62 protein-coding genes and 1 riboswitch (2 of these 63 cut by a window edge) are annotated in these 57,671 nt (G+C 36.0%); of the genes, 18 read left to right on the top strand and 44 right to left on the bottom strand.

Translation table 11 applies throughout. The features are described from left to right. Positions 1–331, bottom strand: the 5' portion of a protein-coding gene (locus tag C8J95_RS00235) for a hypothetical protein (protein ID WP_255412686.1). The gene continues 614 nt to the left of window position 1, outside the view; the window shows 331 of its 945 coding nt (coding positions 1–331); the start codon lies at positions 329–331; its stop codon lies off the left edge, out of view. Next, positions 315–1,289: a stage II sporulation protein M gene (locus C8J95_RS00240; RefSeq protein ID WP_107807144.1), complete on the bottom strand. Its 975-nt coding sequence runs from the start codon at positions 1,287–1,289 to the stop codon at positions 315–317. Before C8J95_RS00240 ends, C8J95_RS00235 begins: the two co-directional genes overlap by 17 nt. A 25-nt stretch (positions 1,290–1,314) precedes the next feature. Here C8J95_RS00240 and C8J95_RS00245 point away from each other — a divergent pair, with 25 nt between their 5' ends. Next, entirely contained in the window at positions 1,315–2,061 is a 747-nt protein-coding gene (locus tag C8J95_RS00245; RefSeq protein WP_107807145.1) for an RDD family protein, read from the top strand. Positions 2,062–2,090: 29 nt separating this feature from the next. Beyond that, on the top strand, positions 2,091–2,387 hold the full coding sequence (locus C8J95_RS00250; RefSeq protein ID WP_107807146.1) for a GNAT family N-acetyltransferase: 297 nt from the start codon (positions 2,091–2,093) through the stop codon (positions 2,385–2,387). A 50-nt stretch (positions 2,388–2,437) separates the two neighbouring features. On the opposite strand, the gene C8J95_RS00255 is transcribed toward C8J95_RS00250, so the two are convergent. The 3 genes from C8J95_RS00255 to smpB form a co-directional block, all read right to left on the bottom strand. After that, complete coding sequence (locus C8J95_RS00255) at positions 2,438–3,175, bottom strand: YebC/PmpR family DNA-binding transcriptional regulator (RefSeq protein ID WP_009087243.1); 738 nt, start codon at positions 3,173–3,175, stop codon at positions 2,438–2,440. 113 nt (positions 3,176–3,288) lie between these two features. After that, entirely contained in the window at positions 3,289–4,764 is a 1,476-nt protein-coding gene (locus C8J95_RS00260; RefSeq protein WP_107807147.1) for an OmpA family protein, read from the bottom strand. 67 nt (positions 4,765–4,831) lie between these two features. Then, positions 4,832–5,290 carry an SsrA-binding protein SmpB gene (smpB, locus tag C8J95_RS00265; protein WP_024565639.1) on the bottom strand — a complete coding sequence of 153 codons (459 nt, stop codon included), beginning with the start codon at positions 5,288–5,290 and terminating at the stop codon, positions 4,832–4,834. An 88-nt stretch (positions 5,291–5,378) separates the two neighbouring features. Between smpB and C8J95_RS00270 the strand changes: the two genes are divergently transcribed. Next, positions 5,379–7,001 carry an ABC-F family ATP-binding cassette domain-containing protein gene (locus C8J95_RS00270; RefSeq protein ID WP_107807148.1) on the top strand — a complete coding sequence of 541 codons (1,623 nt, stop codon included), beginning with the start codon at positions 5,379–5,381 and terminating at the stop codon, positions 6,999–7,001. 64 nt (positions 7,002–7,065) lie between these two features. On the opposite strand, the gene C8J95_RS00275 is transcribed toward C8J95_RS00270, so the two are convergent. After that, positions 7,066–7,878, bottom strand: coding sequence for a M48 family metallopeptidase (locus C8J95_RS00275; protein ID WP_107807149.1), 813 nt, complete (start codon positions 7,876–7,878; stop codon positions 7,066–7,068). 145 nt (positions 7,879–8,023) lie between these two features. On the opposite strand from C8J95_RS00275, the gene recJ reads away from it, so the two are divergent. The 4 genes from recJ (at position 8,024) to C8J95_RS00295 (ending at position 13,333) form a co-directional block, all read left to right on the top strand. Then, positions 8,024–9,733, top strand: a complete 1,710-nt coding sequence (gene recJ, locus C8J95_RS00280) for a single-stranded-DNA-specific exonuclease RecJ (RefSeq protein ID WP_107807150.1) — start codon at positions 8,024–8,026, stop codon at positions 9,731–9,733. Between the two features lie 19 nt (positions 9,734–9,752). Continuing rightward, positions 9,753–10,337: a nicotinate (nicotinamide) nucleotide adenylyltransferase gene (gene nadD, locus C8J95_RS00285; protein WP_107807151.1), complete on the top strand. Its 585-nt coding sequence runs from the start codon at positions 9,753–9,755 to the stop codon at positions 10,335–10,337. Between the two features lie 87 nt (positions 10,338–10,424). Next, positions 10,425–10,769, top strand: a complete 345-nt coding sequence (locus C8J95_RS00290; protein WP_107807152.1) for a DUF3817 domain-containing protein — start codon at positions 10,425–10,427, stop codon at positions 10,767–10,769. A 230-nt stretch (positions 10,770–10,999) separates the two neighbouring features. Beyond that, positions 11,000–13,333 carry a TonB-dependent receptor domain-containing protein gene (locus C8J95_RS00295; protein WP_107807153.1) on the top strand — a complete coding sequence of 778 codons (2,334 nt, stop codon included), beginning with the start codon at positions 11,000–11,002 and terminating at the stop codon, positions 13,331–13,333. Positions 13,334–13,416: 83 nt separating this feature from the next. On the opposite strand, the gene ctlX is transcribed toward C8J95_RS00295, so the two are convergent. From ctlX to C8J95_RS00335, 8 genes are all read right to left on the bottom strand, one after another. After that, positions 13,417–14,340 carry a citrulline utilization hydrolase CtlX gene (gene ctlX / locus C8J95_RS00300; protein WP_107807154.1) on the bottom strand — a complete coding sequence of 308 codons (924 nt, stop codon included), beginning with the start codon at positions 14,338–14,340 and terminating at the stop codon, positions 13,417–13,419. Positions 14,341–14,427: 87 nt separating this feature from the next. Then, positions 14,428–15,714 carry an O-acetylhomoserine aminocarboxypropyltransferase/cysteine synthase family protein gene (locus tag C8J95_RS00305; RefSeq protein ID WP_107807155.1) on the bottom strand — a complete coding sequence of 429 codons (1,287 nt, stop codon included), beginning with the start codon at positions 15,712–15,714 and terminating at the stop codon, positions 14,428–14,430. Between the two features lie 135 nt (positions 15,715–15,849). Continuing rightward, positions 15,850–15,949, bottom strand: a riboswitch (SAM riboswitch). Positions 15,950–16,014: 65 nt separating this feature from the next. Then, complete coding sequence (locus C8J95_RS00310) at positions 16,015–16,932, bottom strand: dimethylarginine dimethylaminohydrolase family protein (protein ID WP_107807156.1); 918 nt, start codon at positions 16,930–16,932, stop codon at positions 16,015–16,017. 223 nt (positions 16,933–17,155) lie between these two features. Then, on the bottom strand, positions 17,156–19,507 hold the full coding sequence (locus tag C8J95_RS00315; RefSeq protein WP_107807157.1) for a TonB-dependent receptor domain-containing protein: 2,352 nt from the start codon (positions 19,505–19,507) through the stop codon (positions 17,156–17,158). Between the two features lie 108 nt (positions 19,508–19,615). Continuing rightward, on the bottom strand, positions 19,616–20,647 hold the full coding sequence (locus C8J95_RS00320; RefSeq protein ID WP_107807158.1) for an AraC family transcriptional regulator: 1,032 nt from the start codon (positions 20,645–20,647) through the stop codon (positions 19,616–19,618). A gap of 145 nt (positions 20,648–20,792) precedes the next feature. Continuing rightward, on the bottom strand, positions 20,793–22,079 hold the full coding sequence (locus tag C8J95_RS00325) for a citrate synthase (protein ID WP_034871574.1): 1,287 nt from the start codon (positions 22,077–22,079) through the stop codon (positions 20,793–20,795). Between the two features lie 70 nt (positions 22,080–22,149). After that, positions 22,150–23,445, bottom strand: coding sequence for a phosphopyruvate hydratase (eno, locus tag C8J95_RS00330; RefSeq protein ID WP_059155895.1), 1,296 nt, complete (start codon positions 23,443–23,445; stop codon positions 22,150–22,152). Between the two features lie 90 nt (positions 23,446–23,535). Beyond that, entirely contained in the window at positions 23,536–25,422 is a 1,887-nt protein-coding gene (locus C8J95_RS00335) for a beta-galactosidase family protein (RefSeq protein WP_107807159.1), read from the bottom strand. 218 nt (positions 25,423–25,640) lie between these two features. On the opposite strand from C8J95_RS00335, the gene C8J95_RS18620 reads away from it, so the two are divergent. Then, entirely contained in the window at positions 25,641–25,799 is a 159-nt protein-coding gene (locus tag C8J95_RS18620; protein WP_158267933.1) for a hypothetical protein, read from the top strand. Between the two features lie 72 nt (positions 25,800–25,871). Here the strand turns inward: C8J95_RS18620 and rplQ are convergent, their stop codons facing one another. From rplQ to rplC, 28 genes are all read right to left on the bottom strand, one after another. Further along, positions 25,872–26,387 (bottom strand): 50S ribosomal protein L17, encoded by a 516-nt coding sequence (gene rplQ, locus C8J95_RS00340; RefSeq protein WP_059155897.1) that lies wholly within the window; start codon positions 26,385–26,387, stop codon positions 25,872–25,874. A gap of 9 nt (positions 26,388–26,396) precedes the next feature. Next, on the bottom strand, positions 26,397–27,392 hold the full coding sequence (locus C8J95_RS00345; protein WP_009087283.1) for a DNA-directed RNA polymerase subunit alpha: 996 nt from the start codon (positions 27,390–27,392) through the stop codon (positions 26,397–26,399). Between the two features lie 30 nt (positions 27,393–27,422). Next, positions 27,423–28,028: a 30S ribosomal protein S4 gene (gene rpsD / locus C8J95_RS00350; RefSeq protein ID WP_034871579.1), complete on the bottom strand. Its 606-nt coding sequence runs from the start codon at positions 28,026–28,028 to the stop codon at positions 27,423–27,425. A gap of 24 nt (positions 28,029–28,052) precedes the next feature. Continuing rightward, positions 28,053–28,442, bottom strand: coding sequence for a 30S ribosomal protein S11 (gene rpsK, locus C8J95_RS00355; RefSeq protein ID WP_009087288.1), 390 nt, complete (start codon positions 28,440–28,442; stop codon positions 28,053–28,055). 11 nt (positions 28,443–28,453) lie between these two features. Then, positions 28,454–28,831, bottom strand: a complete 378-nt coding sequence (gene rpsM / locus C8J95_RS00360) for a 30S ribosomal protein S13 (protein ID WP_009087290.1) — start codon at positions 28,829–28,831, stop codon at positions 28,454–28,456. A 13-nt stretch (positions 28,832–28,844) separates the two neighbouring features. After that, on the bottom strand, positions 28,845–28,961 hold the full coding sequence (gene ykgO, locus C8J95_RS00365; protein ID WP_004917354.1) for a type B 50S ribosomal protein L36: 117 nt from the start codon (positions 28,959–28,961) through the stop codon (positions 28,845–28,847). A 27-nt stretch (positions 28,962–28,988) separates the two neighbouring features. Then, positions 28,989–29,204, bottom strand: coding sequence for a translation initiation factor IF-1 (gene infA / locus C8J95_RS00370; protein ID WP_009087306.1), 216 nt, complete (start codon positions 29,202–29,204; stop codon positions 28,989–28,991). Positions 29,205–29,220: 16 nt separating this feature from the next. After that, a complete protein-coding gene (gene secY / locus C8J95_RS00375; RefSeq protein WP_009094461.1) occupies positions 29,221–30,600 on the bottom strand; it encodes a preprotein translocase subunit SecY in 1,380 nt (459 codons plus the stop codon). Between the two features lie 8 nt (positions 30,601–30,608). Next, positions 30,609–31,058 carry a 50S ribosomal protein L15 gene (gene rplO / locus C8J95_RS00380; protein WP_034871580.1) on the bottom strand — a complete coding sequence of 150 codons (450 nt, stop codon included), beginning with the start codon at positions 31,056–31,058 and terminating at the stop codon, positions 30,609–30,611. Between the two features lie 149 nt (positions 31,059–31,207). Further along, complete coding sequence (gene rpmD, locus C8J95_RS00385; RefSeq protein WP_034871581.1) at positions 31,208–31,387, bottom strand: 50S ribosomal protein L30; 180 nt, start codon at positions 31,385–31,387, stop codon at positions 31,208–31,210. Positions 31,388–31,398: 11 nt separating this feature from the next. Continuing rightward, on the bottom strand, positions 31,399–31,920 hold the full coding sequence (rpsE, locus tag C8J95_RS00390; protein ID WP_034871582.1) for a 30S ribosomal protein S5: 522 nt from the start codon (positions 31,918–31,920) through the stop codon (positions 31,399–31,401). 18 nt (positions 31,921–31,938) lie between these two features. Beyond that, positions 31,939–32,295, bottom strand: coding sequence for a 50S ribosomal protein L18 (rplR, locus tag C8J95_RS00395; protein ID WP_059325847.1), 357 nt, complete (start codon positions 32,293–32,295; stop codon positions 31,939–31,941). An 11-nt stretch (positions 32,296–32,306) separates the two neighbouring features. Beyond that, positions 32,307–32,852 (bottom strand): 50S ribosomal protein L6, encoded by a 546-nt coding sequence (rplF, locus tag C8J95_RS00400; protein WP_059325848.1) that lies wholly within the window; start codon positions 32,850–32,852, stop codon positions 32,307–32,309. A gap of 17 nt (positions 32,853–32,869) precedes the next feature. Next, a complete protein-coding gene (gene rpsH, locus C8J95_RS00405) occupies positions 32,870–33,268 on the bottom strand; it encodes a 30S ribosomal protein S8 (RefSeq protein WP_059325849.1) in 399 nt (132 codons plus the stop codon). A gap of 157 nt (positions 33,269–33,425) precedes the next feature. Beyond that, complete coding sequence (gene rpsN, locus C8J95_RS00410; protein ID WP_009087322.1) at positions 33,426–33,695, bottom strand: 30S ribosomal protein S14; 270 nt, start codon at positions 33,693–33,695, stop codon at positions 33,426–33,428. 3 nt (positions 33,696–33,698) lie between these two features. Then, positions 33,699–34,250 carry a 50S ribosomal protein L5 gene (rplE, locus tag C8J95_RS00415; protein ID WP_059325850.1) on the bottom strand — a complete coding sequence of 184 codons (552 nt, stop codon included), beginning with the start codon at positions 34,248–34,250 and terminating at the stop codon, positions 33,699–33,701. Between the two features lie 14 nt (positions 34,251–34,264). Further along, complete coding sequence (gene rplX / locus C8J95_RS00420) at positions 34,265–34,585, bottom strand: 50S ribosomal protein L24 (RefSeq protein ID WP_034871587.1); 321 nt, start codon at positions 34,583–34,585, stop codon at positions 34,265–34,267. A 20-nt stretch (positions 34,586–34,605) separates the two neighbouring features. Then, positions 34,606–34,974, bottom strand: a complete 369-nt coding sequence (gene rplN / locus C8J95_RS00425; RefSeq protein ID WP_009087327.1) for a 50S ribosomal protein L14 — start codon at positions 34,972–34,974, stop codon at positions 34,606–34,608. Continuing rightward, complete coding sequence (gene rpsQ, locus C8J95_RS00430; protein WP_009087328.1) at positions 34,974–35,228, bottom strand: 30S ribosomal protein S17; 255 nt, start codon at positions 35,226–35,228, stop codon at positions 34,974–34,976. The genes rplN and rpsQ overlap by 1 nt, the downstream gene beginning before the upstream one ends. A gap of 14 nt (positions 35,229–35,242) precedes the next feature. Further along, on the bottom strand, positions 35,243–35,428 hold the full coding sequence (rpmC, locus tag C8J95_RS00435; RefSeq protein WP_009087330.1) for a 50S ribosomal protein L29: 186 nt from the start codon (positions 35,426–35,428) through the stop codon (positions 35,243–35,245). A gap of 15 nt (positions 35,429–35,443) precedes the next feature. Continuing rightward, complete coding sequence (rplP, locus tag C8J95_RS00440; protein ID WP_078779254.1) at positions 35,444–35,869, bottom strand: 50S ribosomal protein L16; 426 nt, start codon at positions 35,867–35,869, stop codon at positions 35,444–35,446. Positions 35,870–35,954: 85 nt separating this feature from the next. Further along, complete coding sequence (gene rpsC, locus C8J95_RS00445; RefSeq protein WP_034871590.1) at positions 35,955–36,683, bottom strand: 30S ribosomal protein S3; 729 nt, start codon at positions 36,681–36,683, stop codon at positions 35,955–35,957. Between the two features lie 7 nt (positions 36,684–36,690). Next, positions 36,691–37,095, bottom strand: coding sequence for a 50S ribosomal protein L22 (gene rplV, locus C8J95_RS00450; protein WP_034871591.1), 405 nt, complete (start codon positions 37,093–37,095; stop codon positions 36,691–36,693). Positions 37,096–37,106: 11 nt separating this feature from the next. After that, the gene (rpsS, locus tag C8J95_RS00455) at positions 37,107–37,385 is read right to left on the bottom strand and encodes a 30S ribosomal protein S19 (RefSeq protein WP_009087336.1); all 279 of its coding nucleotides are present in this window, start codon (positions 37,383–37,385) and stop codon (positions 37,107–37,109) included. Positions 37,386–37,387: 2 nt separating this feature from the next. Beyond that, positions 37,388–38,209, bottom strand: coding sequence for a 50S ribosomal protein L2 (gene rplB, locus C8J95_RS00460; protein ID WP_034871592.1), 822 nt, complete (start codon positions 38,207–38,209; stop codon positions 37,388–37,390). Positions 38,210–38,228: 19 nt separating this feature from the next. Continuing rightward, complete coding sequence (gene rplW, locus C8J95_RS00465) at positions 38,229–38,519, bottom strand: 50S ribosomal protein L23 (RefSeq protein ID WP_034871593.1); 291 nt, start codon at positions 38,517–38,519, stop codon at positions 38,229–38,231. A gap of 9 nt (positions 38,520–38,528) precedes the next feature. Continuing rightward, complete coding sequence (gene rplD / locus C8J95_RS00470; RefSeq protein WP_034871594.1) at positions 38,529–39,158, bottom strand: 50S ribosomal protein L4; 630 nt, start codon at positions 39,156–39,158, stop codon at positions 38,529–38,531. After that, entirely contained in the window at positions 39,149–39,775 is a 627-nt protein-coding gene (rplC, locus tag C8J95_RS00475) for a 50S ribosomal protein L3 (RefSeq protein ID WP_107807160.1), read from the bottom strand. Before rplC ends, rplD begins: the two co-directional genes overlap by 10 nt. 282 nt (positions 39,776–40,057) lie before the next feature. On the opposite strand from rplC, the gene C8J95_RS00485 reads away from it, so the two are divergent. The 10 genes from C8J95_RS00485 (at position 40,058) to C8J95_RS00530 (ending at position 55,946) form a co-directional block, all read left to right on the top strand. Further along, on the top strand, positions 40,058–41,344 hold the full coding sequence (locus tag C8J95_RS00485) for a DUF3472 domain-containing protein (RefSeq protein WP_107807162.1): 1,287 nt from the start codon (positions 40,058–40,060) through the stop codon (positions 41,342–41,344). Between the two features lie 122 nt (positions 41,345–41,466). Then, the gene (locus tag C8J95_RS00490; RefSeq protein WP_059325859.1) at positions 41,467–42,396 is read left to right on the top strand and encodes a DUF3078 domain-containing protein; all 930 of its coding nucleotides are present in this window, start codon (positions 41,467–41,469) and stop codon (positions 42,394–42,396) included. Between the two features lie 428 nt (positions 42,397–42,824). Then, complete coding sequence (locus C8J95_RS00495; protein ID WP_107807163.1) at positions 42,825–43,511, top strand: hypothetical protein; 687 nt, start codon at positions 42,825–42,827, stop codon at positions 43,509–43,511. Positions 43,512–43,833: 322 nt separating this feature from the next. After that, complete coding sequence (locus C8J95_RS00500) at positions 43,834–45,303, top strand: ankyrin repeat domain-containing protein (RefSeq protein WP_107807164.1); 1,470 nt, start codon at positions 43,834–43,836, stop codon at positions 45,301–45,303. A gap of 77 nt (positions 45,304–45,380) precedes the next feature. Continuing rightward, positions 45,381–45,863 (top strand): DUF2271 domain-containing protein, encoded by a 483-nt coding sequence (locus C8J95_RS00505; RefSeq protein WP_059155904.1) that lies wholly within the window; start codon positions 45,381–45,383, stop codon positions 45,861–45,863. Between the two features lie 15 nt (positions 45,864–45,878). Then, a complete protein-coding gene (locus C8J95_RS00510; RefSeq protein ID WP_107807165.1) occupies positions 45,879–48,074 on the top strand; it encodes a PepSY domain-containing protein in 2,196 nt (731 codons plus the stop codon). A gap of 5 nt (positions 48,075–48,079) precedes the next feature. Beyond that, positions 48,080–49,051, top strand: coding sequence for an FAD:protein FMN transferase (locus C8J95_RS00515; RefSeq protein ID WP_185124580.1), 972 nt, complete (start codon positions 48,080–48,082; stop codon positions 49,049–49,051). A gap of 149 nt (positions 49,052–49,200) precedes the next feature. Then, complete coding sequence (locus C8J95_RS00520) at positions 49,201–52,329, top strand: glycoside hydrolase family 2 TIM barrel-domain containing protein (RefSeq protein ID WP_255412687.1); 3,129 nt, start codon at positions 49,201–49,203, stop codon at positions 52,327–52,329. Between the two features lie 128 nt (positions 52,330–52,457). Then, positions 52,458–53,429 (top strand): hypothetical protein, encoded by a 972-nt coding sequence (locus tag C8J95_RS00525; RefSeq protein ID WP_107807168.1) that lies wholly within the window; start codon positions 52,458–52,460, stop codon positions 53,427–53,429. 9 nt (positions 53,430–53,438) lie between these two features. Then, complete coding sequence (locus tag C8J95_RS00530; protein ID WP_107807169.1) at positions 53,439–55,946, top strand: hypothetical protein; 2,508 nt, start codon at positions 53,439–53,441, stop codon at positions 55,944–55,946. Between the two features lie 67 nt (positions 55,947–56,013). Here C8J95_RS00530 and C8J95_RS00535 read toward each other — a convergent pair whose 3' ends face one another. Further along, entirely contained in the window at positions 56,014–56,586 is a 573-nt protein-coding gene (locus C8J95_RS00535; RefSeq protein WP_107807580.1) for a YiiX/YebB-like N1pC/P60 family cysteine hydrolase, read from the bottom strand. Positions 56,587–56,747: 161 nt separating this feature from the next. Then, positions 56,748–57,671, bottom strand: the end of a protein-coding gene (locus tag C8J95_RS00540; protein ID WP_107807170.1) for a glycoside hydrolase domain-containing protein. The gene runs 2,055 nt beyond the window's last position; the window shows 924 of its 2,979 coding nt (coding positions 2,056–2,979); the start codon falls outside the window, past its right edge — the gene reads right to left on this strand; it ends in the stop codon at positions 56,748–56,750.

A 57,671-nucleotide genomic window follows, 5' to 3' on the forward strand; every position in this document is an offset into this window, starting at 1 on the left:
CAAGTCTCTTCATGTAGAGCACAGGAAATGAATATGAAATTAGAGACAACAGAATAATTAATATAATTGAAAGAACCGATGCCCCTATCAATAAACCTTGATTTTGTTGAAAATAATCCTGAAATAAATAGGCTTCACCATTTATATTGGATCCGAAAGCTTGCTTAAAAAAATCACCAAAACCTATTACAATTACAACAACCAGTAGAATAATAATTCCACCGTTGAGTGTAAGGTAATTTTTGAAATAATTTTTTCCATATAGTTTGAAGAAATTAAGCGTATCTGATACAAGCGCTCCAAAATCTCTTTTTTTATAAAATTGCATCATGTTTTAGTTTTTTATGGACCCTGTAAGGGAAAATAGCGTAGTAGAAGATTATAAATCCTAGTGTCCCGAAGATAATTACCAGGTCGATAATTAGTGGCATTTGCAACGCATATCTTGTTACAAAACCTTCCAAAATTCCGGCAAATATGGTAAACGGAATAGTGCTTACAAATATTTTAAACGAATTCCTAAATCCTATTTTAAATGAATTCAACCTCGAATAAGTTTTTGGGAAAAGCAAAGAAGCACCAAGTATAAAACCTGCAGTAGCCTCTATTACCATCGCTGATATTTCGAAAGCACCATGGATCCATATTCCACGCATACTATCTCCTAATACACCCTGTTGTTGAAAAAAATACTGAAAAGTACCCAGCATAATACTATTTTGCATTAGCACGAATAGTGTTCCGACACCACCAAAAATACCATAAGCATAAAGTTTGGCACCTACCCCAAGGTTATTCTGAATAATCCCAATAGCACTTCCCCAGTTAGATCCACTTCCGTAAATAGCAACAGCATTGCCTTTTTTAATATTTTCTAGGGTTTGATTGACATAATCTTCTCCTAATATCAATTTGACAAAATCCAAATCATAATGTGTAGAAATAACACCTATGGTAGTAAACATAGCAAAAACCAGAAAGGCAAGTAACAAATACTTCCTGTATTCGTACATGATAAGGGGAACCTCTTTCATGAAAAATGCTTTTAATCTATTTTGCTCTATTCTTTTGGTTTTATAGATCTTCTGAAAAATCTGTGATGAGAGATAATTAAGATATACAGTTGTCTTACTTTTAGGGTAATAAGTCTGAGAAAAAGACAGGTCATTAATCAGGTTAATATATAACGAAGACAGGTCATCAGGATTTTTTTTTATTTTTCCTAACACCACCTGCTCTATATCCAGCCATTTTTCTTTATTTTGTTTGATGAAAGCGATTTCTCTCATATATTTGCTAATGTAACAAAAAATTATGAATTCAATAGATATAAATACATCACAAAATGTAAATATCAGTTTCGATCCTGCCAGTATTGGTGAGAGAATTCTTGCATTCATAATCGACATGGTAATTAAGGTTGCCTATTTCGTTGTCATCTACCTTATTATCGCATATATATTCGGTTTTAAACTTTTAAAAATAACCGATCAGTGGTCATTGATGGCTATTTTTGCTATTATATCTCTTCCTGTGAATCTCTATACGCTTTTGTTTGAAAGTTTTATGGAAGGACAAACGCCCGGGAAAAGAATAATGAAAATAAGGGTTGTAAAAACTGATGGTTACCAGGCTAGTTTTGGTGATTATTTTATGCGCTGGTTTTTCAGGCTCATTGACATCATGTTCAGCTCCGGACTCGTAGGTGTTATAACTATGGTAACCAATAAACACAATAAACGTTTGGGTGACCTGGCAGCAGGCACTGCTGTTATTACACTAAAAAGTAAATACAACATCAACCATACAATACTCGTAAATCTTTCACAGGATTATATCGCAAGATTCCCACAGGTAATTGCTTTATCTGACAATGACATGCGGATTATTAAGGAAAATTATGTTAAAGCCAAGAATACCTTCGACCAGGGCATCATCAAAAAATTAGCCGAAAAAATACGCCAGACAACAGGTATTACATACAACACCCAAGAAATTACAGATCAGCAGTTTATTGCTATCGTTATTCAGGACTACAACTATTATACAGGTATACAATAATTTCGTATATTTAGTAAAACATGTTGTGTATGGAAAATCTAAGATTTGAAAAGGTACAAAGCCAGAACGGCGGATTCATCAGTGCCTTTAACCAGAATAATGAAGAAATAGGGAAATTGACATATACCATTCAGCCTGAAAAAAATATTCTTATTATTTCCTATGTAATGGTATTTCCGAAGCATGAAGGTAATGGATATGGGCAAATGCTCGTCGCTGAAGCTATAAGTTTCGCCAGAGAAAATAATTGGAAAATATATCCACATTGCAGCTTCTCACGAAGTGTACTGGTCAATATGAAAGATGTTAGTGATGTTTATCCTTAGAAAAGCAAAAGAGCCTGAAAAATCAGGCTCTTTTTAGTTATATAAGATCACTAGCTCTGAAGTAATTCTTCTGTCATTTCCATGTTATGGTAAACGTTTTGTACATCATCATCCTCTTCAAAACGATCTAGCATTTTCAGGTTAGCTAAGCCTTGCTCCAAACTTACACCTTTATGCATGTTAGGTATTCTTTGCAGTTCTGCATTCTGAACTTCTAATTTCATTTCTTCAAGCTTATGAGACATTGTGCCGAAGTCTTCAAAAGCTGTTGTAACCATTACGATTTCTTCGTCTTGATCTATTTCTTCAGCTCCACCATCAATCATTTCCATTTCAAAATCATCCCACTCCATTTTGATCTGAGATTTTTCTATGGTAAAAATTCCTTTTCTATCGAATAGAAAAGAAAGCTCTCCATTTTTCCCCAGGTTACCATCGAACTTGTTGAAGATAGCTCTTACATTAGCAACAGTTCTTGTAGGATTATTTGTTGTACATTCAATGAAGAAAGCCACGCCTCCTTGTCCATATCCTTCATATGTGATTTCTTCATAGGTTTCTGCATCTGCACCAGAAGCTTTTTTAATAGCCCTTTCAACATTATCTTTCGGCATGTTAGCTCCTTTAGCATTCTGAATACACCTTCTTAATGCAGGGTTGGAATCCGGGTCAGTTCCTCCGGCTTTTACTGCCAAAGCAATATCCTTTCCTATTCTGGAAAATGTTTTTGCCATTTTATCCCATCTGGCCATCTTAGAGGCCTTTCTATATTCAAATGCTCTTCCCATTTCTGAATTTATTTACGTGCAAAAATATCACTAATCAGCAAATTACACAACGTACATGCATAAAAAAACACCCCCACTAGGTGGAGGTGTTTATTATATTGAAAAAACTTTAATTATTTTTTCTTTTTGATAACTTTTTTAGAAGATTTTTTCACTCCTTTTTTTACTGGCTTAACAACAGTAACGTCATCTTTTTTGTAAGTAGCCCACTCAGTATCACCAGAGATAGCTCTTACTTCAACTTTTCTATCTTTTTGTCTTTCAGCATCAGACGCTGTAGCAGGAACGGTAGCTTCTTTAGCACCTACACCTACAGATTTCAAGTTAGCTCCGTTTACACCTCTAGCTTCAAGAGCTTTAACCACAGAAGCAGCTCTTTGTCTAGATAATTTCAAGTTGTAAGCAGCGTTACCTTTAGCATCTGTGTAACCAGTCACTAAGAAGTTTTCAGCTTTAGCTCCTTTGATAATCGTAGCAGCAGCATCTACTTTAGAAAGAGATCCAGACTGGATAGTCGCTTTGTTGAAATCGAATAAGATATCTTTAAGCTCTGTATTTACTGTTACAGATGTTGGAGGACATCCTTGGTACTCAGGAACACCTGGTACATCTGGACATTTATCATCTTTATCAGGGATACCATCACCATCTCTATCTGGCCAAGGACAACCTTGATTTTCTACTGGACCAGGTACGTTAACACACTTATCGTCTTTGTCTAACACACCGTCACCATCTGTATCTGGCCAAGGACAACCTTGGTTTTCTTTTGGACCAGCAACTTCAGGACATTTATCGTCGATATCTGGAATACCATCACCGTCAGTATCTGGACATCCTTGGAACTCAGGTAATCCTGGAGTATCTGGACATCTGTCATCTTTATCAGGGATACCATCCTTATCTCTGTCTCTGTTACCAAATCTGAATAATAGAGATGCAGAAGCTTGCCAGAAGTTAGCAACTACAGACTTATCACCTGGAGTAGTTACATAATCTCCTTGGATACCAAGACCGAAGTTTTTAGTAATCCAGAAGTTAGATCCTAAACCTGTAGATAAAGCGAAGAAATTCTTCTTTCCTGTTAGATCACCATTACCATTGTAAGTTGGGTAATAGTTAGCACCCATAGCATCTGTTCGAGGGAAAGTTAACCCAGAATAGTCATGTCTAAGGTAGTTAGCTCCAACTCTTGCATATGGATCAAACCAAGACTCTTCATTCCATAGACTGTTGAATTTGAATTGAAGACCTAAACCAGCCATCAAGAAAAATTCTTTATCCATGTCAAATTTCTTGTTTCCAACATTACCTACAGAAGCCTGTAAGTCAACAACTAAATATTTGTTGATATTTCTAGCAACAGTTAATTTAGATAATGGTGGAGTAATAGAGAAATTATTCAAATTAAATAGCCTCTTAGTCAGATTCTGAGCTCCGAAGGTATTTGAGAAATTGTTAGCTTGTGCTTTGTGGTTTTCACCATGTGCACCCACACCAATTAACCACGGATTGCTCGTAGTCTGTGCGAACGCAGTAGTGGCTACCGTAAGTGCCAATGCTGTAATTCCTAGTTTTAAATTTTTCATAGAATTAAATGATTAAATAATTGATAATGCAAAATAAATATAAAAATACGTATTAAACAAAGTTTTTTTAAAAATTCTTTCGAATTCTGCTTAGATTTCTATCAGATTCACGCTTTTTAATAGATTCACGTTTGTCAAATAGTTTCTTTCCTCTTCCAAACCCAATAAGGAGTTTAGCTCTACCTTTATCATTTATATATAATTTTAAAGGTATTATTGTAAACCCTACATCTTTTACTTTTTTCTCCAAACGGGAAAGTTCTCCTTTATGTAATAACAACTTTCGATCGCGTTTCGCCTTATGATTATAAAATGATCCCATCTTATACTCATCAATCATCATATTGACCACCCAAAGTTCACCGTCTTTCATCTGGCAAAAACTTTCCGCAATTGATGCTTTAGAAGAACGCAATGACTTTATTTCGGTTCCGTACAAAACAATACCTGCTTCATATTCTTCAAGTATTTCATACTCGAAGCGAGCTCTTCTGTTTACAATATTAACAGTTCTTTCAATTTTCATACCAAAATTTAACAAAACACTAACATTTTTCCTCGAAGACATATAATCGGGAAATCTTTCGTATTTTTGCACAAATTTACAAAAGTATATGTTAACAGTTTCAAATTTATCTTTACAGTTCGGAAAAAGAGTACTTTTTGATGACGTCAATATAAAATTCACAAAAGGAAATTGCTATGGTATCATTGGTGCTAATGGTGCAGGTAAGTCTACTTTCCTGAAAATACTTAGTGGAAAACAGGAAGCCACAACAGGTAATGTATCTCTGGAGCCAGGGAAAAGAATGTCAGTTTTGGAGCAGGATCACTTTGCTTACGACAACTTCACTGTACTGGAAACCATTATGCGTGGAAACAAAAAATTATTTGACATCAAAGAAGAGATGGATGCTTTATATGCAAAACCAGATTTTTCTGATGAAGACGGGATTAAAGCGGGAGAACTAGGTGTTGTTTATGACGAAATGGGTGGATGGACAGCAGAAACCGATGCACAAACCATGCTTTCAAACGTTGGGATTAAAGAAGACATGCATTATAAAATGATGTCTGAATTAGAAAACCAGGATAAAGTACGTGTTCTATTAGCACAAGCTCTTTTTGGAAACCCGGATGTGCTTATCTTGGATGAGCCTACCAATGACCTGGACATCGATACTATTGCATGGCTAGAGGATTTCTTAGCAGGTTACGAAAATACCGTTATCGTTGTATCTCACGACCGTCACTTCTTAGATGCCGTTTGTACACACATTGGAGATTTAGATTACTCTAAACTTAACCTTTATACAGGTAACTATAGCTTCTGGTATCAGGCATCACAATTAGCAACAAAGCAAAGAGCTCAGGCTAATAAGAAGGCTGAAGAGAAGAAAAAAGAATTACAGGACTTCATCGCACGATTCAGTTCTAACGTTGCAAAAGCTAAACAGGCTACAGCACGTAAGAAAATGATCGACAAATTGAATATTGAGGATATTAAACCTTCTTCCAGAAGATACCCTGCAATTATTTTTGAACAAGAAAGAGAAGCAGGAGATCAGATCCTTGAGGTAAAAGATCTTGAAAAAACGAAAGATGGCGAGTTATTATTCTCCGGAATTAACCTAAATCTAAAGAAAGGTGATAAAATTGCCGTTCTTTCAAAAAACTCTATGGCTATTACTGAGTTCATGGAGATTATTACTGGAAATGACACTGCAGATAAAGGTACGTTTAATTGGGGTGTAACCACGAAACAGAGTTATATGCCATTGGATAATACAGATTTCTTCAAAGAAAATATTAGCCTTGTAGACTGGTTACGTCAGTTCGTTCAAACCGATGAAGAAAGACATGAGGAATATGTAAGAGGGTTCTTAGGGAAAATGTTATTCTCAGGTGATGAAGCATTAAAATCGTCCACGGTTCTTTCTGGGGGTGAAAAAATGCGCTGTATGTTTAGTAGAATGATGCTGCAGAAAGCAAACATCTTAGTTCTTGATGAGCCTACTAACCACTTGGATCTTGAAAGTATTACAACATTGAACAACACATTGGAGAACTTTAAGGGAACTCTTCTACTTTCATCTCATGACCACGAAATGCTTCAGACAGTTTGTAACCGTATTATTGAATTAACTCCAAAAGGAGTTATTGACAGATACATGACTTATGACGAGTATCTTGACGATAAAAAAGTTAAAGAGTTAAGAGAACAATATTACGCTTAATCAATTCTATAATATAAGAGAAAATTAAAAGGATGATCAGTTGATCATCCTTTTAATTTTAAGTTTATTTCGTCAGTTTTGTTGTCGGAATTGTTACTGTACCCGGATCTTTCCATAATCCATCTTTTTCAGCTTTTTTCTTAATCACATCAGCTCTTTTTACGCTATCTGGATGTGAATTAAACATTTTCTGAAAACCACTTTGCTTATCTCCCTGCTCCGACAATAATGCTAATTTTTTGAATGCGGTATACTCCGCTACAACATTATAACCATTCTTTTTCATAAAATCATATGAATAAACATCTGCCTCAGATTCCTGTTTTTTGCTATGGGCAGCATCCATCATTTCGTTGGCCATTTTCCCTAGTTGGCTTTCGTTTAAAGTCGCCACTGTTCTGGATGTAGCAGATGCAGCATCAAGAGCTGCAGCCTTCATGTATGCACTCTTCATAGCATCTTTAGTATCTTCATTCTTCACGTGTCCAATTTCATGGCCAATCACCGCAAGAATTTCATCATCAGTCATAATATCCATTAGAGAAGAGAAAACTCTTACACTTCCGTCTGCACAAGCAAAAGCATTAATATCTTTTACTTTGTAAACTTTATAGTTTAGGTTTAATCCGTCTTGTGTTTTATGTTTTCCGAAAAGCTTATTCAATCGAATTGTATATGGATCTTTTGGTCCAGCTACCGCATTATTTTTATCCATCCATTCCACTGCTTCTTTGGAAAGATTAATAGCATCTGCATTACTAAAAGTTAGGGCCTTTAACCCTTTTCCTGCAACATCTGTGATTTTGCCCAAGCTAATTTGAGCATTTGACATTGAAAAAGCGCCCAGTATTAATGCGCCTGCAATAATTCTTTTCATTTTATAGTATTTTTAAGTTGTTCGCGCAAGATACAATTTTTAAACACCACCCAGTGATTTAAATAAGCAATTTTCTATTACTACAAAATTAATTTTGGTAAAACTATTAAGACATACACTTTTTATTTCCTATATTTGTTACCCTATGATGCAACGATGGATCTACAAACCGACCCCTTCCGAAGACGTAATAGATAGTATCAGCTCTTCGCTGGGATTTGGTTATTTAGCATCCAAAATTCTGGTTATGCGGGGTATAGATTCTTACCAGAAAGCCAGAGAATTCTTCAAGCCGAAATCGTCTGATATCCACAATCCTTTTCTGATGGTAGATATGCAGAAAGCAGTAGATAGAATTGCTACAGCTATCGAAAACGGAGAAAAAATATTAGTCTTTGGAGATTATGATGTAGACGGTACAACTGCCGTTGCATTAATGTACTTATACCTTAGCAAAATCTGTGACAAGAAATATTTAGATTTTTATATTCCGGACAGAAATCTGGAGGGTTATGGCGTTTCCACTGAGGGGATAGATTATGCAAAAGAAAATGATTTTTCATTAATCATTGCATTAGACTGCGGCATCAAGTCTGCAGACAAAGTTGACTATGCTAATAGTCTAGGAATTGACTTTATCATTTGCGACCACCACCTTCCCGGTGATGAGATTCCGAAAGCAGCAGCTGTTCTTGATCCTAAGCGAAAGGACTGTGAATATCCTTATAAGGATCTTAGTGGTTGTGGTGTTGGTTATAAACTTTGCCAGGCACTGAATACAATCTATAAAATTTCGGATCACGAATTACAAGATCTAACAGATCTTTTGGCAATAAGTATTGCTGCAGATATTGTTCCTATAACTGGTGAAAACAGAGTGTTTGCCAAAATGGGGCTCAATAAACTGCGTAAAACAAAAAAACAGGGGTTAAAGATTTTAATTCCTTACGAAAAGCTTCAGAACTTTACAATTTCAAATATCGTTTTTGAAATTGCTCCTAAAATTAATGCGGCTGGTAGAATTTCTCACGGGAAGGCTGCCGTAGAGTTAATGATTGCAGAAAATGCTAAACAGGCCCACCTCATCGCTGATCAGATTGTCAATCTAAACGATGAGAGAAAGGAATTGGACAGTAATATGACCCAGCAGGCAATTGATCAGGTTATTGAGACAAAACAAGAGGAAACATTCAGTACAATTGTTTATCAGTCTGAATGGAATAAAGGCGTAATTGGTATTGTTGCATCCAGACTAATCGAATTATATTACAAACCAACGCTCGTATTTACAGATGGTACTAATGGTGAAATGGTTGCTTCAGCTCGTTCTGTAGCAGACTTTGATCTTCACAATGCACTAGATGTGTGTTCAGATTTATTTTTAAAATTTGGAGGACACCGTGCAGCAGCCGGGTTGTCTATGGAGAAAAAGCATTTTGAAGCATTTAAAACAAAATTTGAAGAGACCGTAAAAAACTCAATAAAGGAGCATCAGAAAACTCCAAGCATTGAAATTGATGCTGAAATTTCTCTGAACGATTTAACTAATGATTTTTTCCAGTTCCATAGATGGCTGGCTCCTTTTGGCCCTGAAAACATGAAACCTGTTTTGGTAATTAAAAATGCCAGAGTAAGTGGCCATGTAAGGAAAATAGGAAAGCAAAGTTCCCATCTGAAATTTAATATAGTTCAGGATTCTTCCAGAAAAGGAATAGAATGCCTGGCCTTCAAAATGGGAGAACATGCCACTGACTTCAAAACCAAAACTTTTGATATTGCATTTACTATTGAAGAGAACCATTGGAAAGATAATCTAACTTACTATCTCAATGTAAGAGATGTTATTTTTCATTAATTTTTTCTAAAATTGCATCATGAAAAAAGTAGGTTTATTTTTTGGTTCTTTTAATCCTATTCATATTGGGCATCTTATTTTATCCAATTATATTCTGGAAAATACAGATCTGGAAGAAATATGGTTTGTAGTAAGCCCCCAGAATCCCTTTAAGTCTAAAGCCAATTTACTGGATGAATACAATCGTCTGGAAATGGTAAATCTTGCAGTAAAAAGCTATCCAAAACTAAAGGCTTCGGATATTGAATTCAGCCTCCCCCGCCCTTCTTATACGATAGATACTTTAACCTATCTACACGAAAAATTTCCAGATCATGGATTTTGTCTTATCATGGGAGAAGACAATCTGGAGAGTCTTCCTAAATGGAAAAATTATGAACAACTAATCGCCCAACATGAATTAATTGTTTATCCTCGAGTATTCGCGGAAAAGAAAAATACAGATCAGTATCTCCAGGATGTTAATATACACCTTGTAAAAGCTCCCATTGTAGAGCTATCTGCCACGGAAATAAGAGATATGATTAAGGCCGGTAAAAATGTACGTCCAATGCTACCACCAGAAGTTTTTGAATATCTGGAGGGAAGTAATTTTTATAAATAAATTAGAGCCAGAAGCATTTTCAATTACAGAGAAGCTAACAACAATCAGCTGCTAATTCTAACAACTAATCATTATCTTTGCAGCAGAATGGAATTTATCAACCGCTATTTCAGTAAATACCCCGAAGAAACAATTATCAAATGGTTTAAAAACATTTGTATTGCAGAGGCCGTTTCATGTTTTCTGCTTTATTGTATAGCCATGGTATGGAAGCGTTATGATCCGGACGGATTATTATCCACAATTTTCATTATTGTTGTTGGTAACATTCACGGTCTATTTTTTACACTATACTTACTTTTATGTCTTCCTGCCAGAAAAATTTATAACTGGGATGACGAAGATTTTGTTTTCGCACTTTTAGCTGCCCTATTCCCTTTTGCAACCATTTGGGTAGACAAATCTCTAGCAAAAAAAAACAGAGAAGAATAATTTTTTCACTTTAACATGTAACAATTTTAACCTCTCAATTGTCTAATTGATAAAGAGGTAATTTTCTGTAGTTAATTTTTATATCTGATAATCAATGAGTTAAATTCAGTATTAAAAATATTTTACTACTTTGTATTGCATAATACTAATTTATAATTATATCTTTGCCATGTAAAATATTAGATAATAAAAAATACTAAGCACTAATTAACACCTAAAATAAACTTGCTATGAAACGATTAATCTTCTCTATAGGAATTCTGGGGAGTATCCTGGTAACAGCACAGCAATCCAAAAAAGATACAGCCACCACAAAAAAGATTGAGGAAGTAACACTTACAAAGAAAGTCTTTCAGAAAAAAACAGACAGATTTGTTTATGACGTAGCAGCATCTCCTGTAGCAAAAGGAAATACAGCTCTTAATCTTTTAAAAGAAACACCATTAGTTTCTACAACAGATGATAAAACACTAAAAATTGCTGGTAAGTCTAACGCTATTATTTTTATCAACGGAAGAAAAACTCAAATGGATGCAGATGCTCTTGCGGCGTTTTTGAAAAATACTCCCGCAGAGAATATCCAGAAAATAGAAGTGATTACGATGCCTGGAAGTGAATATCAGGTAGAATCATCAGACGGAATTATCAACATTATACTTAAAAAAAGAGCTGATAACGGATTAAATGGAAATCTGAGAATGACAAATAATCAGGGACGTTTCAATAATCCCGGAGCAGGAGTTTCCGTCAATTACAGAAAAGATAAACTCGGTATAAGTTCTAGTTTTAATACAAGTGACTGGACATCATACCAAACATATCTATTAAGAAACGGTAACGAGCGTTCAACAAACCAATCACAAGGTTCTGTTAACGATCCGAATAAAAACTATGGCGGTTATCTGAATGTTGACTATGCACTAACTGACAATAGTAACTTGGCATTAAGCTATAATACCTGGTATAATAAAAGCTTTGCATCTACGTCCGACTTGTTCAATACAGTAAAATTCCTGGATGATAAGAATAAGTGGCAAAGCAGATATAATTGGACGAAAAGCTATGAAAATGCCCAATCCTATAATAATTCTGTCAATTTAAATTATGAATTAAAGACAGATTCTTTAGGAAGTAAATTAAATGTGAATGCTGCTTACCTGAACTACCACAGAGGGCAGAATAGTACCAATACAACAATAAATGCTAACCAAAATGGAGATATCATTTATAGAAATTCTGGCACGCCAGATATAATGACCAATATTGTACAAAGCACGCCCCAGATGATCAATAATTTTTCAGGAATGGTGGACTATGTACAAAAGTTTAAGAATGATTTTACACTAAGTGTTGGTGGAAATTACAATCACACCAAAACTGATAACGATACTAAATCCTATACAGACAATTGGAATGCTAAGGATAATAAATATGACAGAGTATATAACCCTAATCATTTTATTTATACTGAAAATATTTATGGTCTCTATCTGACATTGGATAAAAAGTTCTCGGATAAATTTAGCGGAAAAGTTGGTGCCCGCTATGAAATAACCAATAGTGTTGGAGAATCATCGAATGCTGCAGATCCAAGTTTGAGCAAAATCAAAAGAGATTACAACAATTTTCTTCCATACTTGAGTCTGAATTATGCAATTAACAAGGATAATAATATTTCTTATGCATTTTCAAGCAGAATGAGAAGACCTTCTTTCTGGGAGCTAAACCCTGTTAGAACTTATCTGACACAATATAACTATATCCAGAATAATCCTTTTGTAAAGGCATCATCGACTTACAATCAGGAGCTGACTTATATGTACAAAAACTCATATTATTTCATTGTAGGGCATAGTTTCTATAAGGATGTTATTACACAGGTTCCTTTACAGAGAGAAAGAACAGTAGATGTGATTAAACTTGATGCAAATAATAACCCTGTTATAGATCCGGCAACCAACAATCCTGTTACCTATCCTACTACGATTAATGAGCTTCGTTACATCCGTACCAATTTCGGAAATAAACAAGAGCTTAATTTTACTGTAGGAATGCAAAAAAGCTTCTTCAAGGGATACTGGACTACAACTCTTAATGTAGGTGTTCTAGTCAATATTAACAAAGGATATCTGGACACAGATCCGTTGAATGGGGACAAGTTCATCCCATATATTAACAACGTAAATTCAACAAGTTTAAATCTTCAGGCCAATAACAATATTCGTCTGGATAAAGCTAAAACGTGGTATGCAGGTATCAATTACTGGTTTGTAGATAAACAACAAATAGAGTTGGGACAACTAGGTGCATTAGGAAGCTTAGATCTTAGTCTGAAAAAAATATGGGGAGACTGGACCTTTATGGCTACTGTATACGACGTATTAGATACAAATAAAGTAATCATTAACGATCCAAAACTTAACGGAAGCTTTAATTATGTAAACAACTATATGTACAGACGCCAACTGGATTTATCCATCACTTATAATTTCGGAAATAAGAAAGTTAAAAAAGTACGTGATATAGAAGCTGCTACTGATGCTATAAAAAACAGAACAAAATAAATCAAACCAATATCAAACTATATTTTTCACGAAACGCGCCGCAGGCAAAGCCTGCGGCGCGTTTATTTTTATATATTATATCTTTATTTTTTCGGAAGAAAAACTTCAGCCATCATACAACGGGCACTACCACCACCATTCTTTTCTATTGTATGAAGATCCGAATGTAATATCTCGGCATGTGCTTCTATAGTTTGAATCTGCCTTGAGGTAAGACTCTTATATGCACATTCACTCATTACTAAAAATTTATGCCCTTCATTATTCCTTACTTCAAGCATATTACCCGCAAAATTCTGCATTTGTTCTTCAGAAATTTCAATTACTTCTTTATGATTTTCCGTAAGGGCTTTTTCTACCAATTCTCTTTCTGTAGTATCATCAATTGTATCCAGACAAATTACAGCATAGTCACTTCCTACACACATCATAACATTTGTATGATAAATCGGAAGTCTTTCTCCGTTTACAGACTGGAAAGAATGAAATACTACAGGTTCATAACCAAATTCAGCACACCATTTTCTGAAAATTTCTTCATCCAGACGTAATGAAATAGCTCCGTAAGCAATTTTATTTTCACGATCCAAAATCATACTCCCGGTTCCTTCCAAAAATTTGTTTTCTGCTTCAAATACTGAATAATCTTTAACAGCAGCAATGCTAAGTCCTTTTTCGGACAATTGATCTAAAATATCATTTCTGCGTTCCAGTCTTCTGTTTTCAGCAAACATTGGATATAAAATTACAGTACCATCCTGATGGAAACTCACCCAGTTATTTGGGAAGATAGAATCTGGCGTATGTGGGTCCAAGGTATCCTTTACAGTAATTACATTCACCCCTTTGCTTCTAAGCTTATCTACAAAAGCATTAAACTCTCTCAGTGCTTCAGATTGTGTTTCTTTAGATTCATCATTTACCTGAAAATAATTATTTACCGCCGTTTGTGCATTAAATCCAAATGCAATAGGCTCTATCATTAAAATCGTATCAGTTGACTGCATAATATTTATTATAGAGCAAAAATAAAAAAGTTCCGTCGAATCTCTTCAACGGAACTGTTAATAAAAGTAAAGTAAGTACGAATATTTTTAAAATGCCTGTGCAAAATCTGCTATAATATCATCTATATGCTCGATTCCGACACTTACACGTATTTGGCCTGGTTTAATTCCTGCAGCAGCTTGTTGTTCATCACTTAACTGTTCATGTGTGGTAGACGCCGGATTAATTACTAATGTTTTAGCATCTCCTACATTAGCTAAATGACTTGCTAATTTTAGAGAATTAATAAGTTTCACGGCTGCTTCTTTTCCGCCTTTTACCTCAAAATTCAGAACTCCGCCAAAGCCTCTCTTCAGGTATTTATCTGCATTTGCTTTATCTGTAAAGTTGGAAAGTCCCGGATAAATAACACTTTCTACATCAGGATGCTGCTCCAGATATTCAGCCAGCTTTTGTGCATTCTGCACAATTCTTTCCAATCTTAAAGAGAGTGTCTCTAATCCTTGTATTAGCTGAAAAGAATTAAATGGGGACAGTGCCGGACCAAAATCGCGTAGCCCTTCTACCCTCGCTTTAATAATAAAGGCAATATTTCCGAAAGGAGAATTCTTACCAAAAACATCTGTAAACACCAAGTCATGATATCCTGGAGAAGGCTCCGATAATAATGGAAATTTCCCGTTTGACCAGTCAAATTTCCCGCTGTCAACTATTATTCCTCCAACGCTGCTACCATGCCCACCAATCCATTTAGTAGCCGATTCCACAATAACAGAAGCTCCATATTCAAATGGGTTAAAAAGAAAACCACCGGCACCAAAAGTATTGTCGACAATTAACGGAATTTGGTGTTTCTCGGCTACTTTAGCAATAGCCTCAAAATCAGCTACATTTAACGTTGGATTACCGATGGTTTCAATATATAGAGCTTTAGTATTTTCATCGATCAGCGCTTCAAAATCTTCAGCATTATCATCTTTAGCAATACGGGCATCAATTCCCAGTTTTTTGAAGCTTACAGTAAACTGATTATAGCTTCCTCCATACAAATACGGTGAGCTTACAAAATTATCTCCTTGCTGAAGGATATTAGTTATAGCAATAAATTGTGCCGCATGTCCTGAAGAAACTGCCAGAGCTCCTGCTCCACCATATAAAGCTGCAATTCTTTTTTCAAAGACATCTGTGGTTGGATTCATAATCCGGGTATAGATATTTCCAAAAGCTTTCAGACCAAAAAGATCTGCGGCATGTTGTGCATCATTAAAAGTATAAGATGTTGTCTGGTAAAGTGGAACAGCACGGCTGTTAGTATCTTTATCCACTTCGTGCCCTGCATGTACCTGTAACGTTTCGAATCTGTAGTTACTCATAATATCTTGTTTTTTTAGTTATCTATTAGTTCAGACTTATCCAAGAAATGAGTAAATGCCGGAGAATAAAAAAACTCTTCCGACAAGTCGAAAGAGTTTTGAGTATTTTGTTATAAATATTTCAAAATTTTTTCAGACTTATCTTTCCCTTTTTTTGGGGTTGAATGTGGCACCTTACTTTTGCAGGTTGCCAAGACTTCACCGGGTCAATTCCCTCCGTCTTTCTGGATAAGTAAATGGATTTGCATGTAAATCCTCGACAAAAGTAGTAGATATTATTTATATCTGCAAATAAAAAATTTATTTTTCTCTCACCAAAGGCATTGTAGAACAACGTAAAAGTCCTCCCATCTTGGAAACTTCTCTATATGGAATTTCTTCTACTGTAAAATTCCACTTTTCTCTCAGGTGTTGATTCAGTCTTGTAAAGGAACCGTCTGTTACAACGATATCGTGGTCTATTGAGAAAATATTTGGTACCATTGCTACCATTTCTTCGTTATTGATAACAAAGCAATTTTCTTCGCCAAAAATATCTAACAGCAATTGGTAGTCACTTTCTTCTACGAAACCGTCTTTATAAATAACGCACTTATCTTTCCCTATAGGATTAAATGTACAATCGAGGTGCAGAATTCCTTTCTTTGGATTTTTGTCATCTTTTTTCAGATCAAGATCTATAATCCTTTTATGAGGGAAATATTCCTTTAGTATTTCTATTGCATATTCGTTAGTACGTGCTGTTTTATAACTTCTGTAGTCCTGGCTGTAGCATGTTCCTACAAACAAAAAGTCATTCCATACAATAACATCACCACCTTCTATATGAGCACTTTCCGGCAGATTGATAATATTTCTCCACGGAACTTTTTCAAATATTTTTCTGTAAGCCTCTTGCTCATCTGCTCTGTCTTCAATGATATTGGAAATAATCATTTTGTCGTCGATAACAAAAGCAACGTCTCTGGAGAAAACCTGGTTGTAATCTTTAATAATTTCGGGACGGAAAACTTCTACATTATATTTATGGAGTACTTTTTCAAAAGCATTCATCTCCGATATAATATCCTTCTCTACGGGGTAGATTTCTTTTTTAATGCTCTGATAAGATTTAGCATCATAAGAGTCTTTTAACTCCGGAGTATCTCCCATTGACTGAGGTTGTCCCAAGACAACACTTCTTAGTCTCGCCGTTTCATTTGTAATGTTTAGCTTCATAAATAAAAACTAGAAACGCAAATCTAAACAAATCAGAAATCTTCCACAAATGGAGTACTTTAGGATAATAATTCACTTTTAGAGTTATATTTTGTATTAAAAATGCTACTTGTATAAACCAAATCATGTTTAAAACAAAACAGAAGATATTTTATCTAAATTTGGATCATATTTTAACTTTATATGAATTTTTTATCCACATAAATACTTTTTACTTGGCATTTTATCGTGCTCTGCTTTCTTCTTCACTTCTTTTAAGTTCTTTAGATTCATATTTTGAGGAACCAAAATTATAACTTAATGCAAAAACTATTTTCCGAAGATCATTCCAATGTCGAAACCGATTATTCATAATTTCTTTGTGTCGGAAGATTGCTGTCTGCGCAAAACTGTCAAAAACATTATTAAAACTTAATGTTGTATTTAGTTTATTATCAAGCCAATTTTTCTGTATTGATAAATCAACTGTATAGCGGGATTTATAAATGTAAAGACTATTTCCTGACCGAGATTCAAAATGCGAAAAAACATTAGCTGTATATCCTTTAGGAAGTGTAAATGTCTGATTTATTCTTAGGGTATATGAATAAAGACTTTTCGTAAAAACTGTATCTAAATAAGGTCTGTATTCATAATTATAGTTACCTGTCCATTGTGTATTAACGTTCCACCATTTTGTCAGTTTTATCGGGAATGAAATTTCCAGAGCTGCAAAATCCTGATAAGGCAAGTTTGTCCCCAAATATTCTAAAACATTAGTGTCCGGGTGATAGACAGGATATCTTACAATAACATCATTTTCTCTTCCGACGATTAAGGAGGTGATAAAGTTTTTTTCACGAAATGTTGCCTTTAACTGGCTGGTAACGGAGGGAAGTAAATAAGGATTTCCTATCCAATAATTAAGCGGGCTAAAGTATACCCGAAAAGGATTAAGCTGTGAAAATGGAGGTCTTGTCATTCGCTTGCTATATGATAAAGACAACTCAGTCGAGTTATTTATAGCATAGCCTATATTAAGTGATGGAAGCCATTTGGTATAACTTCTGCTAACAACCGAATCCATCGTTATCGCATTAGAAATACTATTCGTATGCTCAACTCTCAAGCCACCATTAATGCTGAATTTCCCAAATTTTTGACTGTAAGAAATATAGCCTGCATAAATTTTTTCTTTGTATAAAAAGACATTACTCCTTCCTGGATCATATTCAAATTTCTGGCTAGAAGAAAGTGTATCATAACGTATATTATTATGTGTCTCCGAGGAACTGAATTTTAATCCCGCCTCCAGACTGGAACTCCCTATTTTTTTGGAAAGATCGGTTTGCAAAGTCAGTATATCTACTTTATTAAGCAAGTCTGATTTCCAGTGAGATAATTTTGCCTCCGACAGCTTATCTCTGTCAATAAAATCATCATTCTGATTGTTTTTTACTGACAGGTAATTCCCAATTGCATTGAACTCAAAATTATTTTTACTGAAAGAGTAATCCAGGATTGCGCCTGTGTTATTCTGGTGATAATTAATAGGATTTTCGCTTCCGGTAGCTGAAACTATATCAATATCATCATTTTTACGGGTCAATAATTCACCAATTCTATTTCTTTGGTCATAGCGGTCATTTTTCCTAAATGTTAGGCCAATTTTGTTATAATCATTTATTCTAAAATCTAATCCGGCTTGAAAACTATATACCCGCCAGAACATTTTCTGGTATATATTGGTTCTCATAACATTGGTATTTGCCAAATGTTGCAGTGCATTATACTTATAGGTATTGATTCCGTTATTATAACCTAGTACTAGTTTATAAGCAACTCTGCTTGTATTATAAGAAATATTCAGATTATTTTCAACAAATACTGTTTTGTTTATCTGAAGGTTTCCCGAATAACTCCCCCGTAAGCCAAGTTGATTGTTCTTTTTAAGTTTAATGTTTACAATTCCCTTTATTTCCGCATCATATCTGGAAGAAGGATTTGATATTATTTCTACAGTGTTCACCATTTCCGGAGTCAGTGTCTTCAAATAGTTCTGTAATTCCTGAGCGCTCATTACTAATGGTTGTCCGTCTACAAAAATATTTGCTGTATTTCTCCCTATCATTACAGCGTTATCTTCACCCAAGCTAACTCCCGGTGTCTTTCGCAGAACATCTATAAGATTAACAGCCGTTTTTAAATCTTTATTTCCGGAAACAGAATACTCAGGATTACCATTATTCAACTGCACGCTTTTTCTACCCTGAATTGTTACTTCGGAAATCGTAGAAACAGTTGGGTGAAGTGAAATATTCTGATTATTTGTAAAGTTTTCGATCTTCATCGGATCGAATCCATCTGCTGCAATCAAAAGATAAAAAGCAGGAGAAATATTTTGTGAAAAACTAAAAACACCCAATGAATCTGTAATCGTTTTCTGTGCAAGTGTATCTGAAGATTTAAATAACTGAATTTCTGTATTTGTCACCGGTCTTCCATTTTCTGCATGAATAATTTTCCCCCGAATAGATTGTGCAGTAATACTTACTGATAGAAGAAATAAGATAATACCCCAAAATTTTGTAGTCATAGTTTTGATTTTGATGACTCAAAAATATCGGAACGAAGTGTGGAAGCAGGCCTGGATTTTAAATATGGAAGTCCGGAATTATAATTTCAGACTTATCAGCACTTATTTTCAATTAGCTGAAGAGTTTCTGTAAAGTTGCGGTGTGGCGTTTTTTATTTTTTTGAAAGTCGAGAAAAAGGTTGATTTCGAATTAAAACCGACTTCATATCCTATCTCTTCAATTTTAAGAAATGAGTCGGAAATAATTATTCTACAAGCTTCTTCTATTCTGTATTCATTAACATAGATAGAAAAGCTTTTACCTAAATTATCATTGAGAAGCTGTGAAAGCTGATGTGTAGAGATATTCATTTTGGATGCAAGGTCACTTAGCTTCAGATTAGGATTTTTATACAGCTCTTCTGTATACATCAATTGGTCTAATCTGTTTACAAAATTATCTGCTCTCTCATCAGATATTTTTTTGTTAGAATACTTACCAATTTCCTTCAGACTTAGTGTATGATATTTGCGATTAAACAGAATAAGAAAGTTGGCATACAAAATAAATGAAAATACCAGACTTCCGCTCAGACAATAAATTTCTACTATTTCGATGGAAATAAGTTCGTATACCGAGAAAATGATAACATTACTAACCAGAACCGGGAGTATAAATTTGCTCAGATTTCTTGAATACTTTTTCGACAGGATGTAATACTGATAAACTGAAAGTAAAACAAACGCCATCCATACACCATAAACAAAAGCCCCGAAATATTGCATCCATGTAACCGGAAAAATAAGATATAGAAAGCCTACAATCCCCAAAACAATAGTTAAAGTACCAAAGTTATTTTTACATTTTCTTATATTAAACTTCTCTTGCTGAAAGGATGATAATACAAAATAATACAATGCCGGGCCTACGAAATAAAGTGCTGCAAGCCCTAAATGCGGTATAATCCTGGGCAAGTCCTGTTCAAAATAAAAGCATACAGATATTCCGACTCTAATACTGAGCATTAATAGAAGAAGCCCCAAAAAGAAGTTCGGAATATATTTTAGCTTTCTTACAAACAAAAGATAGCTCCCCAACAGCAATCCATTAAAAGCTCCTATTGTGCTAAAGAAGAATAAAATCTGCTGCCCTATAGTCATTGTACATAAGCTTATTATATATCATAAAAATACTAATTAATTGTATTCAATTTTAAATTACCGGAACTTTTATTGTTTGGGTATAAATAAAAAGAATCCCAAAATAAATTTTGGGATTCTGATTTATGATATTCTTTGAGGAATATTATCTGTTTTCCATAGGAACATAGTTTCTTTCCTTTGCACCTTGATAAACTTGTCTTGGTCTTCCGATTGGATCTCCTTTCAATCTCATTTCTTTCCATTGAGCGATCCATCCAGGTAGTCTTCCTAATGCAAACATTACTGTAAACATTTCTGTAGGAATTCCTAAAGCTCTGTAAATAATACCAGAATAGAAATCTACATTTGGATATAGTTTTCTTTCTACGAAGTAATCGTCTTCCAAAGCTACTTTTTCTAATTGCATTGCAATATCTAAAGCTTTGTCCTGTATTCCTAATTTACCTAGGATATCATCAGCTGCCTTTTTAATGATTTTAGCTCTTGGATCAAAGTTTTTATAAACTCTATGTCCGAAGCCCATTAAACGGAAGTTATCATTTTTATCTTTAGCTTTTGCTACATACTTGGATACATCACCACCGTCTTTGTCAATCATTTCAAGCATTTCGATTACTGCCTGATTAGCTCCTCCGTGAAGAGGTCCCCAAAGTGCAGAAACACCTGCTGAAATAGAAGCAAAAAGACCAGTGTGAGCTGAACCTACCATTCTTACTGTAGAAGTAGAACAGTTTTGCTCGTGATCAGCATGAAGAATTAATAGCTTATCTAATGCACCTACTACAACAGGATCTAATTCAAATTCCTCATTTGGTAATCTGAATGCCATTTTGTAGAAGTTTTCAACATAATTAAGTTTGTTGTCTCCATGGTTCAATGGTAATCCCTGAGTTTTTCTGTAAGTCCAAGCACAAAGGTGAGCAAACTTAGCAATCATTAGTTCAGCAGCATGGTCAAGATCTTCTTTAGAGCTTACATCTACAGCTTTCGGATTGAATGCTGTAAGTGCAGAAGTTAAGGAAGATAATACGCCCATAGGGTGAGCTGAACGAGGGAAAACATCGATAATTTTCTTCATCTCGTCAGCAATGAAGTTATATTTCTTTATGTTGCTTTCAAAACCACTGAATTGTTCTTTGTTTGGTAATTCGCCATTTAATAGCAAATACATTACTTCAGTGAAATTAGATTTCTCAGCAATTTGATCAATCGGATAGCCTCTGTAGAACAATTCTCCCTGATCACCATCTAGGTAAGTAATTTCGCTAATTGTAGCTCCTGTATTTTTATAACCTAAATCTAAAGTGATAAGACCAGTCTGGTCTCTTAGCTTGGAGATATCGATTCCTCTATCTCCCAGAGTGCTTTCTACGATCGGATACTCATAAGCCTGTCCATCATAGTTTAGAACAACTTTATTGTCTGACATATTATTTTGATTTATTTGTCTAAAAATACTCTATTTTGCAGAATACTGCAAGGAGAGATACTTTTAATTGTTATTTTCTATTGATCTTGAAGGCGTCAAAACCTGGATAGATTGCAGTCTCTCCAAGAGCTTCTTCAATTCTAAGAAGTTGGTTGTACTTCGCCATTCTGTCTGAACGTGAAGCAGATCCTGTTTTAATTTGTCCACAGTTTTGTGCTACTGCCAGGTCTGCAATAGTAGCATCTTCAGTTTCTCCTGAACGGTGAGACATTACTGTTGTATAACGGTTATTTTGTGCCATTTGTACAGCTGCCATTGTTTCAGAAAGAGAACCAATTTGGTTTACTTTTACAAGGATGGAGTTTGCAATACCTTCGTCGATTCCTTTTTTCAAACGTTTTACATTAGTTACAAAAAGGTCATCTCCTACTAATTGTACTCTGTCTCCGATTTTATCAGTAAGCAATTTCCAACCTTCCCAGTCATCTTCCTGCATACCATCTTCGATAGAGATAATCGGATATTTGTTACATAATTCTGCTAAGTAAGATACCTGCTCTTCGCGTGTTCTGTGCGCTCCTTTATCTCCTTCGAATTTTCTGTAATCGTAGATACCATCTTTGTAGAATTCTGAAGAAGCACAGTCTAATGCTAACATAATATCTACACCTGGCTTATATCCTGCTTTTTCAATTGCCTGAAGTAACGTATCCAGACCATCCTCTGTACCGTTGAAAGTTGGTGCGAAACCACCTTCATCTCCTACAGCTGTAGAAAGATTTCTTCCTTTAAGGATAGATTTAAGGCTGTGGAAAATTTCAGTTCCTTTTCTCAATGCATGAGAGAAAGAGTCAGCTTCAACCGGCATAACCATAAATTCCTGGAATGCGATTGGCGCGTCTGAGTGAGATCCTCCGTTGATAACGTTCATCATCGGGACAGGAAGCGTATTAGCATTAACACCTCCAACATATTTATAAAGTGGCATTCTTAGTTCTGCAGCAGCAGCTTTAGCAGCAGCCAGAGATACTCCAAGAATAGCATTTGCACCAAGTTTTGCTTTATTAGAAGTACCGTCGATATCTATCATCACGGCATCCAATAAGTTTTGTTCAAACACAGATAATCCTACTAATTCAGGTGCAAGAATCTCTCTAACATTTTCTACTGCTTTCAATACTCCTTTCCCAAGGAATTCTGCGCCGCCATCACGTAATTCAACAGCCTCATGTTCTCCTGTAGAAGCACCGGAAGGAACTGCTGCTCTTCCCATTGCTCCGCTTTCGGTAAACACATCCACTTCAATTGTCGGGTTGCCACGAGAATCCAAAATCTGTCTGGCATCGATGTAAGAAATATAACTCATTTTTAGTTTTTTTAAGTCTAACAAATTTATTAAAAACAAAATGGATAAGGAAAAATCTTATCCATTATTTTATGTATAAAGCAATAATATTTATGGTTTTACTAACTGATCCAATATAGGTGTTTTAACAGTTGAGACAGTACTTTGTATCTTTTGGTTTAGCTGATCAAAAATGATAATCTCATTCTTACCTTTCTTCAGCCATACTCCCGGAATGTAAAGCGTCTGTTGCGGTCCCACTTTCCAAAAACGTCCAATATTTCTACCATTTACAAAGATTACACCTTTACCCCAGTTTTGCATATCGATAAAAGTATCTCCGGTTTCACTCAATTCAAATTCCCCTTGGTATAATACAGGAACATCTTTCAGTTGTGCCTGCTTACTTGCTTCAACAGGTTTCGCCTTGATTGTTGATGCGAACTGATCAGGGAAAGGTAATTTCGTCATTTCCCAATTGCCTGTAATTTCTGTATCTCCAATCTTAACTGCAGAAATAATACCCTTTGTATTTTCATTAATACGGGAACCATAGTTAATTCTTCCCCAGTTTTCTACTAAAATCTCTAATGTAGAGTTAAACGGGATATCAATTGGCATTGTATACTGGTTATAGTATCTGTTCAGTTCTCCTACTTTTTCTCCGTTAATATAAATAGTTGCATAATCGCGAAGTCCTTTTAAGTCAAGAGTACCACTAATCGGTTGGTTGAAATGACGGCGGTAAAGCACATACCCATGCCCTTGATTAAGCTCTTCAAAGGAAAGAGGCTTGTCACCTTTTACAACTTGCTGTCCTTCTGCATAGCTGAAGAAGTTGTACAACTTGCCTAGTTTAATATCTTTAATATCGATTACTTTTATTGGTGCCGGTACTTCCGGAAGCTTGGCTTTTGTATTTTTTGAAATAACAGCGCGCAAAGAATCGTATTTAGGAGTTCTCCAACCGGCTTCGGTAATAGGAGCGTCATAATCATAAGATGTCAGGTCTGGTTGGATATCATGATTCTTATCGTAGTTTGCTCCGTTAGTAAACCCAAAGTTAGTTCCACCGTGTACCATATAGTAGTTAAAGGAAACATCATTTTTAAGGTATTTATCTGTCTGACGTGCTACAGTACTTGCATCTACTCTTGGAAATTTCTCTGCCCAGTGTCCCAACCATCCAGGATAGAATTCAGCAACCATATAAGGTCCCTGATTGTTATTATACTGATTCACCACTTTTTTAAGATTCTCAATATTATCTTCTCCATTGGCAGTAGGTAAAGCACCTACAACACTACCTCCTTCGAATAACCATGATCCATCTGAAGTAAACATAGGTACACTAAATCCGGCATCTTTAAGCTGTTTTACAATCTTTGCATTATATGTACGGTGACTTGCAAGTGGAATATCTTTTCGCTGTGCCACAAATGAACCAAATTCGTTCTCTGCCTGCACCATAATAACAGGCCCCCCATTAGTAATTTGAAGGTCTTTTACCTGATTGTATAATTGTGTAATATATTTCTGGGTTTCTGCAAGGAACTGGTCGTTGTCTTCACGGATCTTTAGTCCTTTAATATTTTGAAGCCACCATGGATAACCCCCAAACTCCCATTCGGCACATACATATGGACCAGGTCTTATAATTACATATAATCCAACTTCCTGTGCGGTTTTTATAAATTTCTTCAGATCTTTTTCTCCGGACCAGTTCCATTTCCCTGGGCTTTCTTCATGGTAATTCCAGAAAACATAAGTTGTAACGGCATTTAGTCCCATTGCCTTCATCATTTGAAGACGATGCTTCCAGTATTCTTGCGGAATTCGGGGATAATGCATTTCTCCGGAGTGAATGGAGAATGGTTTTCCGTTTAATAAAAAATGTCCGTTTTTAATCTCAAATGTACTTTTCTTGGATTGAGAAAATATAAGCACATTACATGCAAATAAAACAAACAGGACTAAAAGTCTTTGCAGGTTCTTCATAGGTTAAAAAGTTTTGGCTAAGTTATGGAAATGAAAGGACATAAAAAACACAATCCGCAGATAGTATTTTTATAATTATGAATTTATACCCCTATTCTAGTATTGACTTTTTACACACAAATATTTATTAAAAAAGTATAGACATTAAATGTCATCACTAACATTTAAAAATTTTATTTAAATTCAACAGACCAACCAATTAATTCAAAAGTATTATTATGAAAAGATTATCAAAAACAGATCTGAAACAAATTCAGGGAGCCTCTGCTCCGCCAATGGGAGGAAGGTGCCCAGAAGGTTATTGTCAGTATTACAGTCAGCACGGAGCATGTCTTCCAATTGATCCGGATAAATGCAATCATTTCCCGGCACCTTAGTTTTAGAGACTCTTGTAAAACAAAAAACCGTTCAGAAATCTGAACGGTTTTATTTTTATATCTGAAAGAATATTATTCTTCAGTTTTTTCTTCAGTTGCATCAGCAACTGGAGCTTCAGTTTCTTCAACTTTAGCTTCAGCAACCGGAGCAGCTTCAGCTTTTTTAGTAGTTGTAGCTCTTCTGCTTCTTCTTGTAGTTTTCTTCTCAGCTTCGTTTGGATTGTAAAGCTCGTTGAAGTCAACTAGTTCGATAAGTGCAGTATCTGCAGCATCACCAGGTCTGAAACCAGTTTTGATGATTCTTGTATAACCACCGTTTCTGTTAGCGATTTTAGGTGCTACTGTTCTGAATAGTTCGCTTACTACTTCTTTGTTTTGTAGGTAAGAGAAAACTACTCTTCTATTGTGAGTAGAATCTTCCTTAGATTTTGTAAGGATAGGCTCTACGAATACTCTCAGTGCTTTAGCTTTAGCAACTGTAGTATGGATTCTTTTATGTTCAATTAGGGAACATGCCATGTTTGAAAGCATAGCACTTCTGTGAGAAGCTGTTCTACCTAAGTGGTTGAATTTTTTACCGTGTCTCATTGTTTAGGATTATTTATCAGCGTCCAACTTATATTTACTTACGTCAAAACCAAAGTTAAGTCCTTTGGCATGAACTAGCTCTTCCAGTTCAGTAAGGGATTTCTTACCGAAGTTTCTAAATTTCATTAGATCCGACTTGCTGAAAGAAACTAACTCACCTAATGTTTCAACTTCAGCTGCTTTCAAGCAGTTAAGTGCTCTTACAGATAAATCCATATCTGCAAGTTTAGACTTAAGAAGTTGTCTTGTGTGAAGCGTTTCCTCATCGTACTGAGCAGAAGCTTTAACGGCTTCAGTCTCAAGAGTAATACGCTCATCAGAGAACAACATGAAGTGGTAAATTAATATTTTAGATGCTTCAGTTAAAGCGTTCTGAGGAGTGATAGACCCATCAGTTTCGATATCAAGAATAAGTTTCTCGTAGTCAGTTTTCTGCTCAACACGATAGTTTTCGATACTATATTGTACCTTTTTGATTGGGGTAAAAATAGAGTCGATCGCTATAGTGCCTATCGGTGCATTGTTAGATTTATTTTGATCTGACGGAACATAACCTCTACCTTTCTCAATATTGAAAGTTATCTCAAAGTTAACATCCTTATTAAGAGTACAGATCACTAAATCCGGATTTAATACTTCAAAGCCATTAATAGCTGAAGCAAAGTCACCAGCAGTAATTTCCTCTTTACCCGTCACTTTTACAGAAACCTGCTCTGCCGTAGCACCTTCGGTTTTTGCTTTTAGACGAAGTTGTTTAAGGTTAAGGATGATTTCTGTTACATCTTCAATAACACCAGGGATAGTAGAAAATTCATGCTCTACACCTTCAATTTTGATAGATGAAATAGCAAACCCTTCTAGAGAAGAAAGTAAAACTCTTCTCAATGCATTCCCGATTGTTAAACCGAAACCTGGCTCCAACGGTCTGAATTCGAATTGACCTCTGAAGTCTGTTGAGTTAAGAAGGATTACTTTATCGGGTTTAATAAAAGATAATATTGCCATAATGATTGGTTGAGCAAATTTTCAAAAAGATTATTTAGAATATAATTCGACGATTAACTGTTCTTTGATTTCTTCTGGGATCTGAATTCTCTCAGGAGCACTTACAAAAGTACCAGTTTTAGTTTCGTCATTGTATTGTAACCAGTCGTAGCTAGCCTTAGAAGCTAAAGCATCAGTGATTACTTCAAGAGATTTAGATTTCTCTCTTACAGCAATTACATCACCAGCTTTAAGCTGATAAGAAGGAATGTTAACTAATTCTCCGTTCACAGTGATGTGTCTGTGAGAAACTAATTGTCTTGCTCCTGCTCTGGTTTTAGCAAATCCTAATCTGTAAACTACGTTATCTAATCTGGATTCACAAAGTTGAAGAAGTACTTCACCAGTTACCCCTTTAGATCTTTGCGCTTTGTCATATAGATTAGCGAATTGTCTTTCAAGGATACCGTAAGTATATTTTGCTTTTTGTTTTTCAGCTAACTGAACTGCATATTCAGATTTCTTAGCACCTCTTCTTTTGTTTGGTCCGTGTTGTCCTGGTGGGAATTTTCTTTTTTCAAAGTTTTTATCATCACCATAGATTGCCTGACCGAATTTTCTTGCAATTTTGGTTTTTGGTCCTATATATCTTGCCATTGTCTTAGATTTGTGAGATTAAAATTATACTCTTCTTCTTTTTGGAGGTCTACAACCGTTGTGCGGCATTGGAGTGATATCAACGATTTCACTTACTTCAATTCCTGAGTTGTGGATAGTTCTGATAGCAGATTCTCTACCAGCACCAGGACCTTTTACAAAAACTTTAACTCTTCTAAGACCTGCTTCATAAGCTACCTGAGAACAATTTTCAGCTGCCATTTGTGCTGCAAATGGTGTATTCTTTTTAGAACCTCTGAAGCCCATTTTACCTGCAGATGCCCAAGAGATTACCTCTCCGTTTTTATTTGTCAAAGAAATAATAATATTGTTGAAAGAAGCTTGGATATGTGCCTCGCCTATTGCTTCAACTTTTACTTTTCTTTTTTTAACTACTTTAGTTTGTTTTGCCATGATTCTAACGATTATTTACTTGCCTTCTTCTTGTTAGCAACAGTTTTTCTCTTTCCTTTACGGGTTCTAGAATTATTTTTCGTTCTTTGGCCTCTTAAAGGTAATCCAAGTCTGTGACGTATTCCTCGTTGGCATCCAATGTCCATCAATCTTTTGATGTTCAATTGCTTTTCAGATCTTAACTCTCCTTCAACTTTAATGTTTTCAGAGATGAAGTTTCTGATCGCTGCCAATTCATCGTCATTCCATTCATTGACTTTCTTATCTTCGCTGATACCAGCGCTCTTAAGAATATCAGAAGCTGTGCTTCTTCCTACTCCGTAGATGTAAGTAAGTCCAATTACTCCTCTTTTGTTTTTAGGTAAATCTACCCCTGCAATTCTTGCCATAATTTAATTGCTATTAACCTTGTCTTTGTTTAAATTTTGGGTTCTTCTTGTTAATGATATAAAGACGTCCTTTACGTCTTACAATCTTACAGTCCGCACTCCTTTTCTTAATTGATGCTCTAACTTTCATATTTATTGCTTTGCGCTATAAGCTTTATTAATACCTGAATGTTATTCTCCCTTTTGATAAATCGTAAGGAGATAACTCTAATCTTACTTTGTCTCCTGGTAAAAGTTTGATATAATGCATTCTCATCTTACCGGAAATATGAGCGATAAGAATATGCCCATTTTCCAACTCCACACGAAACATGGCGTTAGATAGTGCTTCCACTATCACGCCATCCTGTTCTATATGCTTTTGTTTTGCCATAAAAAATTCAATACTTCTATAAGTTGGGGTTTCTTGATAATTTAGACTGCATTAATCCATCATAGTGATGATTCAACAAATATGTATTAATTTGCTGAACAGTATCCAAGACAACACCAACCAAAATCAACAATGATGTACCACCGAAGAATAGAGCAAACCTGTCAGTTTGCACAACAGTTCCATGTACTATTGCTGGAAGGACTGCAAAGATAGACAAAAAAATCGCACCCGGCAAGGTTATTTTGGATAAAATATCATCCAGATAATCTGCCGTCTCTTTTCCAGGTCTTACTTTAGGGATTAACCCCCCATTCCTTTTAAGGTCATCAGCCATCTGATTTACCGGAATGGTAATAGCAGTGTAGAAGAATGAAAAGATTATAATTAGTATCGCAAACAATACATTGTACTGCCAGCTGAAAACATTTTTAAAGCCTGCAAGGAATGTATTGGTCTCATCTACTTTTGTTAGTAATCCCGGTACAAACATTAATGCCTGAGCAAAAATGATGGGCATAACTCCGGCAGCGTTTACTTTTAAAGGTATCCACTGTCTGGCACCTTCCATTAAGTTTCTGGAAACTCCTCCTCTTGCCTGAGCGCGGCTTACATACTGAATTGGGATTTTTCTTACAGCAACTGATAATATAATTGCTAAAAGGATTACCAATAACCAGAACAGAACTTCTACTAAGATAATGATAGTACCTAAACCACCTTTACCAGTCTGAGTCTGAAACTCGTGAATGAAAGCCATAGGAAGGTCTGCAAGGATCCCCACCATAATAAGAATAGAGATACCATTACCGATTCCTTTATCAGTAATCTTCTCTCCAAGCCACATGGCGAAAACAGATCCTGTCACCAAAATAACAATACTTGGTAACCAGAACATAATAGAATTAGGATCTATATAATAAGCAGAACTGAACTGCGTATAAGGCAGGAACAATCCTGTAATAGAACCTAAATATGAAGGTGCTTGAACCAAACATACCGCGATGGTTAACCAACGCGTAATCTGGTTAAGGGTTTTTCTCCCACTTTCACCATCTTTCTGCAATTTCTGAAGATAAGGAATAGCCATCCCCATCAACTGAACGATAATAGATGCCGAAATGTAAGGCATAATCCCTAATGCCATAATAGATGCACGGCTAAATGCACCTCCGGTGAACGAAGAAAGTAAGCCTAAAAGCCCAGAAGCTTGTTTGCTTCCTCCTTGGTTCTGGTATACTTGCAAAAGATTCCCTACCTCTGCCATATTAATGGCCGGTAGGGAAATATAAGATGCGAATCTATACACCAAGATGAGCGTGAACGTAAAAACTAACTTGTTCCTAAGTTCTTCTAAACTCCAAATGTTTTTAAGTGTCTGTATAAATCCTTTCATTGTAATGATTAAAGAGTAATTGCTTTACCTCCTGCTTTGTTGATTGCTTCTTCAGCTGATTTAGTAAACTTGTCAGCAGAGATTGAAATGTTAGATTTCAATTCTCCTCTTCCTAAGATTTTTACTAAGTCGTTTTTAGAAACTAAGTTGTTCTCTACTAAAACATCTTTAGTGATATCACCAGTGATTCCTTTAGTATCGATAAGCAATTGGATAGTATCCAAGTTGATACCTTTGAACTCTTTTCTGTTAACGTTTTTGAAACCGAATTTAGGTAGTCTTCTCTGTAAAGGCATCTGACCCCCTTCAAAACCGATTTTTTGAGAGTAACCAGCTCTAGCCTTTTGACCTTTGTGACCTTTTGTAGCAGTACCTCCTTTACCGCTACCTTGCCCTCTACCAATTCTTTTGGAATTGTGAGTAGAACCTGAAGCCGGTTGTATGTTATTTAAATTCATAATTCTGATAGATTTTAGATTTACTCACGAATCTTTATTTCTAAAGCTGTTCGTGAAAAATACGTTTTTCAGATTTTATATAATCCGGAGAATTTTTGGAAAATTCGGGTGTGAAGATAACAAATATTCTCCGAATATTAAAATTCTTACTATTTTTCCTGAACTTCAACTAAGTGGCTTACGGTTGCTACCATTCCTAAGATAGATGGAGTAGCCTCATGTTCTACAACTTGTTGTAATTTCTTCAAGCCTAATGCTTCTAGTGTTAGCTTTTGGTTTTTTGTTCTACCAATAGCACTTCTTACTTGTTTGATTGCGATTTTTGCCATTGTTTTTAATATTAACCGTTAAACACTTTTGTTAATGAAACACCTCTCATTCTAGCAATTTCCTCAGGTCTTCTGATTTCTAATAAAGCTTTGAAAGTAGCTTTTACCACGTTGTGTGGGTTAGAAGATCCTTTAGATTTTGAAAGTACATCATGCACCCCAGCTGATTCTAATACTGCACGTACCGCACCACCTGCGATAAGTCCTGTACCGTGAGATGCAGGTCTTAAGAAGATGTCTGCTCCACCGTATCTAGCTGTAGTTTGGTGAGGGATTGTATGGTTAACTACCGGTACTTTTACTAAGTTTTTCTTAGCATCCTCAACAGCTTTAGAAATTGCAGAAGCAACTTCTTTAGACTTACCAAGGCCATAACCGATAACGCCGTCTTCATTACCTACCACTACGATAGCTGAAAATCCGAACGCACGTCCACCTTTAGTTACTTTAGTTACTCTGTTAACAGCCACGAGGCGATCTGTCAATTCTAATCCTCCGGGTTTTACTCTTTCGATATTATCTAGTCCTAACATATTGTCCGATTTTTAAAATTAGAATTTAAGTCCACCTTCTCTAGCACCATCAGCAAGAGCTTTTACTCTACCATGATACACGAAACCATTTCTATCAAACACAACTGAACCAATACCTGCAGCGACAGCTTTTTCAGCGATCTTTTTACCAACAAGTGTGGAGATTTCAGTTTTAGTACCTTTTTCGTTAGCAAGATCTTTCTCACGAGAAGAAGCTGATACTAAAGTTTTCCCACTTTTATCATCTACTAATTGAGCGTAGATTTCTTTATTACTTTTGAATACAGATAATCTTGGTAATTCAGCAGATCCGGAGATTTTGCCTCTTACTCTTCTTTTGATTCTGATTCTTTTTTCAACTTTTGTTAATGCCATTTTCTTAAATTTTAAGCAGATTTACCGGCTTTACGTCTAACATTTTCTCCTACGAATCTAACACCTTTACCTTTGTATGGTTCAGGCTTTCTGAATGAACGGATTTTAGCCGCTACCATCCCTAATAATTGCTTATCGTAAGAAGACAAAGTAATAATAGGGTTTTTACCTTTCTCAGTTAGCGTTTCTACTACTACTTCACCTGGAAGATCTAACACGATACCGTGAGAGAAACCTAATGCTAACTCTAATTTCTGACCTTGGTTAGAAGCTCTGTAACCTACCCCTACCAACTCTAGTTTTTTTGTAAAGCCTTCAGATGTACCTATAATCATGTTATTGATTAAAGCTCTGTAAAGACCGTGAAGGGCTTTGTGCTGCTTAGAATCTGATGGACGGTTAACGTTAAGTTTACCTTCATTTTGTTCTAAAGTGATCCCGCTTGTAAGCTCTTGAGTTAACTCGCCTTTAGGCCCTTTTACTGTAACGAAACCGTCTTTTTCAGTAATGGTTACCCCAGCAGGAATTTCTATAATTGCATGACCAATTCTTGACATTTTCCTTTAATTAAAAATTAATAAACATAGCAAATTACTTCCCCTCCTACTTTCTCTTGTCTTGCTTTTTTATCTGTCATTACTCCTTTAGAAGTAGAGATAATAGCAACACCAAGTCCGTTCAATACTCTTGGAAGTTCCTCAGAACCTTTGTATTGTCTTAGACCTGGACGAGAAGCTCTCTGAATAGACTTGATAGCAGGTTTGTTAGTTTGCTTATCGTATTTTAAAGCGATCTTGATGTTCCCTTGAACAGCGTTATCTTCAAACTTGAAGTTTAAAATGTAACCTTGGTCAAAAAGGATTTTAGTGATCTCTTTTTTGATTTTCGATGCAGGAATTTCCACCACTTTGTGGCCTGCGCTTTGTGCGTTCCTTACTCTTGTTAGGAAATCTGAAATTGGATCTGTTACCATTTCTTTGTTTTAAATTATTGGTTAATAACTGCTAGTTTTGACTTTCGACGTCAGATTTCAGATATCAGATTTCAGACAAATGGTATGTCTGCAATCTGACATCGTCCATCTTATATCTTGTAAAGCCAACTTGGCAATCTCGATTAGTTAATAATAATTACCAACTTGCTTTTTTAACTCCAGGGATAAGGCCTTGGTTAGCCATTTCTCTGAAAGTTACTCTGGAGATACCAAAAGTTCTCATGTAACCTCTTGGTCTTCCTGTAAGTTTACATCTGTTGTGTAGTCTTACCGGAGAAGCATTTTTAGGTAATTTTTGTAATGCTTCGTAATCACCAGCTTCTTTTAAAGCTTGTCTTTTAGCAGCATATTTAGCTACTAAAGCTTCTCTTTTGCGCTCACGCGCTTTCATTGATTCTTTAGCCATTTCTTAGTTCTTTTTGAAAGGTAAACCGAAGTGAGTTAAAAGCGCTTTAGCTTCTTTATCTGTACTAGCAGATGTTACGAAAGTGATATCCATACCTTGGATTTTTTTCACTTTGTCAATCACGATCTCTGGGAAGATGATTTGTTCAGTGATACCCAAGTTGTAGTTACCTCTACCATCAAAACCGTCAGCTTTAATTCCGTTGAAATCTCTGATACGTGGTAATGCAGAAGAAGTAAGTCTATCTAAGAATTCATACATCATGTTTGCTCTTAGTGTTACTCTTGCTCCGATTGGCATACCTTTTCTTAATTTGAATGAAGCCTCATCCTTTTTAGAAATGGTTCCAACTGCTTTTTGACCAGTGATTGCGGTTAGCTCTTCTACAGCGTAGTCAACAATTTTCTTGTCAGCTGTTGCTGCTCCTAAACCTTGGCTCACTACAATTTTAAGTAATTTAGGTACCTGCATAACAGATTTGTACCCAAATTCTTCCATCATTGCAGGAACAATTTTCTCTTTATATAATTTTTTAGGTCTTACTATGTATTCCATGTTCTGTCTAAATATTATAAAGTTTCACCGGATTTCTTAGCAATTCTCACCTTCTTGTCACCCTCGATCTTATAACCAACTTTAGTTGCTTTACCAGTTTTAGGGTCAACAATCGCTAGGTTAGAAATGTGGATAGAAGCTTCTCTTTCCACGATTCCTCCCTGAGGATTTTGTGCAGATGGTTTAACGTGTTTTTTAACGATGTTAAGACCTGCTACTACGGCTCTGTTCTTATCTTTGATAATTTCGATAACCTCTCCTACTTTACCTTTAATTTCTTTACGGCCTGTAGTTACGATTACATTATCTCCTCTTTTGATTTTTAACTTTGTCATTTTCTGTAAAATTTTAAAAATTAAAGAACTTCAGGAGCTAATGAAATTACCTTCATATATTCTTTATCTCTCAATTCACGAGCTACTGGCCCGAAAACACGAGTACCTCTCATTTCTCCTGCAGCGTTTAGTAATACACAAGCGTTGTCTTCGAAAGAGATGTAAGATCCATCTTTTCTTCTTACAGCTTTCTTAGTTCTTACTACTACTGCTTTAGATACTTGTCCTTTTTTAGCATTTCCTGATGGTGTAGAATCTTTGATAGTTACTACGATCTTATCACCAACTGAAGCATATCTTCTTCTGGTACCTCCCAGAACTCTGATTACTAGTACTTCTTTAGCACCAGTGTTATCAGCTACTTTTAATCTTGATTCTGTTTGTAACATTACTTAGCTTTTTCAATGATTCTTACTAATCTCCATCTCTTGCTCTTGCTTAAAGGTCTAGTTTCTTGAATTAAAACTGTATCGCCTTCGTTGCATTCGTTATTCTCGTCGTGAGCAGTATATTTTTTCGTTTTCAAAACGAATTTTCCATACATCGGGTGTTTCATTCTCATTGTTTCACTAACAACAATGGTTTTTTCCATTTTATTGCTGGAAACAACTCCGATTCTTTCTTTTCTTAAATTTCTTTCCATTGTAAGATGAAATATTATTGTTTGTTAGTTAATTCAGTTTGAAGTCTTGCGATGTTTCTTCTTAAATCTCTAATCTGAATTGGATTTTCGATAGGGCTAATTTTATGAGCCAATTTCATTTTGGTATAGTTAGCCTGAGCTTCTGCCAATTGGCTTTTTAGCTCCTCTGCGCTTAAATTTTTGATGTCAGCGTTTTTCATAATTCTTTAATTAGATTAAGAAGGTTGAACAAAATCGTTAGCAACTATGAACTTAGTTGTCACAGGTAATTTCTGAGCAGCTAATCTAAGAGCTTCTTTAGCGATATCGTAAGGAACTCCACCGATTTCGAACATGATTTTACCTGGTTTTACTACAGCTACCCAATATTCCACAGCACCTTTACCTTTACCCATCCTTACTTCGGCTGGTTTCTTAGTAATTGGCTTATCTGGGAAGATTTTGATCCATAGTTGACCTTCTCTTTTCATATATCTGGTTGCAGCAATACGCGCAGCTTCGATCTGCCTAGCAGTAATCCAAGCTCCTTCCATTGCTTTTACACCAAAAGTACCGTATGCAAGTTGACTACCTCTGTGAGCGTCACCTTTCATTTTCATCTTATGAACTTTACGGAACTTCGTTCTTCTTGGTTGTAACATAATTTAAATTTTAGATTTTAGATTTTAGATTTTGGATTTTAAAAAAGTAACGGTAATTTAAAATTTAATGGTCTAAAATTTTTAATTATTTTTTATCTCTTGAAGGTCTTCTGTTTTCTCTGTCGCCTCTGTTACCACCACCTGAAGGTCCTTTCTTAGGTTGACCAACTAATGGAGATAATTCTCTCTTACCGTAAACTTCACCTTTCATGATCCAAACTTTAACACCTAATCTACCATAAGTAGTGTGTGCTTCAGCCCAGTGGTAGTCAATATCTGCACGGAATGTAGATAATGGAATTCTACCCTCTTTGAAAGATTCACTTCTTGCCATTTCAGCACCGTTCAATCTACCAGAGATTTGAACTTTGATACCTTCAGCACCCATTCTCATTGTAGAAGAAATAGCCATTTTCACAGCTCTTCTGTAAGAAATACGGTTTTCGATTTGCTTAGAGATGCTTTCTGCTACCAAGATAGCATCTAGCTCAGGTCTCTTAATTTCGAAGATGTTGATTTGAATATCTTTCTTCGTAATTTTCTTAAGCTCTTCTTTTAATTTATCTACTTCCTGACCTCCCTTACCAATGATAAGACCTGGTCTAGCAGTAGTGATAGTTACAGTAACTAATTTAAGAGTTCTCTCGATATAAATTCTAGAGATACCTCCTTTTGCTAATCTTGCCTCAAGGTATCTTCTGATTTTATAATCTTCAGCGATTTTATCACCAAAATCTTTACCTCCAAACCAGTTAGAATCCCATCCTCTGATGATCCCTAATCTGTTACCTATTGGATTTGTCTTTTGTCCCATACCTTGATTATTGATTATCTGTTTTGTTACCTAAAATTAAAGTTACGTGGTTAGATCTCTTACGAATTCTGTAACCTCTTCCTTGCGGAGCTGGACGTAATCTCTTTAATTGTCTTGCGCTATCAACGAAAATCTCTTTTACAAAAAGATTTGCTTCTTCAATATCCTGTCCTTCGTTTTTCACTTGCCAGTTAGCAATTGCAGAAAGAAGTAATTTCTCTAACTTGTTAGAAGCTTCTTTCTTAGAATATTTAAGGATATATAAAGCTTTATCTACTTGCTCACCTCTGATGATGTCAGCAACTAATCTCATTTTTCTAGGAGATGAAGGGCAATCGTTTAATGATGCCTTTACAACGTCCGTATTTGCAGCTTTTCTTGCTAAAGCACTATCTTGTTTTCTTTTTCCCATGATTTCTGCTCTTATCTGCTTCCTTTGTTTTTATTACCACCGTGACCTCTGAATGAACGTGTTGGTGAAAACTCTCCTAATTTGTGTCCTACCATGTTCTCAGTAACATAAACAGGGATAAATTGTTTCCCGTTGTGTACTGCGATAGTTTGACCTACCATGTCTGGAGAAATCATAGATGCTCTAGACCAAGTTTTAATCACAGTCTTTTTATTAGACTCTATATTTGCCTGAACTTTCTTCTCTAATGTATGATGAATGAAAGGCCCTTTCTTAAGTGATCTTGCCATAATTATTTTCTTTTAGATACGATGTAACGGTTAGACACTTTGTTTTTCTTTCTGGTCTTATAACCTTTAGCCGGCATACCGTTTCTAGATCTTGGGTGACCACCTGAAGAACGTCCTTCACCACCACCCATTGGGTGATCTACTGGGTTCATTACTACAGCTCTTGTTCTAGGTCTTCTACCTAACCATCTGCTTCTACCCGCTTTACCAGATACGGTAAGTTGGTGGTCAGAGTTAGATACAGATCCGATCATAGCCATACATTCCACTAAGATCATTCTTGATTCTCCTGAAGGTAATTTAATGATAGCATATTTACCATCTCTGGAAGTCAATTGTGCAGAAGATCCTGCACTTCTTGCTAAGATAGCTCCTTGACCAGGACGCATTTCTACGCAAGAGATAACAGTACCTAAAGGAATGTTTTTCAACTTCATTGCATTTCCAACTTCTGGAGCAACGTTCTCACCAGATACTACTTTCTGATCTACTTTAATACCATTCGGAGCAACGATATATCTCTTTTCTCCGTCTGTGTACTCTAATAGAGCGATAAATGCAGTTCTGTTTGGATCGTACTCTACAGATTTTACCGTAGCTTCAACGTCGAATTTATTTCTCTTGAAGTCGATAACTCTGTACTTTTTCTTGTGTCCACCGCCAGTGTAACGCATGGTCATTTTACCTGTGTTGTTACGTCCACCTGACTTTTTAATACCAACTGTTAGAGATTTCTCTGGTTTGTTGGTAGTAATTTCCTCAAAATTGTTTACAATTCTGAATCTCTGTCCTGGGGTGATAGGTTTTAATTTTCTAACAGACATTACTATTATTTATAATTAATTAATTCGTTGCGAAAATATCGATAGTTTCACCTTCTACTAACTGAACTAAAGCTTTCTTCAGTTTGTTGGTTTTACCTACCTGTAATCCTTTTTTAGTGTATTTAGAAGAAACTTTAGGCGCATAAATCATTGTGCGTACGTCTGCTACTTTTACACCATATGCTTCTTCGATAGCTAGTTTAACTTGGATTTTATTAGCCTTAGTATCTACTAAGAATGTATAAAGCCCACTAAGATCAGCTTGTGAAGTTGCTTTCTCTGATATAATTGGTTTAATAATTACTGACATAGCTCTTGATTATTTCTTTAAGTTTTCCTGAAATTTTTCTACAGCACCTTCTAAGAATACAATCTCACCAGCATTTACTAAGTCGTAAGAACTAATTTCGTTATAGTTCAATACTCTAGTTTTAGGCAAGTTTCTTGAAGATAAATAAACATTCTTGTTAGCTTCAGGAATGATGAATAACGACTTTTTACCGTTTAATTCTAAAGCATTCAACAAGTTGATGAATTCTTTAGTTTTAGGAGCGTCGAAATTCAAATTCTCTAAAACTTTAATGCTGTTATCTCTCATTTTCTGAGAAAGAACAGATTTCTTAGCTAATCTTTTGATAGCTTTATTTAACTTGAAACGGTAGTCTCTTGGTTTTGGACCGAATACTCTACCCCCTCCTTTGAAAGTTGGAGATTTAATATCACCATAACGTGCAGAACCAGATCCTTTTTGCTTCTTAAGCTTTCTTGTAGAAGCAGTAATTTCGCTTCTTTCTTTTGATTTATGAGTACCTTGTCTTTGTGCAGCAAGATATTGCTTAACCTCTAAGTAAACCGCGTGTTGGTTAGGCTCGATTCCGAATACTGTTTCGTCGAACGCTACTGTTCTTCCGGTTTCTTTTCCTGATGTATTTAATACTACTAGTTCCATTTTCTGATAATTACATAAGAATTTTTAGCCCCCGGAATAGCACCTTTTACTACTAAAAGATTTTGCTCTTCATCTACTTTTAACACCTGAAGGTTTTGTACAGTCACCTGCTTACCTCCCATTCTTCCAGCCATACGCATACCCTTGAATACTCTTGAAGGGTCAGATCCAGCACCGATAGAACCCGGAGCTCTTAATCTGTTATGCTGACCGTGTGAAGCCTGCATTACACCACCAAAGTTGTGTCTTTTAACAACACCCTGGAAGCCTTTACCTTTAGACGTACCTGTTACGTCTACAAACTCTCCTTCTGCAAATAAATTTACAGTTACTTCTTCTCCTACTTTTACTTCATCAACGAATTCTCTGTAGAATTCAACCAACTTAGCTTTAGGAGCTGAACCAGCCTTTTTAAAATGACCAGCTAACGCTTTAGAAACGTTCTTCTCACTCTTGTCATCGAAACCTAACTGAACAGATTTGTATCCGTCCTTTTCAATGGTTCTGACCTGTAAAACCGAACATGGACCAGCTTGAATAACTGTACAAGGAATATTTTTTCCTTCTTCGTTAAACAAAGATGTCATTCCGATTTTTTTACCGATAATACCTGACATTATTTAAATTATATATCTATTATTTTGTTTAAAACTCAACATTTTAGAGGGTTTAGTTATGTACTATGTTTGAAATAGGCATACTTCTTCCCTAAAATGAGTGTGCAAATGTAGGAATATTTTTCCAATCTGCAAATAAATTTTAAAAGAAATTGTTTGATTTTTTGCGAGTTATAAATTTTAACACCCAAAAGTTTCAACTCGTTTTTTACACACTCAAAAAAATAATATTGAAAGAAAACTTCAGGAATTATTCTTAACATTGTAAAAACTATAACGATCATGATAACAAAGCTTACCCAATTAATTATTTCGGGCTGTTTGCTTCATGCAGGATTGACTTCTGCACAAACATTAGAAATTCCTCTGGCCGGAAACGCTTTCATCACACAAAAAGCTCCTGATGCTACAACTACAATCTCAAGAGAGGGATTAACTAAATGGAATAGCACAGGAAGTATTGCAAGTACTTATTTAAGAGTAGACCGGCCCGGGCAACTAAAACTAGGTATTAAAGCTAAAACTGGAGCATCCGGCAACAGCAATTTAAAAGTAAGCCTTAATGGTGTTTCAAAAAATGTAACAGTCAACTCTTCTGGCTTCTCAGACTATAGTGTAGGCACATTTAATATTAACAATCCCGGATATATAAAGGTAGACATCCAAGGTATAACGAAGAAGAACAGTAATACATTTGGGGAAATTTCACACATCACTGCTACAGGAGATGCCGTTTCCGGCAAAACTATATTCAGCAACGATCCTGCTTATTACTATTGGTCGCGAAGAGGTCCTTCCTGCCACTTAGGATATACCCTACCCACTACTGAAGACATCAACTATTTTTATAACGAAGTTACTATCCCGAAAGGTGAAGACAAAATTGGTTCTTATTTTATGGCCAATGGTTTTGGCGAAGGTTATTTTGGAATGCAAGTAAACTCTGAAACCGAAAGAAGAATCCTCTTCTCTGTATGGAGTCCTTTTAAAACAGACAATCCAAAAGAAATACCGGACGATCATAAAATAACTTTGAACAAAGTTGGGCAACAAGTAAAGACAGGAGAATTTGGCAACGAAGGTTCCGGTGGACAAAGCTATATGAAGTATAACTGGAATGCAGGCAAGACTTATAAGTTCTTACTCAAGGGTCAACCGGACAGCAAAGGAAATACCGATTATACAGCATGGTTCTTTGCCCCTGAAAGTAAAGAATGGAAACTTGTTGCAAGCTGGAAAAGGCCACAAACCAACACCTACCTGAAAGGCTTCTATAGTTTTGTAGAAAACTTTAATCCCGAAAATGGCTACATGCATCGCAAGGCTGAATTCAAGAATCAATGGGTAAGAACAGCTTCAGGAAAATGGCTGCCTGTATCCTCAGCCAAATTTACAGTAGACGCTACTTATAAGGCACAACAGCGTATAGATGCTATGGGCGGAGCAAATGGAAAATCCTTCTTCCTGGCCAATGGCGGATTCTTCAATACAATTATTACTCCTGGTACGCTGTTCTCTGTACAAACACCTAAACAGGCACCCGCAATCGATTTTGAAAAACTTCCATAGAAATTCAGAAATCAGTTTTCAACATCAATACATAACAATCCAAATATTGTATTTGGTAAACTTCAACAGCCAACAGATTTATTAAAAGATTAATATATTTATCGCTTCAAATCTTAACTATTATGAAAAATAATTTATTGTTGGCTGCAGCTATTTGTTTAGGAGCTACAGCTCTTAGTGCTCAGGAAAAAACCGCTGAAGCACCCAAAAACGATACTGTAAAGGCATGGTCTGTAACCGGACAAAACACTTTATTGCTTAATCAGGCAGCTTTCTCCAACTGGGTTGGTGGTGGTGCCAATAATGTTGGGTGGATTGCCGGAGTAAATTACAACTTTACTTATGAGAAAGGTAAAGACCTTTGGGAAAACAATGTGATCTTAGGGTATGGGCAAAACAATACCAAAGGAACAGGAAACCGAAAAACACAAGACATCCTAAACCTTAATACAAACTACGGTCGCGAATTTGCCAAAAATTGGTATATCTCCGGAGGTATAGGTTTTCAGTCTCAGTTTGCTGCCGGGTATGAAAATGGAAATGATCCAAGTGCTAAAAAGATTTCCAACTTCATGGCACCAGGCTACCTTAATATAGGAGCAGGTGTTACTTACAGACCCAACGACAATTTCACTATGACTCTGCGTCCAGCAAATGGACGTTGGACATTTGTAACAGACAAAGATCTTCAGAAGGCAGGAAATTACGGATTGAAGAACGACGGAGATTCCTCTCTTTTCCAGTTCGGCTTCCTGGGTACTGCAACTTATAAAGTGAAGCTAATGGAAAACATTACCTTAATTAACACTGCTTCTGTATTCTCTAATTACCTTGATCATCCGGACAGACTGGTTTTAGGCTATGGTGGAATTCTGAATTTGAAGGTTAACAAATATATTTCTGCTAATGTTACTCTGGATCTGTTATATGATCACAACCAGATACAGAAAACTCAGCTGAAACAAACTCTTGGTGTTGGTTTAGCCTATAATATAGACAATGGTGTGAAGCGCAGTGAAAACAAACGTAACCAGGAATGGCAGAAAAAATAATCATTTGATTATTTACTTAAAACATAAAAACGAAAGCTCCTACTTTATAAGGAGCTTTTTTTTTATAAACGTTACACCTATATATTTATATTATAAAATCTTCTAAAGTAAAACATGGATTTGTAATTTGTTATAATCATTTAGAGCCTGTTTAAATTTTATTGCTAATACTCTTCAATAATTCGTCAGGCTCATTACAGGCTTAACTCAGAGTGACATTGCATATCCAAAATACTTTCCTTTAGAAGTGTCAGGCTGAGTCTGTCGAAGCTTAATGCTTATTAAACTATAAAACAACATAGATTAAAAACCCCTGCTATCAGGGATATATTTTACTTATAATATTAAATACTTTTGTTTTATTATTTGAACACTAATTATGAAATATCTTATTTCATATTGTTCAGAACAACTTCAATAAAACAATTATGAAAATTAAACTTATCTTAACTCTTATTTGTACTTTAATCATACAATTATTTATTGCACAAACTGAAGTTAAAAAGCCCGAAGAGGCATTTGGATTGTATTTTGGTGCATTTCTAAAAAATGATGAAGGCATTCAAAAAGCATTAAACGATTATATGCGTCCAACCGTCGAAGGACAAGACATGTATAATTTCCATAATGATCTTAAGGACCAAATGAAAGAAAACATAGTTAAGTCATATGTCTCTATGCTTTCCAAGGCTACAGCACAGGCCAACAAGGCAGAAATTGAAGCCTTCTTTGATATGTTGGTAGCGAATTTTAAAAATGCAAAATACAAGATCAAAAGTGTAAATATCGTAGATAACGAATATCAGGAAGGCGAAAAAATAGCCGAATTGGTTTATGATGTTACATTTAAAGTTCCCGAAAAATCCGTACAGGAAGAACTTAAGGATGCTTCATTTATCAATAAACCTTTGAAAGGTTTAAAACCTGAAGAATTAAGAAAAATGTTGACAGTCACGCTTCAAAATCTAAAAAATACTTCAAAAGAAATTACGACAGAACAGACTTTCAGTCTTTACACCTTAAAACAGGATAATAAAGTTTTCTACTACAACGGTAACCCGAGTGAAATTGTGACGAATCTCACAGACTTCTATTTTGATAATGTCAAATTCTAAGCATTAAAATTGCCCCATTGAGGTTCGGGCTATAAAAGATAAAATTGTTATAAAAATCTTTCCTTTAAATGTATCACTTATAATAGCCACGACTTTATCATACAATTAGGGATTAAAAATAACTACCATCCAATATTGTCCTTACTTTCGAAAGTAAGGATTTTTGCTTTAGACAATTTCTATATTATATTATACTATTGAACAAATAAATCCTTGTATCTGGATTTAATATGAAGAAATTCATAGTAAAAAGCTTTCTCCAGTCAAAATGAAGTAGTACTTTTGCGCAATACAATATTTAGAATAAATAAAAATAATAAAAATGAAAAAGATACTTTACTCGTCTTTATTTCTGTTTTCTTTATTTTTCAATGCTCAGCAAAATACTCTACTGAATGCAGACTTCTGGAAATCTAAGCCAGATGTGGAAAAGGTAAAAGCAGAAATTTCTAAAGGAAATAATCCTACAGAATTTAACGGATCAACTTTTGACCCGGTTGCCTTAGCCATCAATAACGGAGCTCCACTAAGTACTATCAAATACCTTACAGAACAGAAAGGTAATTCCATAGATAAATTAACGCATGACGGAAGACTTTATCTTCACTGGGCAGCAATGACCGGAAACAAAGAGGTTATTGAATATTTTATTTCTAAGGGATCTGATGTAAACAAATTAGATACAAAAGGACTTACACCTCTTTCTTTTGCAGCATATTTTGGATTAGACAATCCGGAAATATATGATATGTTCTTCAAGGCTGGTGTTAATCCGAAACATAAATATAAAGATGGTGCAAACATTCTTTTATTGGCAATAGGAAATGATAAGGATGGTTCTTTAGTAAAACTATTTACATCAAAAGGATTGGCATTGACTGATACTGATGATAAAGGTTATACTGCTTTCGATTATGCCACAAGCTTTGGAAATCTAGACCTATTGAAGTCTTTGAAAGCGAAAAACATTAAGGCTAATGATATCGCTTTAATCAATGCTGCTCAAGGAACAAGAAAACAGGTGAATGGTATCGATTTATACAAATATCTTATTGAAGATGTAAAACTAAAACCTACTGCAGTGAGTGCAGATGGTTCTACTGCTTTACAAATTGTTGCAAGAAAACCCAACCAGACCGAAATCATCAATTACCTTATTGGGAAAGGAACAGATGCTAATAAAGCAGACAACGAAGGAAACAATGCATTAATGGCAGCAGCTTCCGGCAAAGATCTTAACAATGTAAAAGCTATTCTTCCAAAGATTAAGAATATTAATGCTGTAAATGCGAATGGTGAATCAGCATTAACTCATGCGGTAAGATATGGCTCCCCTGAGATTGTAGCGTACTTATTGGACAACAAAGCCGATGTAAAAGTTGCAGATATCAAAGGGAATAACCTTGCCTACTATCTGGTACAATCTTACAGGCCTGGTCCAAAAGATGAGTTCACTGAAAAGCTGGGATTACTAAAAGCCAAAGGCTTCGATGTTGCTACTCCACAAAAAGATGGCACTACCCTTCTTCACCTTGCAGTAGCTAAAAGTAATCTGGATCTTCTGAAAAAACTAGCTCCGCTAAATATAGATGTTAATGCAGTAGACAAAGAACAGATGACTGCTTTGCACAAAGCTGCACTTATTGCTAAGGATGATACAATTCTAAAGTATCTTGTATCTTTGGGAGCTAAAAAGGATCTGAAAACTGAGTTTGAAGAAACGGCTTACAATCTGGCTTCTGAAAATGAAACATTGAAAGGTAACAAAGTAGCATTAGACTTTTTAAAATAATCTGTAAAGGTGTAGGCTATTTAAAAACTCAATTATAGCAGACTATACAGATCATTAAACAATAATAAAATAAACAGATGAAATCATTTTTCAAAATACAGCTGGTAGGAATCCTGACTTTACTTTGTGCAGGCTTTGCTACAGCACAAGTATCCAAATATAAATGTATGCTTCAAATGGTAAACTATACCGGAGAGAAAGCTTACATAGTAGTATCATTAATCAACCCTAAAGGACAATATGAAAAAACCCTTTATATGATGGGACCAGACAAAAAATGGTATGATACACTAAAGGAATGGCACAAGTCACAAGGGAAAAGCAATGTGAAACTTAATGCTATTACCGGAGCATCCGTTGCTGGTGGTGACAGAAGTATTACCACTTTTGCAATAGAAGATAAATTCCTTAATAAAGGATACAAAATTCGTTTCGAGTCAGCAGTAGAAGATCAGAAATACTATATCAGCGACATTGAAATTCCGTTAACCTCTGCAGAAGTTACAGCTAAGGCAGAAGGTAAAGGATACATCAGATACGTTAAACTAAATAAGTTATAATAAAGAAATCCAAAGATGACATTATCTATTTGGAGGTATGCACACTTAGCCTTAGCTATTCTTACATTTTCTTTTTTAATCGTAGCTTCCTCCACCGGAGTAATATTAGCTTACGATGCAGCTCAGGAAAAAGTGCAACCTTATCGGGTGGATGATTTCAGCGAACTAAATCTTGCGCAATCCCTACCGGAATTGCGCAAAGTTTTTCCGGAAATCACCGAAATTACTGTAGACCACAATCAATTTGTTACCCTGGAAGGCTTCGATCAGGACGGAAAGGAGGTTAAAGCTTATATTAATCCTAAAACCGGAAAGATCCTGGGCAAACCCGTTGAGAAAAGTGAATTTATCAACTGGATAACATCTCTTCACCGTTCCCTGTTTCTAAAAGAAACCGGACGCTTTACCGTGGGTGTAATTTCTTTTCTCTTAATGCTGATCAGTATTTCCGGATCAATCTTAATTATCAAAAGACAGCAAGGTGTAAAACACTTTTTTGACAAGATCAAGAAAGATTTCTTTTCGCAGTACTTTCATGTTGTATCAGGAAGACTTCTCTTGATTCCTGTTTTAGTTATCGCTATAACCGGAACTTATCTGTTCATGATTCGTTTCGAGTTTATTCCTAAAGGGAAAAATGAAAATGTTGCTATTAAAAAGAGTAATGATGAGTCTGAAAAGAAATTGGCAGATTTTCCAATCTTTAAGGAAACCAAATTCAGTAGTGTAAAAAAAATAGAATTTCCGTTTATCGAGGACGAACCTGAAGAGTACTTTGTTCTAAAACTTAAAGATCGTGAGATTTCAGTAAATCAGATCAACGGTAATATTGTTAAAGAAGAAAAATATCCTCTGACTACTATTTACGACAACCTCAGCCTTAGTCTGCATACAGGTCGTGGCAGTGTTACATGGGCTATTATTCTGGGATTGGCCTCTCTTAATATTCTCATGTTTATTTATTCCGGTTTTGTGATCACCTTCAAAAGGACAAGGAATAAAATCAGAAACAAATATAAAGCAGAAGATGCAGAGATTGTTATTCTGGTAGGTTCGGAAAATGGCTCTACTTTAGGTTTTGCAAGCCATATCCATTCGCAATTTAATTCGGCCGGAAAGAAGTCTTTCCTTGCTGAACTGAATCAGTACAAAGCTTTCCCAAAAGCACAGCATATACTGATTTTTACATCAACCTATGGTTTGGGTGATGCACCAACCAATGCTAAACATTTTAAAAACCTGTTGGCTAAATTTCCGCAAAACCAGAAAGTAAAATATTCTGTCGTAGGCTTTGGATCCAAGGCTTATGAAGATTTCTGCGGTTATGCTGTTGAAATCGATAAGCTTCTGAGTGAACAAAATTGGGCTGAACCACAATTAGCACTACATACAGTTAATGACCGGTCTACAACTGAGTTTGCAGAATGGGCCAAACAATGGAGTTATGAAACTATGATTCCTTTAGCATCTGCCCCCTCATTATACAACCAAAAGACGCCTCCTCTAAAACCGATGAAGGTAGTTGGTAAAAGTGAGATTGTGGAAGAAGTAACAACATTCAAAATACTTCTGAAACCTGGACGTACACTAAGTTTTAAATCGGGTGACCTGTTGGCTATCTATCCGGATAGTGATCATAAAGAACGCTTCTATTCCATAGGGAAAGTAGACGGTGCTATACAACTTGTTGTAAAGCTTTATGAAAACGGATTAGGTTCCGGCTTCCTTTACAAACTGAAAGAAGGTCAGGAAATAAAAGCCCGTATTGTTAAAAACTCTGAATTCCATTTCCCCAAAAAGGCAAATAAAGTGGCTATGATTGCTAACGGAACCGGAATTGCTCCTTTCCTGGGAATGATTGAGGAAAACTCTAAAGAAACGGAAGCCCGCCTTTACTGTGGATTCCGCAGATCCAGCAAGCTCACCAAAAGCTATGAAGACTTTGCTGCAGAAAACATACAGAAAGGTAAACTGGCTAAACTAAATCTTGCCTATTCCAGAGAAGAACAGTCTCAGTACGTTATGGATCTGGTAAAAAGAGATGCTGCATTCTTTATGGATTTGCTAGCTCAAGGAGGATACATCATGATTTGTGGTGCATTAAAAATGCAACATGATCTGGAAGATCTTCTAAGAGATTTGTGTGCACAACAAAATAAAAATTATGAGGATTATAAAGCCAACGGACAAATATTGACCGATTGTTACTAAACCATATGAACAGAACTGATCTCTTCATCAGAATTACATTACTACTTTGTACCATCAGTATCTCTGCACAAGTACAGAGGAGCAGGCTTGTTACACTAATGGGAAGCCGGTTTCAGATAACCCTGGTAGATAAGGATTCTATCTCTGCGGAACAGAATATTGATAAAGCTATTGCTGAAATTACCAGAATCGAAAATCTTATTTCTGAATGGAGACCCGAAACACAAATTTCTCAGGTAAACCAGAATGCGGGAATAAAACCGATAAAAGTAGATAAGGAAGTATTTGACCTGACGAAAAAAGGCATATACTTTTCTAAACTTACAGACGGAGCCTTCGACATCAGTATTGTTGCTATGGACAAAATCTGGAAGTTCGACGATTCTATGGATGAGCTTCCAAGTGAACAAGCTATTAAAGAATCGGTAAGACATGTTGGCTATCAGAATATAATACTCGATAGTACCAATTCTACTATTTTTTTGAAAAACCCCGGAATGAAAATAGGTTTCGGTTCTATTGGTAAAGGCTATGCCGCGGATAAAACCCGGGACCTGATGAAAAGTATGGGAGTAAAAGCGGGAATTATCGATGCTTCCGGAGATATCTCTACATGGGGAACCCAACCCGATGGAAAACCATGGACAATAGGAATCAACAACCCATTCAATGATCATAAAATGGCTGCTGTTCTCTATTTCAAAGAAAATGCTGTAACAACTTCCGGCAGCTATGAGAAATATGCAGAAATTCATGGGAAACGTTATTCTCATATTATGAATCCTAAAACGGGATATCCATCTACCGGTCTTACAAGCGTGACGATTACAGGACCTAATGCAACTATGGCCAACGGTTTCAGTACCTCTATTATGGTACTAGGCGAAAAAGAAGGCTTAAAACTCTTAAAGCCGTTTCCGGAATATCATTATCTGCTAATTACTGACAAAGGAAAGATTATTAAGAATATCAAATAAAACAAAACGAGCCGGAAAATATTCCGGCTCGTTTTTATTAATCTCTTGGGTATTCATATAGTTTATAAATAATAATCATTATAATTCATTATCTTAGAGGTCGTTATCTGCTTACAAACAGATATACACAAGCATAAACTAATACCAAGATGATCAAACACAAAACATTTTATTGCTGTGTAGCAATGCTATTTGGTGCATTGCTGTATAGTCAGGAAGCTTCCGAATCTTATATGTCGGATCCTACAGTCAATGCAGTAAATAGGGAACCTATGCGCGCCAGCTATTTTGCTTACTCCTCAGCAAATGAGGCTAGGGAAAGCAATCCCTGGAAAGTATCCAACTATCAGTCTCTTAATGGTGCCTGGAAATTTAATTGGGCAGATGCTCCTGCCAAAAAGCCAAAAGGTTTCTGGAAAACAGATTATAATGACAGCCAATGGCAAAGTCTAAATATCCCGGCAGTATGGGAACTCAATGGCTATGGAACGCCTATTTATGTCAATCAGCGCTACGAGTTCGATTACCTTATGAAGCCTAATCCACCACATGTTCCGCAGAATTATAATCCCGTAGGGTCTTACCGTAGGGAGATTGTAGTAGATAAGAACTGGGATGGTAAGGATATTTATATTCAGTTTGGAGCTGTACGCTCCTGTATGTATCTATGGGTAAACGGACAGTGGGTTGGCTACAGTGAAGACAGTAAGCTGCCTGCTGAATTCAATATTACCAAATACATCAAACCTGGCCAGAAAAACGTTATTGCCTTTCAGCTATACCGTTGGAGCGATGGTACGTATATGGAATGCCAGGATATGTGGAGGCTTTCCGGTGTCACTCGCGATACCTGGCTTTATGCGCGCGAACCTGTTCATATCAGAGATTTACAAATTACCGGAGATTTAGACAAAAACTATAAAAATGGCATTTTAAATGTCGATCTAAATCTTTCTAATCATAAAAATATACCAATAAAAGGTTATTCCGCCAATATAGAATTAAAAGACCAGCAAGGTAAGACTGTTGGAACAACAAAAATTCCGGTAGATAATCCCACAGCACTTAAAAATATAAAAGTCCCTGTTAACCGTCCGGAACTATGGTCAGCCGAGATTCCGAATCTGTATACAGTTTTGGTTTCGTTGCAAGATGCTTCCGGAAAGCTGCTGGAAGTTATTCCACAGAAAACAGGATTCCGTAAGGTAGAAATCAAAAACGGAGTTTTACTCATCAACGGAAAAGCACCATTAATAAAAGGAGTCAACCGACATGAAATGGATCCTGAAACAGGATATGTTGTTTCGAAAGAAAGAATGGAGCAGGACATCCGGATTATGAAGGAAAATAACATCAATACAGTACGTACCAGCCATTATCCCAACGATCCTTATTGGTACGAATTATGTGACCGCTATGGAATGTATGTAATAGATGAAGCCAATCTGGAAACTCATGGTATGGGCTATGGAGAAGAAACGCTGGCCAAGAAGCCAGAATGGTATAACCAACACCTGGAAAGAAATCAGCGTATGGTAGAGCGGGATAAAAATAATCCTTCTGTAATCATTTGGTCTCTGGGTAATGAAGCCGGTATGGGTGAAAACTTTGAAAAAGCTTATCAGTGGGTTAAAAACAGAGACGCATCCCGTCCGGTACAATACGAGCGTGCCAATATGGGTGCTACAGATATCTATTGCCCTATGTATGTATCGCCTGAAGATATGGTGCGCCATGTAAAGGAAACTAAATCTCCAAAACCTTTTATACAAACAGAGTATGCACATGCTATGGGAAATTCTCTTGGTGGTTTCAAAGACTATTGGGATACCATTCGTGCTAATTACCCTAAAATGCAGGGTGGCAATATCTGGGATTTTGTAGATCAAGCTTTTCTGGAGATCACACCTAAGGGTGATTCTATTTATACCTATGGCGGAGACTATGGATTCAATATGCCTAGTGACAATAACTTCAACAGTAATGGACTTATTGCTGCCGATCGCAGTCTGCATCCACACATGCTGGAAGTAAAGCAACTATACCAGAGTATTCACACTACAAATACTGATGCAGCTAAAGGAAAAGTAAAAATATTTAACGAATTCCTATTCAGAGATCTTAGCGATGTCTATATGCAATGGGAAGTAATTGCAGATGGCAAGCCTATAAGAGCAGGTCGTATTAATGATCTAAAAGTAGCTCCTCTACAAAGCACTAACCTGGCTATTCCTTATACTATTCCTTCGGATGATAAAGAATATTTTCTGAATGTATATTATAAAACCAAGAAGAAAGACGGACTTGTTAATGCCGATTGGGAGATTGCCAAAGATCAGATTCTCATCAAATCATCTCAGCCAGACAATAAAATGACTTCGGGTTCCCAAACCGGAACTCTGCAACTAAAAAGCAATCCTGATAACATTACCTTATCCGGAAATGGCATTTCAATTCAATTTGATCGTAAAGACGGATTGATACATCATTATATAATTAATGGCACTGACTTCATGGAGAAAGGATTTGCCCTGAAGCCAAATTTCTGGCGACCGCCAACAGATAATGACTTTGGAGCCGGACTTCAGCAAAAGTTACAAAACTGGAAACGCGCCAGCTACGAATATGAATTAACATCCCTTCTTTCGGAAAATGAGGGCAAGACGACCAAAATAACAGCTACCTACAACCTGCCTTATGTAAATGCAGTATTGAATATTGTATATAGAGTTGCTGACTCTGGCCAGATAGATGTTACTCAGACTATGAAACATCAGGAACTAACTGCCAAAATACCTATGCTTCCTAAATTCGGTATGCAGTTGGTACTTCCAGAATCTTATGAACAAGTCAACTGGTACGGCCGTGGTCCGGGTGAAAATTATCAGGACAGAAAAGAAAGTACATTTATAGGTCTTTATCAAAGTACTGTGAAAGATCAGGTTCATCTGTATGTAAGGCCGCAAGAGAGTGGTAACAAGTCGGATGTGCGTTGGTTCACACTAACTTCTTCTAACGGAACCGGTCTTAAATTTAGCAGTGGTGCTTCTCTCAATTTTACAGCAAGGCCATTCTTAGACGGAGACCTTGATGATGGTATTGCAAAGAAACAATCTCATTCAGGATCATTGAAGCCAAGACCATATACCGTACTGAGTATAGATTTGCAACAAATGGGCTTAGGATGTATAGATAGTTGGGGGGCTTTACCGATGGAAGCCTATCGACTAAATTATCAGGATTATAATTATCAATTTACTATAACTCCTGTAAAGTAATAAACAGTATAATCATAACTATAAAGGCGGTCTGTATAAGGCCGCCTTCTTTTTTTATCCGGTTTTCTTATTTATGATAAACTGAATTACAGGCCCGGAATACTTATAATAATTCAATACCTTTGAATATGAAAAAAAGTTTACTTCTCCTGTTATTAATATCCGTATTTACATGGTCTTGCAAAAAAGGAGAAAAAATACATCCATATACTTTCTACTACTGGAGAACTAATTTCGAACTCAATCAGACAGAAAAACAGGCTTTGGAAAAAGCCAGTACTCCGATATTGTACACCCGATATTTTGATATTGACAAAGTTAACGGACGCTTTCAACCCGTAGGGATTCTGACATCTAAGCAAAGTATTCAGCAAAAGATAGTTCCTGTTGTTTTTATTATGAACAGGGTGTGGGAAAATATAACACCTGAAGAACTAGACTTTCTTGCAGCAAAGACTAACGAGTTCATCCAAAGAGTCAGCAAAGAAAATGCTTTTAATACCATTAACGAAATTCAGATTGACAGCGACTGGACAGCCGGAACTAAGGCCGATTATTTTGCTTTTCTGAAAAAGCTAAAACAGGTTTCGGGAAAAGATATTTCATGTACCATACGCCTTCATCAGGTGAAGGACAAAAAGAATACCGGCATTCCGCCTGTAAGCAAAGGCTATCTGATGTGCTACTCTACCTCTTCTCCTCTGGAAGATAAACCGGAAAACTCGATTCTGGATGTTTCAACGCTGAAGAATTATTTATCCGGTATAGATGAGTATTCCCTGAAACTGGATATTGCTTTGCCTATTTATTCATGGGGAATTGTGACAAATCATTTGGGAAAACATAAACTCATAAATGCCGTATCAGAAGAAAACCTGAAAGCTGATCCAAAGTTTAAGAAAGTAGCTGAACATGTTTACCAGGTTGAAGAAGATCATTTTTATGAAGGTTTTTATCTTAGTAAAGGCTTTCAGATCAAAGTAGAAGAAATCTCTCAAAAGGATCTGGATCTGGTAAAAGGCTTCCTGGACAAAAAATTAAATAACTACAACATTATTTATTATCATTTAGATTCACGATTTTTACACTATCAATACTAAAAACCAATTATGAAAAAGATATTAACTTCCGTTGCACTATGTTTTCTGATGTACAATCAGGCTTCTGCATGCGCCGATTCAGACACAGATGGTATTTACTTCAATCTGTTTGGGCAAGAGATTATTCAGCGTCCTGAATACTTCCCATTTTTGTTGTCTTATGACTATGCATATTACGAACCGGAAAGCAAACTGAAAGCAGAAGATGAAAATATAAAAGACTGGGAGAAATACTTCAACAATCAGCTGTCTTATGAAGAAACCAATGCTCTGGTGAAGGTAGTTGGGCTGAAGCATATGCAAAACTGGAAAAAAGGAGATCTTACACACCAGCTTTCAAAAAAACTGGGAAAAGATTTCTATACCAAATACAGGGACGGACTAGATTACCTGACAAAAGCGAAGGAACTGGAGCCTTATATGTTTGTAAAATATGTTCCGAGTAAAGATTCTTTTTATTCCTCACACTCAGAAGGGCAGCGTAATGCATCGGATCTGAACTATACTGCTACGGTAAAATCTTTACTGGATGGTTATAATGCAGCTAAAGGAGCAGATATAAAACTAAGATATGCCTATCAGCTTGTAAGATTTAATCACTATAATTTAAAATTTGATGAAGCGGTTAAGGCATTTAATACCTACGCTGCACCTTTGAAGTTGAAAAATGCAATCTATTGGGATGCACTTGATCAAAAAGCGGGTGCACTAAGAGGATTAAAGAAAAAGGATGAAGCTAACTGGGATTTCTTTCAGGTATTTATTCATAGAAAAACCAATAAAGAATCTGTTTATTCTTCATTGAAGCTTACAGAAGCCAACGATTTCAAAAGTTTACTGGCAAGAGCTAAGACTCCTGAAGAAAAGAACATGGCCTATTTCCTTTTGGCTTATAACGAGTACAACAATCCTGTACCTATTATGGATAAAATGATCGCCAACAATGCTGATTCGGAAATCCTGAAAGTTCTTGCAGTAAGAGGCATCAATCAACTGGAACGAAATTATCTGCCAACGAATATTTATTGTTACGATCTTAACTGCCAGTATAAAACTAACAAACTTCCGTTCTATGGTTCAACATATTCTTATCAGGACAAAGGAGGCGGAAACTTTGTAGCAGCACTAGATAAAACTTTGCAAAATGCCAAAGCAAAAAGCCAGGACAAAGCGTTCTGGGATATTTCAATTGCTTATCTGAAGTTTTTACAAAGTGATTATGCATCGAGCGTTGCTATCCTGAATAAAATATCTGCTACTAACCCCGAATATCAACAGCAGATTACAAAGATGAAAATGCTGAATGATATCCTTTCTCAGAAGAAGATAACTCCGGAATTCGAAAACAGCCTGCTTACAAAATACAGTGAGGTCTTTAAAGAAAATCAAAATACAGATGACAGGTATGCATGGAAACATATGCAGACCAGAGATTTCATCATAGATATACTGGCCAACCGTTACTTCATGGAACATCAGGATGCTAAATCTTTCCTGCTGAATAATAAACTTTCCGATCTGCAATATAACCCTAATTCGGATCTGGTAGCTAAAGTTCAAGCATTCTATAAAAAGCCAAATAAAACAGCGCTTGAAAAATATATCACCAAAAGCTTTGACAATGTTGGTGATGTAGATTCTTTCTTTAATATTATCTATGGAGACCGTGCCATGCGTACAGGTGATTTTCAGAAAGCGCTCTCTTTCTACCAAAAGTCAAAAAACTTCAAAGGTATTCCAAGAACTGAAGCCATATATGATGATAAGGGAAATTATCATCCTAGCCTGGTTGTTTATAAATCGGGGGCATACGACGGATATAACAATATTCCATCATTGGTATTCGGAATAAATAAATGGGTAAGCTATGAAAGTGCTCCAAATGAAACCATGATCGCAGAAGATACTTCGGCTTTCCCTTTCCTTACCAAAAATATGAATAAGATGCAGCTGACCGAGGCTCTTATACAATTAAAAAAGATTGGTGAAGGGAATAGTGACAAAGCTAAAATGGCCAATCGTCTGATCGGTAATCTTATGTATAATACTTCCATTTTAGGATATTACCGCCATATTTTTGTAATGGATGTTGATAATGCTAACGGTCAGAAGTTTCATTTTGACAATTCCAAAGGTCAGCCTTTCCACTTCTATTATAAGAACTTTCTGGACGCTCACTATGTAGAGCCCGATAATTTCGATATTGCTATCGGCTATTTCCAGAAAGCTTTACAACAGTCTCCAAATAAAGAGGACAAAGCCAATATTCTCTTCCAAATGGCACAGGCTGAGCAAGGAAAATACTATCAGTGGGAAGCAGCACAAAATTCGAACACCTCCTACAGTGATAAGGATTATGATGCTAAAATGAAGAAGTTTGATAATATGTTGCTAACAACAAAGAATCAGAAATTCCGAACCTATTTTGCCGAACTGAAAAAGAATTACAATAACACTTCTACGGTAAAAGCTTTAGAGACTAATTGTCTGTATTTTGATTATTACATGAGCAAGTAATCAAAATACCTCTATAAATAAACATGGCGCTAAGAATCTTAGCGCCATGTTTATTTATATTTATGAATTACTTCTGCTCTCTTATTTTCCCAAGAAATTTTATTTTAGGCGAAGCCGCCATCCCATTGGGGTTACATCCTGGCTTACCTTCCGGTACTTCCAGGTTTTGTTTTTTATAAAAAGCTTCCCATGCAATATCGGTTTTACCGGTTTTAGGATTGACAAAGGTCATTGGCTCTAACTGAAAAATAGAATCTCTGGCAAAACTTCTGTGAACAAAATCGGAACAATATAATTGATCATCAGAAAGTATATAACTATAATTGTATGGTCTTCCCAGCCAATTTTTAGCAACGTTAATAGCATTGGGAATACTCTTACGATACGCTGTTCTCAGGCGGTATACATCTACATGGTTATTATCATTCTGTTCGTCCCGAAGGAAGTGGTCCAAAGGAACCCTTTCGGATCCGTTCCGGGTACCGGCATGCAAAACCCAATAGTTTTTACCTTCTTTTTCTAACATTCCGATATGGGAATAGTGTGTTGATTTATCTGTCTGAGTCACCCGGTCTATAGCACCTGATAGTGTACTGCCATTGGCCGAAACCAGTAAAAGATCTCCGTTCTCTAACTGCATACCATATTTTGTTGCACAGGATCCTAAAACAAAAAGTATGATCCCTAATAATATTATCTTTAAGCTTCTCATTTGCAATGGCAAATATAGCTATTCTGTAAAAAATAAAAACCTTACAGATTTTGTTTCTGTAAGGTTTCTAATTTATTTGGTCATATTATTTATTCAATAACCAATAGCCAGCCTTTATTTTGAGCAACCGGAATAGCATCGTTTATACTAAACGTTTTAGCTTCCTGGAAGCCTTCAATTGCCTGTGCTTTTATTACAGCTTTCTTAGGATTAATTCCCAGTTTCTTCCAGTCTATATTTAGTTTTACAGAGGTATCACCGGAAGCCCAGCTTGCCAATGCTACCATCACTTTGTTATCTTTCTTATAAACTGTTGCCAGAACTTCTTTATTGTCTGTTTTTACCGGATTATTATCTACCCAGTAGCCTATCATTTTAGATCCTTTAATTCCGAAATTATCCCAAACCTTCCACAGATGGGTTGGATTACTTTTATCCGACCAGCCCAACCTGTTTGTCATCCCGAAGATCATTCCTCTCCATTGGTTTCCGTCATTCTGTAACATCTCTCCCATTAAACCGAAAGGAATACCACTAACTTCTGTAAGGAAGAAATCCGGTTTATTCTTCTCATAATCGAAATACTCCCCAAACCATAATCTGTTCAGATACGGGAAATGTTCCATATAAAGATTAGCACTATTGTTGAAACCGTCTTTATCATTAAACTGATTGGCAGAATGCAGATCTATAATACCCGGATGTCCGTTTTTAGTCATCACTTTTTTTACACGCTTCATTGTAACCCTGTCGAAAGCTACATCATCCAGATAAATTCCATCAATACCAATATTATCAACCAACCAGTTCATACCTTCTACGTAGTAATTATGCCAACGGTTCATACCACTATTGATAATAGCTGCATCTTTAAACTCCGGAACATACCATGCTGCAATATAATCGTTGTGAAGATGTTCTTGCAGCCACGAATAACCACCTCCTTTCCCGGCAGAAAAAACTTCGTGTCCCAGACTTCTTACAGGATATAGCTCGTACATTCTATTGGAAAC

Source organism: Elizabethkingia sp. YR214, from assembly GCF_003058195.1.
GTDB lineage: Bacteria > Bacteroidota > Bacteroidia > Flavobacteriales > Weeksellaceae > Elizabethkingia.

Coding starts and splice junctions, on each gene's coding strand:
- C8J95_RS00530 (WP_107807169.1), top strand. CDS start 53,439: ATGAAAAAGATATTAACTTCCGTTGCACTATGTTTTCTGATGTACAAT.
- ctlX (WP_107807154.1), bottom strand. CDS start 14,340: ATGCAGTCAACTGATACGATTTTAATGATAGAGCCTATTGCATTTGGA.
- C8J95_RS00320 (WP_107807158.1), bottom strand. CDS start 20,647: ATGACTATAGGGCAGCAGATTTTATTCTTCTTTAGCACAATAGGAGCT.
- ykgO (WP_004917354.1), bottom strand. CDS start 28,961: ATGAAAGTTAGAGCATCAATTAAGAAAAGGAGTGCGGACTGTAAGATT.
- C8J95_RS00260 (WP_107807147.1), bottom strand. CDS start 4,764: ATGAAAAATTTAAAACTAGGAATTACAGCATTGGCACTTACGGTAGCC.
- C8J95_RS00240 (WP_107807144.1), bottom strand. CDS start 1,289: ATGAGAGAAATCGCTTTCATCAAACAAAATAAAGAAAAATGGCTGGAT.
- infA (WP_009087306.1), bottom strand. CDS start 29,204: ATGGCAAAACAAAAGCATATAGAACAGGATGGCGTGATAGTGGAAGCA.
- C8J95_RS00500 (WP_107807164.1), top strand. CDS start 43,834: ATGAAAAAGATACTTTACTCGTCTTTATTTCTGTTTTCTTTATTTTTC.
- rplE (WP_059325850.1), bottom strand. CDS start 34,250: ATGGAATACATAGTAAGACCTAAAAAATTATATAAAGAGAAAATTGTT.
- C8J95_RS00250 (WP_107807146.1), top strand. CDS start 2,091: ATGGAAAATCTAAGATTTGAAAAGGTACAAAGCCAGAACGGCGGATTC.
- C8J95_RS00305 (WP_107807155.1), bottom strand. CDS start 15,714: ATGAGTAACTACAGATTCGAAACGTTACAGGTACATGCAGGGCACGAA.
- rpsS (WP_009087336.1), bottom strand. CDS start 37,385: ATGGCAAGATCACTTAAGAAAGGGCCTTTCATTCATCATACATTAGAG.
- rplC (WP_107807160.1), bottom strand. CDS start 39,775: ATGTCAGGTATTATCGGTAAAAAAATCGGAATGACATCTTTGTTTAAC.
- rpsH (WP_059325849.1), bottom strand. CDS start 33,268: ATGGTAACAGATCCAATTTCAGATTTCCTAACAAGAGTAAGGAACGCA.
- recJ (WP_107807150.1), top strand. CDS start 8,024: ATGATGCAACGATGGATCTACAAACCGACCCCTTCCGAAGACGTAATA.
- smpB (WP_024565639.1), bottom strand. CDS start 5,290: ATGAAAATTGAAAGAACTGTTAATATTGTAAACAGAAGAGCTCGCTTC.
- C8J95_RS00520 (WP_255412687.1), top strand. CDS start 49,201: ATGATCAAACACAAAACATTTTATTGCTGTGTAGCAATGCTATTTGGT.
- C8J95_RS00525 (WP_107807168.1), top strand. CDS start 52,458: ATGAAAAAAAGTTTACTTCTCCTGTTATTAATATCCGTATTTACATGG.
- nadD (WP_107807151.1), top strand. CDS start 9,753: ATGAAAAAAGTAGGTTTATTTTTTGGTTCTTTTAATCCTATTCATATT.
- rplR (WP_059325847.1), bottom strand. CDS start 32,295: ATGGCATTAACAAAAGTTGAAAAAAGAATCAGAATCAAAAGAAGAGTA.
- rplB (WP_034871592.1), bottom strand. CDS start 38,209: ATGTCTGTTAGAAAATTAAAACCTATCACCCCAGGACAGAGATTCAGA.
- rpsN (WP_009087322.1), bottom strand. CDS start 33,695: ATGGCTAAAGAATCAATGAAAGCGCGTGAGCGCAAAAGAGAAGCTTTA.
- C8J95_RS00245 (WP_107807145.1), top strand. CDS start 1,315: ATGAATTCAATAGATATAAATACATCACAAAATGTAAATATCAGTTTC.
- rpsD (WP_034871579.1), bottom strand. CDS start 28,028: ATGGCAAGATATATAGGACCAAAAACCAAAATTGCAAGAAAATTCGGT.
- C8J95_RS18620 (WP_158267933.1), top strand. CDS start 25,641: ATGAAAAGATTATCAAAAACAGATCTGAAACAAATTCAGGGAGCCTCT.
- rpsE (WP_034871582.1), bottom strand. CDS start 31,920: ATGTTAGGACTAGATAATATCGAAAGAGTAAAACCCGGAGGATTAGAA.
- C8J95_RS00255 (WP_009087243.1), bottom strand. CDS start 3,175: ATGGGAAGAGCATTTGAATATAGAAAGGCCTCTAAGATGGCCAGATGG.
- C8J95_RS00495 (WP_107807163.1), top strand. CDS start 42,825: ATGAAAATTAAACTTATCTTAACTCTTATTTGTACTTTAATCATACAA.
- rplO (WP_034871580.1), bottom strand. CDS start 31,058: ATGAATTTAAATAACATACAACCGGCTTCAGGTTCTACTCACAATTCC.
- rplD (WP_034871594.1), bottom strand. CDS start 39,158: ATGGAACTAGTAGTATTAAATACATCAGGAAAAGAAACCGGAAGAACA.
- C8J95_RS00290 (WP_107807152.1), top strand. CDS start 10,425: ATGGAATTTATCAACCGCTATTTCAGTAAATACCCCGAAGAAACAATT.
- C8J95_RS00345 (WP_009087283.1), bottom strand. CDS start 27,392: ATGGCAATATTATCTTTTATTAAACCCGATAAAGTAATCCTTCTTAAC.
- rpsK (WP_009087288.1), bottom strand. CDS start 28,442: ATGGCAAAACAAACTAAAGTAGTTAAAAAAAGAAAAGTAAAAGTTGAA.
- rplF (WP_059325848.1), bottom strand. CDS start 32,852: ATGTCAAGAATTGGTCATGCAATTATAGAAATTCCTGCTGGGGTAACC.
- rplQ (WP_059155897.1), bottom strand. CDS start 26,387: ATGAGACACGGTAAAAAATTCAACCACTTAGGTAGAACAGCTTCTCAC.
- C8J95_RS00310 (WP_107807156.1), bottom strand. CDS start 16,932: ATGAAGCTAAACATTACAAATGAAACGGCGAGACTAAGAAGTGTTGTC.
- C8J95_RS00505 (WP_059155904.1), top strand. CDS start 45,381: ATGAAATCATTTTTCAAAATACAGCTGGTAGGAATCCTGACTTTACTT.
- C8J95_RS00485 (WP_107807162.1), top strand. CDS start 40,058: ATGATAACAAAGCTTACCCAATTAATTATTTCGGGCTGTTTGCTTCAT.
- eno (WP_059155895.1), bottom strand. CDS start 23,445: ATGAGTTATATTTCTTACATCGATGCCAGACAGATTTTGGATTCTCGT.
- rpsQ (WP_009087328.1), bottom strand. CDS start 35,228: ATGGAAAGAAATTTAAGAAAAGAAAGAATCGGAGTTGTTTCCAGCAAT.
- rplV (WP_034871591.1), bottom strand. CDS start 37,095: ATGGGAAAAAGAAAACAAGATAGTGCTTTAGCAAGAAAAGCTGCAAAT.
- C8J95_RS00515 (WP_185124580.1), top strand. CDS start 48,080: ATGAACAGAACTGATCTCTTCATCAGAATTACATTACTACTTTGTACC.
- rpmD (WP_034871581.1), bottom strand. CDS start 31,387: ATGGCAAAAATCGCAATCAAACAAGTAAGAAGTGCTATTGGTAGAACA.
- secY (WP_009094461.1), bottom strand. CDS start 30,600: ATGAAAGGATTTATACAGACACTTAAAAACATTTGGAGTTTAGAAGAA.
- C8J95_RS00275 (WP_107807149.1), bottom strand. CDS start 7,878: ATGAAAAGAATTATTGCAGGCGCATTAATACTGGGCGCTTTTTCAATG.
- C8J95_RS00535 (WP_107807580.1), bottom strand. CDS start 56,586: ATGCAGTTAGAGAACGGAGATCTTTTACTGGTTTCGGCCAATGGCAGT.
- C8J95_RS00325 (WP_034871574.1), bottom strand. CDS start 22,079: ATGTCAGACAATAAAGTTGTTCTAAACTATGATGGACAGGCTTATGAG.
- rpmC (WP_009087330.1), bottom strand. CDS start 35,428: ATGAAAAACGCTGACATCAAAAATTTAAGCGCAGAGGAGCTAAAAAGC.
- C8J95_RS00270 (WP_107807148.1), top strand. CDS start 5,379: ATGTTAACAGTTTCAAATTTATCTTTACAGTTCGGAAAAAGAGTACTT.
- rpsC (WP_034871590.1), bottom strand. CDS start 36,683: ATGGGACAAAAGACAAATCCAATAGGTAACAGATTAGGGATCATCAGA.
- C8J95_RS00295 (WP_107807153.1), top strand. CDS start 11,000: ATGAAACGATTAATCTTCTCTATAGGAATTCTGGGGAGTATCCTGGTA.
- rplP (WP_078779254.1), bottom strand. CDS start 35,869: ATGTTACAACCAAGAAGAACGAAGTTCCGTAAAGTTCATAAGATGAAA.
- C8J95_RS00315 (WP_107807157.1), bottom strand. CDS start 19,507: ATGACTACAAAATTTTGGGGTATTATCTTATTTCTTCTATCAGTAAGT.
- C8J95_RS00490 (WP_059325859.1), top strand. CDS start 41,467: ATGAAAAATAATTTATTGTTGGCTGCAGCTATTTGTTTAGGAGCTACA.
- rpsM (WP_009087290.1), bottom strand. CDS start 28,831: ATGGCAAGAATTGCAGGGGTAGATTTACCTAAAAACAAAAGAGGAGTA.
- C8J95_RS00510 (WP_107807165.1), top strand. CDS start 45,879: ATGACATTATCTATTTGGAGGTATGCACACTTAGCCTTAGCTATTCTT.
- rplN (WP_009087327.1), bottom strand. CDS start 34,974: ATGTTACAAACAGAATCAAGATTAAAAGTAGCTGATAACACTGGTGCT.
- rplW (WP_034871593.1), bottom strand. CDS start 38,519: ATGTCAGTAATTATTAAACCAATTATATCAGAGAAAGCAACTTCACAA.
- rplX (WP_034871587.1), bottom strand. CDS start 34,585: ATGACAAAGTTAAAAATCAAAAGAGGAGATAATGTAATCGTAACTACA.
- C8J95_RS00335 (WP_107807159.1), bottom strand. CDS start 25,422: ATGAAGAACCTGCAAAGACTTTTAGTCCTGTTTGTTTTATTTGCATGT.